The sequence below is a fragment of the Streptomyces sp. NPDC034043 genome, assembly GCF_055575675.1.
In genome coordinates this window covers 1-57,671 of sequence record NZ_JBVISF010000009.1, presented here as the reverse complement: position 1 = coordinate 57,671, position 57,671 = coordinate 1, and the positions used below count along the sequence as shown (strand labels likewise).

Below are 57,671 nucleotides of genomic sequence, written 5' to 3'. Positions count from 1 at the left end.
GGCACGTCGAGGCCATGGTCGGCTTCATGGACGCCGGCGCCGAGGTCTTCGACTACGGCAACTCGATCCGCGGCGAGGCCCAGCTGGCCGGCTACGACCGCGCCTTCGCCTTCCCCGGCTTCGTCCCCGCCTACATCCGCCCGCTGTTCTGCGAGGGCAAGGGCCCCTTCCGCTGGGCCGCCCTGTCCGGCGAGGCCTCGGACATCGCCAAGACCGACAAGGCGATGCTGGAGCTCTTCCCCGAGAACGAGTCCCTGCACCGCTGGATCAAGATGGCCGGCGAGCGCGTGCACTTCCAGGGCCTGCCCGCCCGCATCTGCTGGCTCGGCTACGGCGAGCGCGACCGGGCCGGCGAGCGCTTCAACGACATGGTCGCGAGCGGCGAGCTGGCCGCCCCGCTGGCCATCGGCCGCGACCACCTCGACTGCGGCTCCGTGGCCTCCCCCTACCGCGAGACCGAGGCCATGCTCGACGGCTCCGACGCGATCGCCGACTGGCCGCTGCTCAACGCCATGGTCAACGTGGCCTCCGGCGCCTCCTGGGTGTCCATCCACCACGGCGGCGGGGTCGGCATGGGCCGCTCCATCCACGCCGGCCAGGTCACCGTCGCCGACGGCACCCCGCTGGCCGGCGAGAAGATCCGCCGCGTCCTCACCAACGACCCCGGCATGGGCGTCATCCGCCACGTCGACGCCGGTTACGACATCGCCGAGACGGTCGCCGACGAGCGCGGCGTCCGCGTCCCGATGCGCGAGGGTGACCCCGCGTGACCTCGCCCCACGACCCGTCCCCGGCCGCCGCCCGGCCGGGGGCGGTGTCCTCCTTCCACACCATGTGGGCCGACCTCGCCCCGATCGGCCGCGACAGCGGCAGCGGCGGCTACCGCCGCTACGCCTGGACCGGCGCCGACGCCGACTGCCGGGCCTGGTTCCGGGCGCAGGCGGAGGCCCGCGGGCTGACGTACGAGGTGGACCGCAACGGCAACCAGTGGGCCTGGCTCGGCGACCCCCTCGCCGGGGACGCCGTGGTCACCGGCTCCCACCTGGACTCCGTCCCCGACGGCGGGGCCTTCGACGGCCCCCTCGGAGTGGTGTCCTCCTTCGCCGCCCTCGACGAGCTCCGCGCCCGCGGCGCCGCCCTCACCCGGCCGCTGGCCATCACCAACTTCGGTGACGAGGAGGGCGCCCGCTTCGGGCTGGCCTGCGTCGGCTCCCGGCTCGCCGCCGGACAGCTGACCAGGGAGAAGGCGTACGAACTGCGCGACGCCGACGGCGTCAGCCTCCCGCGGGCCATGGAGGCCGCCGGGTACGACCCGCAGACCATCGGCCCGGACCCCGAACGCCTCGCCCGCATCGGCGCCTTCGTCGAGCTGCACGTCGAACAGGGCCGCGCCCTCGACCTGTCCGGCGACCGCGTCGGCATCGCCTCCGCGATCTGGCCGCACGGCCGCTGGCGGTTCGACTTCCACGGCGAGGCCAACCACGCGGGCACCACCCGCCTCGTGGACCGCCGCGACCCGATGCTCGCGTACGCGCAGACCGTCCTCGCCGCCCGTCAGGAAGCGGCCCTCGCCGGCGCCGTCGCCACCTTCGGCAAGATCTCCGTCGAGCCGAACGGCGTCAACGCCATCCCCTCCCTCGTCCGGGGCTGGCTCGACTCCCGCGCCGCCGACCAGGCCACCCTCGACACGGTCGTCACGGCCGTCGAGAAGGCGGCCCGCGAGCACGCCGACCGCGACGGCATCGACCTGACCGTCGTACGGGAGTCCTTCACCCCGGTCGTCGAGTTCGAGCACGCCCTGCGCGACGAGCTCAACCGGATCCTGGGCGGGTCCGTCCCGGTCCTCGGCACGGGCGCGGGACACGACGCCGGAATCCTCTCCGGATCGGCCCCGACCGCCATGCTGTTCGTACGCAACCCCACCGGCGTCTCCCACTCCCCGAGGGAGTTCGCGGCCGAGGACGACTGCGTGGCCGGTGTCCTCGCCCTCGCCGACGTACTGGAAGGCCTGGCATGCCGCTGAAGACGTACTGGCTGGAACACGCCTGGCTCGGCGACGCCGTCGAGCCGGGCGTGGCCCTCGACGTGTCGGCGGACGGGCGGATCGCCGCCCTGCGCACCGGGACCGCCACCCCGCCCCCCGGCGCGGAGGCGCTGCGCGGCCTGACCCTGCCCGGCCTGGCCAACGCCCACAGCCACGCCTTCCACCGGGCCCTGCGCTCGGTCGTGCAGGTCGGCTCGGGCACCTTCTGGACCTGGCGCGACGTCATGTACAAGGTCGCCCAGAACCTCACCCCGGACAGCTACTTCGACCTCGCCCGCGCCGTGTACGCCGAGATGGCCCTGGCCGGCATCACCAACGTCGGCGAGTTCCACTACGTCCACCACGCGCCCGGCGGCACCCCCTACGCCGACCCGAACGCCATGGGCGAGGCCCTGATCGAAGCCGCGGCCGCGGCGGGCATCCGCATCACCCTCCTCGACACCGCGTACCTGTCCTCGGGCTTCGGGGAGGCGCCGAACGCGCACCAGCTGCGGTTCTCCGACGGCACCGCCGACGCCTGGGCGGAGCGGGTGTCCGCGCTCAAGCCCCGGGAGCACGCGCTGATCGGCGCGGCGATCCACTCCGTGCGCGCCGTACCCGCCGGCCGGCTCGCCACGGTCGCCGACTGGGCGCGGGAGCGGCGGGCACCCCTGCACGTCCACCTGTCCGAGCAGACCGCCGAGAACGACGCCTGCCAGGCCGCCCACGGCCGTACGCCCACGGAGCTGCTCGCCGACCACGGGGTGCTCGGCCCGCGCACCACCGGCGTCCACAACACGCACTTGACGGACGGGGACATCGCCCTGCTCGGCGGGACCTCCACCGGCACCTGCATGTGCCCCACCACCGAACGCGACCTCGCCGACGGCATCGGCCCGGCCGGCCGGCTCCAGCGGGCCGGCAGCCCGCTGTCGCTCGGCAGCGACAGCCACGCCGTGATCGACCTGCTGGAGGAGGCGCGGGCGATGGAGCTGAACGAGCGGCTGCGCAGCCGGACGCGGGGGCACTGGACCGCGAACGCCCTGCTGACGGCCGCCACCGCCGACGGGCACGCCGCGCTGGGCCTGCCGGACGCCGGCCGCCTGGAGGCTGGCGCCCTGGCGGACTTCACCACCGTCGCGCTGGACTCCGTACGCACCGCCGGCCCGCTGCCGCGCCTCGGCGCGGAGACGGCCGTCTTCGCCGCCTCGGCCGCCGATGTCCGCCACACGGTGGTCGGGGGCCGGCACGTGGTCCGCGACGGCGCCCACACGCTGGTCGGGGACGTCGCCGCCGCCCTCGCCGCATCGATCGCGGCCGTCCGCGGCTGACGCCGCCGGGACCGGAACCTCCCGAGAGGAACCCATGAGCACCACCGTCATCACCAACATCGGCAGCCTCGTCACCAACGACCCCGCCCAGGGCGACGGCGGCCCCCTCGGCCTGATCGAGAACGCCGCCCTCGTCATGGACGGCGACACCGTCGCCTGGACCGGCCCCGCCGCCGACGCCCCCGCCGCCGACGCGTCCTTCGACGCGAAGGGCCGCGCCGTCATCCCCGGCTTCGTCGACTCCCACAGCCACCTCGTCTTCGCGGGGGACCGCACCGCCGAGTTCAACGCCCGGATGTCCGGCCGCGCCTACTCGGCCGGCGGCATCCGCACCACCGTCGCCGCCACCCGCGCCGCCACCGACGCGGAGCTGGAGGCCAACCTGCTGCGCCACCTCCACGAAGCCCGCCGCCAGGGCACCACCACCTTCGAGACCAAGTCCGGCTACGGCCTCACCGTCGCCGACGAGGCCCGCGCCCTGCGCATCGCCTCCGCGCACACCGAGGAGGTCACCTACCTCGGCGCGCACATCGTCTCCCCCGACTACGCCGACGACCCGGCGGGCTACGTCGACCTCGTCACCGGCGAGATGCTGGAGGCCTGCGCCCCGCACGCCCGCTGGGTGGACGTCTTCTGCGAGAAGGGCGCCTTCGACGGCGAGCAGGCCCGCGCCGTCCTCACCGCCGGCGCCGCCGCCGGGCTGATTCCGCGCGTCCACGCCAACCAGCTCTCCCACGGCCCCGGCGTACAGCTCGCCGTCGAGCTCCAAGCCGCCTCCGCCGACCACTGCACCCACCTCACCGACGCCGACGTGGACGCCCTCGCCCAGGCGGCCGGCGTCACCGTGGCGACCCTGCTGCCCGGCGCCGAGTTCTCCACGCGCGCCCAGTGGCCCGACGCCCGCCGGCTGCTCGACGCGGGCGCCACCGTGGCCCTGTCGACCGACTGCAACCCCGGGTCCTCGTACACGAGTTCCATGCCGTTCTGCATCGCCCTCGCCGTCCGGGACATGGGCATGACCCCCGACGAGGCGCTGTGGGCCGCCACCGCCGGCGGGGCCCGCGCCCTGCGCCGGGGCGACATCGGCCGTCTGGCGCCCGGCGCCCGCGCGGACCTGGCCCTGCTCGACGCCCCGAGCCACGTCCACCTCGCCTACCGGCCGGGCGTCCCGCTCGTCTCCGCCGTCTGGCAGCGGGGGGTGCGCGCCGCCTGACCGGCGGCGGCGCCCGCCCGCCCGCGCACCGCCCGAAGCGCCGGCCGCCCTTTGTCTTCCCTCCGCGAGGTCCCGGGCGTACCTTGTGCCACCGATCTGATGTGCCGTCAGTAAGTTGTGGCCGAGGGGAAGACGAAGGTGTCCGACCGGAAACGTTCCACCGCACTCGCGCTGGCGTCCGCGCTCGCCGGATCCGCGGTCCTGCTCGCCGCCCCCGCGGCCCACGCCGACGTGGTCGACGTCCAGTACGACTGCCAGACCCCGATCGGCGACAAGTCGGCGGTCTCGCCCATCGACATCAAGGCCGTCAAGGAGGGCGACGGCTACAAGCTGACGATGTCCTTCCAGAAGGGCGTCTCCTCCAGCCCCATCGAGCTCGGCAAGGGCGCGATGAACCCCAGCGCCGTGATCATGGCCGACGGCGCGGAGAAAGCCTCCGTACCGGTCTCCGGACCGCCCAACCCCGAGGCCGCCCCCGCCAACACCCCCATCAAGATCACCGACCTCTCGGGCACCTACACCCCGAAGAAGAGCGGCAAGGTCACCTTCACCGCGGGCGTCCTCACGATCAAGGCCATGGGCACCACCACCACCTGCACCCCGGGCAACAGCCCCCGGCCGTCCCTGGAGCTGGACGTCACGGCGGCCGGCGGCGGCGCCCCGCAGACCGGCGGTCCGGGCGGCGAGCCCACCCTGCCGCAGACCGGCCCCGCCGACTCCGCGCTCGCCCTCGGCACCCTCGGTGCCACCGTGCTGCTCTCCGGCGCCGCCGGGGTGCTCTGGCTGACCCGGCGCGGCCGCCGGCCCCAGCGGACCAGGTCCTGAACGGAGCGCCCGCCCGTGCTCCACGTCCTCAAGCGGCCCGGCGCCGCACTGCTCGCCGCCGCCACCCTGTACGGGACCGCAACCCTGTACGGGACCCCGGCCGCGGCCGCCGATGAGCCCGGCTGGACCGCCGGACCGGCCACCGCCCGCCCCGGCCCCGCGCGCCCGTCCTTCTACCTCACGGGCCCCGCCGGGACCGTCCTGGAAGACCGCCTCGCCCTCGACAACCCCGGCGCCCGCGAGCACACCGTCACCCTGCGCGGGGCCGACGCCCACCACACCCCCGACGGAGCCCTCGCCGTGCGCCCCGCCGCGCCCGGGTCCGGAGCCCGCCCGGCGGGCCCCGGGTCCGGCGCGGGCTCCTGGATCAGCTTCGGCGGCGCCACCACGGTGAAACTCCCGCCCCGCACCCGCGCGGTGGTCCCCTTCACCGTCACCGTGCCGCCCGCCGCCCCGCCCGGCGACCACCCCCTCGCCGTCGTCGCCTCGGAGGCCGGCCGCGAGACCGGGGTACGGGTCCACCTGCGGGTCGGCGGCCCGGCGGTGGCCGCGCTCACCGTCGAGGACGTCTCCGTACGCGGCCACGGCGCGGCCACCGTCATCGACTACACCCTGGTCAACCGGGGCAACGTCGCCCTCGCCCCCGAGCTCGCCCTGAGCGCCGAGGGCACCCTCCGCGAGATCCCCGCCCGGCCCGCCCGCACCCTGCCCGTCGAGCTGCCGCCCGGCCGGCGGGCCCGGCTGAGCGAACCCTGGCCCGCCGCGCCCGCCCTCGACCGGGTCGCCCTCACCCTCACCGTCACCGCCCCCGGAGCGGCACCGGCCACCGCCACCGCCCCGGCGTGGCTGGCGCCCGGCGGCAGGGCCACCCTGGCCGCCGGAGCCCTGCTCACCGCCGGCGGGACCGTACTGGCCGCGCTGCTCCTCGTACGCGCCCTGCGCGCCCGGCGCTCGCGGCGCGCGGAACCGTACGGGCCGCCCGGGCGCCCGCGGGTCCGCGGCCCGGAACACGAGCGGGAGCACGAGCACGAGCACGAGCACGAGCTGACGGGAGCCCCCAGGTGAGCCGCACGGCCGGCGCGAAGCCCGCGACCCCCCTCGGCGCGGCCCTGGCGGCCCTCGCCCTGGCGCTGCTCCCGCTGCTCCCGGCCGCCGCCCCCGCCGCCGCCGACGAGGCGGAACCCACCGCGGCGCTCTCCCTCCAGGAGGCGGCCAAGGGGACCGAGATCACGGTCACCGGCACCGGCTGGCGGGCGAAGACCCTCGTCATGCTGCTGGTCTGCGGCCAGAACATGATCGGCGGATCCAACAGCTGCGCCAACGCCGAAGGAGCGGCCGTCTCCGTCACCGACGACGGCCGCTTCACCGCCCGGCTGCCCGTCGCGGAACCGCCCAAGCCCTGCCCCTGCGTGGTCCACGTGACCTCCGTCAACGGGGACCGGTCCACGGTGGCGGTGCCGATCAGGATCACCGGCCATCCGGTGGCTGACCTGCCCGCCGAGTCCGGCACCGCCCGGCTGGCGCTGCTGACGGGGGTCCGGCTCAAGGGCGGGGACGGGGTGCTGACCTGGTTCGGCGCCCCGCCCGGCCGCACGTTCACCGCCACCGTCGGCAACCTCGGCGCGGCCCCGGTCAAGGACCCCGTCTTCCAGCTCGGCACCGCGCACGGGGTCTTCGCCCCGGTGTGGGAGGAGGCCCGCTGGAAGGGGACGATCCCGCCGGGCGGCAAGGCGGAGGTCGCGCTGGACGTGGCCCTGCCGGCGGGCGCCCACGGCGACTACACCGTCTCCCTCAAGTACGGGGACACGGTCCTGGCCACACAGCCCTGGGGCGTGGACCGCCCGTACGGGGTGCTGCTGTTCTGGGGCCTGCTCCTGGTGGTGATCCCGACGGCGCTCTTCCGCCTCGGCATGGCCGTCGTCGACCGGGTCCGCCCCCGCCCCGGGGCCCCCGGCCGCCACCGGGGCGCCCGGAAGGCCCCCGACGCGGCCTCCCCGGGCCCGGAGGCGACCGCGCGCCCGCCGGAGGTCCCCGCCGTACGGGCGCCCGACGCCCCGACGGCGGTCCTGCCGTGGTTCACCCCGGAGCCGCGGGACGCACGGCCCCCACAGACGTCCGCACCGTCCGATCACAGTCCGACGACGAAGGGACCATCGTGAAGACCCAACGGAGGGCGAGCGCGGCCGTGGCCGCGCTGCTGCTCGGCGGCGCGGGTATCGCCGTGGCGGCTTCCCCCGCCCAGGCCGCCGAGGCCACGTTCAAGGTCAAGTGCGTACCGCCGGCCGGCGGCGGCGATCCGGTGGAGGGCGAGACCACCGCCAGGATCACCGCCCCGGCCACGGCCAAGGTCGGCGACGAGGTCGACGTGTCGTGGGAGACGGTGAAGCCCGCCTCGAACAACACCGACCTGATGGTGATCCCGAAGGACTCGGTGCAGCCCACCGGCTGGCTCACCGTCGGCGGCGGGGGAGGGGAGGTCAAGGTCGTCGGGGAGAAGAAGAACCCGGAGATCCCGAAGAAGGCCCCCATGGTGATGTCCACCATGAAGGGCAAGCTGAAGCTGACCAAGGCCGGGAAGATCACCGTCACCCCGGGCAAGTACGAGGTCGCGGTCACCTTCTCCTTCGGCACCTTCGTCACCAAGTGCTCCCCGGTGGGCGAGGTGAAGGGCGGGGCGACGATCGACGTGTCGGGCGGCGGCGGCAGCGGCGGCACGACGAGCGGTGGCACGACGACGGGCGCCACCTCCGGCGGGTCCACCACCTCCGGCGGGTCCACCACCACGGGCGGCTCCACCACCACGGGCGGCACCACCGGAGGGGGCGGCGGCCAGACCGACTTCCCCGGCAAGCCCGTCGAGGTGGCCTACGACTGCGGCGCGGTCGTCCCCGGCGGCATCAAGACCCCGGTCACCGTCAACGCCAGGAAGAACGCGGGCGGCGCCTACGACCTCACGGTCAAGACCGCCAAGGGAGCCATGGCCGCGCCCATGGCCCTGCCCGCCGGGGCCCTCAAGCCCTCGATGGACATCAAGCTGGGCGGCGCCGACAGCGGCACGGTCAAGGTCACCGGCCCGGCGAACGCCGAGCCGATCCCCGACAAGGCCCCGGTCAGCCTCAGCGACATGACCGGCACCTACAAGCCCGGCAAGACGGGCAAGGTGACGCTGAGCCCCGACCAGCTGACGATCGACGTCACGATGGCCCCGGGCTCGACCCCGATCAACGTGCCCTGCAAGGCGGCCAGCAGCGGGGTCTCCCTGGAGCTGGACACCACCGCCCAGCCGGGCGGCTCCGGCTCCACCACCGGCGGCTCCACCACCGGCGGCTCCACCACCGGCGGCTCCTCGGCCGCCTCGGGCGGCCTCGCCGAGACCGGCGCCGGTGACGAGGGCGGCGTCAAGGCGCTGGCCCTGGTCGCCGGCACCGTGATCCTCCTCGGCGGCGCGGTCTTCACCTTCACCCCGTGGCGCCGCCTGCGCGGGCCCCGTTGACCCGTACGCGGACAACGGAACGGCCCGGCACACCTTCCGGTGTGCCGGGCCGTTCACCGCTCGCGCGGGGCGCGGGGCGCGTCAGTTCATGTCGCCCATCAGCGCGTTGACCTTCTGGCGGTACATGTAGATCGCGACACCGGCGAGCACGGCGGCGGCGGCCTGGAAGAGGATGATCCCCACGCCGTTCAGCTGCACCTCGGCCAGACCGAGCAGACCGGTGATGCAGTCACCGGCGGTGACGGCGAGGAACCAGACGCCCATCATCTGGGAGCCGTACTTCTGCGGAGCCATCTTCGTGGTGACCGACAGGCCGACCGGGGACAGGCACAGCTCGGCGAGCGTGTGCATCAGGAAGATGAGCACCAGCCACCACATGGTGACCTTGGTGTCGTTGCCGGCGGTCTGGCTCAGCGGCAGGGCGAAGACGAAGAACGAGGCGCCGACGATGATCAGGGCCGCCGAGAACTTCACGATGGTGCTGGGCTCGCGGTTGCGGCGGGCCAGGGCCACCCACGCGGCGGCGAAGACCGGGGCCAGGGCCACCACGAAGAGCGGGTTCAGCGACTGGAAGATGGTGGTCGGGACTTCCCAGCCGAAAAGGCTGCGCTCGGAGTTCTTGTCACCGAAGAGCGAGAGGGTCGAACCGCCCTGGTCGTAGATCATCCAGAAGACGGCGGCGGCCACGAAGAACCAGATGTAGGCGCTCATCCGGGTCTGCTCGACGGCGGACAGGTCCTTGTCACGCTTGATGCGGACGAGGACGGCGACCGGAATGATCAGACCGGCGATCGTGATCGGGTACAGCGCCCACTTGATGGTGAACATGTCCGCCGCGACCACGGCGCCGTAGAAGACGGCGACGACGGCCAGGACGGCGAGGGCCTTGACGATCACGGCCTTGCGCTCGGCCGCGGACAGCGGGTTCGGGACCAGGCTGCTCTGCGGGCTCAGGGTGCGGCCGGCGAGCAGGTAGATCACGAGGCCGATGCCCATGCCCACGGCGGCGAGCGCGAAGCCGAGGTGCCAGTTCACGAGCTCGCCGACCATGCCGATGCCGACCGGGGCGAGCAGGGCACCGACGTTGATGCCGATGTAGAAGATCGTGAAGCCGCTGTCACGGCGCGGGTCGTCCACGCTCTTGTAGAGGTGGCCGACCATCGTGGAGATGTTGGCCTTCAGCAGACCGGAGCCGACCGCGACCAGCAGCAGACCGACGAAGAACGCGATCTGACCGGGCAGCGCGAGCGACAAGTGGCCGGCCATGATCACGCCACCGGCGATGGCGACCGTCTTGCGGGCGCCCCAGACGCGGTCGCCGAACCAGCCGCCGGGCATGGCCATGAGGTAGACCATCGCCACGTACACGGAGTAGATCGCCGTGGCCGTCGCCGCGGTGAAGCCGAGGCCGCCACCCTGGCTGTCGGTCGCGGCGTCGACACCGCCGGAGACCAAGTACAGGACGAGAAGCGCACGCATGCCGTAGTAGGAGAAGCGCTCCCACATCTCGGTCATGAACAGCGTGGCCAGGCCAACGGGGTGGCCGAGGACGGTTTTCTCGTGAGCTGCGCTCGGCGAGTCCTTCGTCAGGCTGGAAGCCATGGTCGATCCTTGCTTGCTCGGGACGCTCGGCTTCGTGAGCTGTTCAGCGCCCGGTGGGGGGCGGCCGGCACCGGCGGCGGACGTCCCACCCCACGCCCAGGGGTCTCGTCCCCCGTGGTGGCGGGGGCGAAGGGGCAGCCGTAACCGGGATCCACGCCCTGCGCGCCTCCTCGCGCGCCGGGCCCGGCCCATAGGTCATTCACTGTCATCTGGGCCGGATCAACCGACCAGAGCAGAATTTGAGGTCTTCGGCACGGATTTCGGCACAAAGATCCCCTGGGTAGTGCATCAGGCGTCTCGCCACCATACGACAGGACACCGCCGCATATGGAAGGACTTGAGAGATGGATCACAGGCTTTCAGGGAACCGTTCCATCATGTTCGAAGGCAGGTAGTAGTCAATAGCCGCTGTTCGAGAGGGGTGTGCAGGTAGGGGCCTGCTGCCGGCCGCCGCGGACTACCATCACCCACATGACGCGTGTACTGCTCGCCGAGGACGACGCATCCATCTCGGAACCCCTCGCCCGCGCCCTGCGCCGGGAGGGGTACGAGGTCGAGGTCCGGGAGGACGGCCCCACCGCCCTGGACGCCGGACTGCAGGGCGGCGTCGACCTCGTCGTCCTGGACCTGGGCCTGCCCGGGATGGACGGCCTGGAAGTGGCCCGGCGACTGCGCGCCGAAGGCCACGGCTTCCCGATCCTGGTGCTCACCGCCCGGGCCGACGAGGTCGACACGGTCGTCGGCCTCGACGCGGGCGCCGACGACTACGTCACCAAGCCCTTCCGCCTCGCCGAGCTGCTGGCCCGCGTCCGGGCCCTGCTGCGGCGCGGCGCCACCGAGGCCAGCCAGGCCCCCGCCACCCACGGCGTGCGCATCGACGTCGAATCGCACCGCGCGTGGATAGGGGAGGAAGAGCTCCAGCTCACCGCCAAGGAGTTCGACCTGCTGCGCGTCCTGGTCCGCGACGCCGGCCGCGTCGTCACCCGCGACCAGCTGATGCGCGAGGTCTGGGACACCACCTGGTGGTCCTCCACCAAGACCCTCGACATGCACATCTCCTGGCTCCGCAAGAAGCTGGGCGACGACGCCGCCAACCCCCGCTACATCGCCACCGTCCGGGGCGTCGGCTTCCGCTTCGAGAGGAGCTGACCCCCCGCCCCCGGGGCATCGGGCATGCTCTAGGGCATGCGCCGCCGCCTCATCAACTCCACGCTCGCCGTGGTGCTCGTCGTGATCGCCGTGTTCGGGGTCTCCCTCGTCATCGTGGAGACCCGGACCATCACCAGCAGCGCCCAGGACCGCATCGGCTCCGAGGCGCTGCGGCTGCTCGGCATCGTCGAGGCGGACGTCCTGGAGCGCAAGCCGGTCGACGCCGGCGCGCTCGCCGAGCAGCTCGACCTCGGCACGTACGCCCGCATCACCATCCCCGGCCGGCCCGCCATCGAGGTCGGCCAGCGGATCGACGACAGCGTCATCCGGGGCACCGCGCGCGGGGAGCAGGGCGTGCTCGTGGTGGTCGAGGAGACCCGCGACACGGTCACCAGGGAGGTCGGCCGCACCCTGGCCGTGGTCGGCGCGGTGGCGCTGCTGGCCGTCGTGGCGGCCGTACTGCTCGCCGTACGCCAGGCCAACCGGCTGGCCTCCCCGCTCACCGACCTCGCCGAGACCGCCGAACGGCTGGGTTCAGGCGACCCGCGGCCCCGGCACAAGCGCTACGGGGTCCCCGAGCTGGACCGGGTCGCCGACGTACTGGACTCCAGCGCGGAGCGGATCGCCCGCATGCTGACCGCCGAGCGGCGCCTGGCCGCCGACGCCTCGCACCAGCTGCGCACCCCCCTCACCGCCCTGTCGATGCGGCTGGAGGAGATCACGGTCACCGACGACCTGGAGACCGTACGGGAGGAGGCGACCATCGCCCTCACCCAGGTGGAGCGGCTCACGGACGTGGTCCAGCGGCTCCTGACGAACTCCCGGGATCCCCGGACCGGCTCGGCGGTCCCCTTCGACCTGGACGAGGTCGTCAAGCAGCAGCTGGAGGAGTGGCGGCCGGCCTACCGCAGCGCCGGACGGGCCGTCGTCCGCTCCGGCAAGACCGGCATGCGGGCCGTCGGCACCCCGGGGGCGGTCTCCCAGGTGCTGGCGACCCTCGTGGAGAACGCGCTGATGCACGGCGGCGGCACGGTCGCCCTGCGCACCCGCGTGACCGGCAACCAGGCCGTCATCGAGGTCACGGACGAGGGCCCCGGAGTCCCGCCCGACCTCGGCAACCGGATCTTCGAGCGGGCCATCAGCGGCCGCAACTCCACCGGCATCGGCCTGGCCGTCGCCCGGGACCTCGCCGAAGCGGACGGCGGCCGCCTGGAGCTCCTCCAGGGCCGGCCGCCGGTGTTCGCGCTCTTCCTCAGCCGCACCGCCCCGGAACGCGCCGAGCCGGAGCGGACGGTCAGGTAGCCGTCAGCCCTGGTTGCCCGCGGGCTCGGGGGTGCGGGGGGCGAGCGGCGCCTCGTGCCCGTCGCGCTGCTCGACGACCAGGGAGTGCGCGGCCGGCGTGGGCAGGGCCTTGAAGACCCAGGTCCGGTAGGACCAGAAGCGGAAGACGGTGGCCACACCCATGCCGAGGAACTTGAAGACGTTGTTCGCCAGTGAGCCGTCGAAACCGAAGCCGTACGTGGCCACGTAGAGCACACCGCTCTCGATGACCATGCCGATCATGCTGAACAGGACGAAGAGGGTCATCTCGCGGCGCCGGCTGCCCAGGTCCCGGTCACGGTAGGTGAAGTAACGGAAGCCGATGTAGTTCGTGATGATGGCGACCACGATGGCTATGACGTTCGCGCGCACCGTCTGCAGGTCGGTCGTGCTGCGCAGCAGGTTGAAGACCCCGAAGTTGACCAGGACGCCCGCTCCGCCGACCGCTCCGAACTTGACGACCTCCCGGGCCAGACCGCGCAAGCGCTCGGACAGCGGTACGGCCTTCGGCGTGCTGCTCATGGATGTCCAGTCCTGTCGTCATCGCCGCCCGCGGCCGCGCGTCACCCGATCTCGTCAACCCCACCATGCTAAGTGTCCCCCGCAGCGGGAGTCCGCGCCCCGGCACCCCGTGCGACGCACGGCACACGGGGCTCCGCGGCCCGGTGGCGGGTCCGCGCCAGGGTCACGTCCGAATGGCGGAATACCGCCGGATACCCTGGAGGCGTGACGTTTCCGGTAGTCGGCATGGTCGGCGGCGGTCAGCTCGCCCGCATGACCCACGAGGCGGGTATCCCCCTCGGCATCAAGTTCAAGATCCTCAGTGACACCCCACAGGACTCGGCGGCCCAGGTCGTGAGCGATGTCGTCATCGGCGACTATCGCGATCTGGAGACACTGCGCGCCTTCGCGCGCGGCTGCGACGTGGTCACCTTCGATCACGAGCACGTACCCACCGAGCACCTCCGGGCCCTGGAGTCGGACGGCATCCCCGTCCGGCCGGGGCCCGACGCGTTGGTGCACGCCCAGGACAAGGGGGTGATGCGCGCCAGGCTCGACGAGATCGGCGCCCCCAGCCCCCGCCACCGGATCGTGAGCGATCCGGCGGACGCGGCGGCCTTCGCGCGGGAGGTCGGCGGGTTCCCCGTCATCCTCAAGACGGTGCGCGGCGGGTACGACGGCAAGGGAGTGTGGTTCGTCCGCACCCCCGAGGACGCGGAGGCCCCCTTCAAGGCGGGCGTCCCGGTCCTCGCCGAGGAGAAGGTGGACTACGTCCGCGAGCTCGCGGCCAACATCGTCCGCTCCCCGCACGGCCAGGCGGTGGCCTACCCCGTCGTCGAGTCCATCCAGGTGGACGGGGTCTGCGACACGGTGATCGCCCCCGCGCCGAACCTCTCGGAGGCCCTCGCCGGCGAGGCCCAGGCCCTGGCCCTGCGCATCGCGCGGGAACTCGACGTGACCGGCCACCTGGCCGTGGAGCTGTTCGAGACCACCGACGGCCGCATCCTCGTCAACGAACTGGCCATGCGCCCGCACAACAGCGGCCACTGGACCCAGGACGGCGCGGTCACCTCCCAGTTCGCCAACCACGTCCGCGCGGTCCTGGACCTCCCCCTGGGCGACCCGCGCCCCCGCGCCCGCTGGACGGTCATGGCGAACGTGCTCGGCGGTGACTACCCCGACATGTACGCGGCATACCTGCACTGCATGGCACACGACCCGCAGGTGAAGATCCACATGTACGGCAAGGACGTGAAACACGGCCGCAAGGTCGGCCACGTCAACACCTACGGCGACGACCTGGACGATGTGCTGGAGCGCGCACGTCACGCAGCCGGCTACCTCAGAGGAACGATCACCGAATGAGCACCTCCCCCGTCGTAGGCATCGTCATGGGCTCGGACTCCGACTGGCCCGTCATGGAGGCCGCCGCCCAGGCGCTGGCCGAGTTCGAGATCCCCTACGAGGTCGACGTCGTCTCCGCCCACCGCATGCCGCGCGAGATGGTCGCGTACGGCGAGCAGGCCGCCGACCGCGGCCTGAAGGCGATCATCGCGGGCGCCGGCGGAGCCGCCCACCTGCCCGGGATGCTCGCCTCCGTCACCCCGCTGCCCGTCATCGGCGTGCCGGTCCCGCTGAAGTACCTCGACGGCATGGACTCCCTCCTGTCGATCGTCCAGATGCCCGCCGGGGTTCCCGTCGCCACCGTCTCCGTCGCCGGCGCGCGCAACGCGGGCCTGCTGGCCGTACGGATGCTGGCCGCGCACGACCCGGAGCTGCTGGGCCGCATGCGGGACTTCCAGCAGGAGCTGAACGACCAGGCCACCGAGAAGGGCAAGCGGCTGCGCACCAAGGTCGCGGGCGCCGACTCCTTCGGGTTCGGCAAGTGAGCGCGGCGGACCTGCTCGCGCGGGCCCGGGACCTGCTCGCCGAGTACCCGGTCGTCGACGGGCACAACGACCTGCCCTGGGCACTGCGCCAGCAGGTCCGCTACGACCTCGACCAGCGGGACATCGCCGGCGACCAGTCCGGCCACCTGCACACCGACCTCCCCCGGCTGCGCGCCGGCGGCGTCGGCGCGCAGTTCTGGTCCGTCTACGTCCGCTCCGACTACAGCGGCGACGAGGCGGTCAGCGCCACCCTGGAGCAGATCGACGCCGTCGACCAGCTGATCGCCCGTTACCCCGGCTCGCTGGTGCGCGCGCTGACGGCCGACGACATGGAGGCGGCCCGCGCCGACGGCCGGATCGCCTCGCTGATGGGCGCCGAGGGCGGCCACTCCATCAACAACTCGCTCGCCACCCTGCGCGCCCTGCACCGGCTGGGCGTGCGGTACATGACGCTCACCCACAACGACACCATCGACTGGGCGGACTCGGCGACCGACGAACCCCGCCACGGCGGCCTCACCGACTTCGGCCGCGAGGTCGTGCGCGAGATGAACCGCATCGGCATGCTCGTGGACCTCTCGCACGTCGCCGCCACGACGATGCGCGACGCCCTCGACACCTCCCTGGCGCCGGTGATCTTCTCGCACTCCTCGGCGCGCGCGATCTGCGACCACCCGCGCAACGTCCCCGACGACGTGCTGGAGCGGCTGCCCGCCAACGGAGGCGTGGCGATGGCCACCTTCGTGCCGAAGTTCATCCTCCCCGAGGCCGTCGCGTGGACGCGGGCCGCGGACGAGAACCTGCGCGCGCACGGCTTCCACCACCTCGACACCACCCCCGAGGCGATGGCCCTGCACCGCGCGTTCGAAGCGGGGCGCCCGCGCCCGGTGGCCACCGCCGCCACCGTCGCCGACCACCTCGACCACATGCGCGAGGTGGCGGGCGTCGACCACATCGGCATCGGCGGGGACTACGACGGCACCGCCTTCACCCCGGCCGGGCTGGACGACGTGTCGGGCTACCCGAACCTGATCGCCGAACTGCTCGGGCGCGGCTGGTCCCGGACCGACCTGGCGAAGCTGACCTGGTCCAACGCGGTACGGGTCCTGCGCGACGCGGAATCGGCCGCCCGGGAGCTCTCGGCGACCCGGGGCCCGTCCAACGCCTGCCTCTGACGCCCCGACGTCCTGACGGCCGGGGCCGGGTCCGGGGCGGAACCCCGGACCCGGCCCCGGTCCCCGGTCCCGGTCCCCGGTCCCGGTCCCCGGTCCCGGTCCCCGGATCCGGCCTGACCCGGCCCCCGGCCGGAACCCCGTCGGAGCCCGCCTCCCGACCGGGTCACCACCCGAACGCCACACCCGCCGGGCGGCCCCGGCGCCCCACGTGTCACGGTGGCACCATCTTCTCTCCCTGCTGCCGCCGAGACCGGAGCCAACGCCATGGCCGACCTGCAGGATGAACCCCACTCCGTGGGCGTCGGAGCCGAAGACGTCCCCGCCCCCGCCGGCAGTGCCCTGGACCGGGCGGCCGCGCTGCTCGCGGACCACCCCGTCGCCGACGGGTGCAACACCCTCGTCTGGACCCTGCGCCAGAGCCCGTACCACGACATCGACACCCCGGACACCGGAGTCGACACCGACATCCCCCGGCTGCGCGCCGGAGGGGTCGGCGCCCAGTTCTGGACGCTGCTCGTGCCCCCGGGCCCGCCGCGCGAGGACGCCGCCGCCGACCAGGTCGTCTCCGACACCCTCGAACAGATCGACGTGGCACGGTCCGTGATGCGCCGCTACGCCGACAGCCTGTGCCTCGCGCTCAGCGCCGACGACATGGCCGACGCCCGCAACCGGGGCCGGATCGCCTCGTTCCTGGGCCCCGTCCCCGGCAGCACCCTCACCGACTCCCTCGGTGCGCTGCGGGCCTTCCACGCGTTGGGCGTGCGCATCCTCGCGCCCGCGGGCGCCCCCTGGGCCGAGGAGGGCCTGACGGCCTTCGGCCACGAGGTGGTCAAGGAGGTGAACCGGCTGGCGATGCTGCTCGACCTGACGGGCTGCCCGCCGGCCGCCGCCTGCCAGCTCGCCGCGGCCTCCAAGGCGCCGGTCATCATCTCGAACACGGGGGCGGCCGCCCTCAACCCGCACCCGGGGAACGTCACCGACGAGGTACTGCTCGCCCTGCGGGCGGCGAACGGCCTGGCGATGGTCACCTTCGACACCGCCCGGACCGGGGACTCCCTGCACGCCGTGGCCGACCACCTGGAGCACGTACGGGCGATCGCGGGCCCCGAGGGCGTCGGACTCGGCGCGTCCTTCGGCGCCGAACGGGGCGGCCCCCGCCCCACGGGCCTCACCGACCCCTCGGGCTACCCGCACCTGATCGCGGAACTCCTGGAGCGGGGCTGGCCCGAATCCGACATCGCCCTGCTCACCTGGGGCAACGCCCAGCGCGTCCTGCGCGACGCCGAGTTCACGGCCCGCGCCGCACAGCACCGCAGGACGACTCCCTAGACGGAGCGGGCCGCCAGGGCCTGCTCCGGCAGGACGGTCGCCTTCCACAGCCGGACACCGGACCACACCGTGGCGCAGAGCAGCAGGCCGTTGCGCACGCACAGCAGGACCGTGCCGAGCGTGGTGGTGGCGAGGATGTCCGAGCCGTACAGGACCGGGAAGACCAGCGTGGTCAGCGGGTTGGCGGCGACGAGCAGCCAGGCGACCGGACGCTGGGTGGTGTGCCGGGAGGTCAGGCAGACGGCGGCCAGACCGAGCAGCCAGATCATGTACTGCGGGCTGATGACACGGCTGGTGACGGTGAAGACCAAGATCGCGAAGAGCGCGGCGTCGAAGGGCGTCGCGCTCGACCAGTGGTTGGCCCGCACCCGCCACAGCAGGAGCAGCAGGAACCCGGCCACCGTCAGGGCGAGCGAGGCCCGCGCGATGCCCGGCACGTACGGGCCGACGTACTCGAAGGCGCCGTACTGGAAGTCGATCTCCCCGGGCCACAGGCCCAGCAGGCGGGCCGCCATCAGCACCGATCCGCCGAGGGACTCGATCTGCACCCCGCGGTCGCCCTGGTTGCCGAGGAAGCCGAGCGTGTCGCGGAACAGCGCCGCGAAGACGGCGAGCAGCGCCGCGCAGGACAGCGCCGCCGCGACGAGCGCCTCCCGCGTCGACCTGCCGCGCGGGGTGCCGAGCAGGGTCAGCAGCGGCCACACCTTGACCATCGCGCCGATGCCGGCGATGACCCCGCCGAGCACGGGGCGGCGGCCCAGGGCGAGCAGCGCGAAGACCGCGAGCAGGGTGACCTGGATGTCGTAGCGGGCGAACGGGGTCGCCATCATCATCGGCAGGGTCACCAGCCACACCAGGGCCCCGGCCATGCTGCCGTCGCTCCTGCGCGCCGCCCGGACGAGGCCGAGCAGGACCACGCCGTCGCACAGCACCGTCAGGGCGACGAAGGCCTGGAAGTAGGTGAGGAACGGCAGCAGGTCGGGGGAGAGGAAGATCGCCGCGGCCGCCGGCGGGTACTGCCACATGATGTCGTTCTGCGGCAGCGTCCACGTGACGAGGACGTCGTACCAGTTGTGGTAGGTCGCGGTGACCTCCACCCGTACGACGTTCGAGCTGAAGAAGTCGTTGACGAGCATCCAGAGCATCGCCGCCCGGCTGGCCAGCCAGAAACCGGCGATGCCGAGCAGGGCGGCGCGTCCGCGCAGGGCCGCTTCGAAGGATCCCCGCCGGTGGGGCGCGGCGGGCGTCGCCGTCGCGGATGCGGTGAGGCCGGCCGGGGGACTGCTGGTCGTGGACATCGGCCCGAAGTCTACCCAGCCCCCCGTAAGGCCTCCCTGCCTCAGGCCTGCGGGCGTCCCATCGCCCGGTACGTCCAGCCGGCCGCGCGCCAGCGCACGGGGTCGAGCGCGTTGCGCCCGTCGAGGACGAGGCGGTCGGTGACCACCGTGCCGAGCTCGGCGGGGTCCAGCTCGCGGAACTCCCGCCACTCGGTGAGGTGCAGGACGACCTCGGCGCCGCGGGCCGCCTCGAGCGCGGAGTCCGCGTAGCCCAGGGTGGGGAAGATCCGGCGGGCGTTGCCCATGCCCTTGGGGTCGTAGACGGTGACCTGGCCGCCCTGGAGGTGGATCTGCCCGGCGACGTTGAGCGCGGGGGAGTCGCGGACGTCGTCGGAGTCGGGCTTGAAGGTGGCGCCGAGGACGGCGACCCGCTTGCCGAGGAAGGAGCCGCCGACCGCCTCCCGCGCCAGCTCGACCATGTGGCCGCGGCGGCGCATGTTGATGGAGTCGACCTCCCGGAGGAAGGTCAGCGCCTGGTCGGCGCCCAGCTCGCCGGCGCGGGCCATGAAGGCGCGGATGTCCTTGGGCAGGCAGCCGCCGCCGAAGCCGATCCCGGCGCGCAGGAACTTCGGGCCGATCCGCTCGTCGTAGCCGATGGCCTCCGCCAGCTTCACCACGTCACCGCCGGAGGCCTCGCAGACCTCCGCCATGGCGTTGATGAAGGAGATCTTGGTCGCCAGGAACGAGTTGGCGGCGGTCTTCACCAGCTCCGCGGTCGGGAAGTCGGTGACCACCAGCGGGGTGCCCTCGGACATCGGGGTCTCGTACACCTCGCGCAGCAGCTTCTCGCCGCGCTCGCCCTGGACGCCGATGACGATCCGGTCCGGGTGCAGGGTGTCCTGCACGGCGAAGCCCTCGCGCAGGAACTCCGGGTTCCACGCCAGCTCCACGTCCGCACCCGCCGGGGCCAGCGCCAGCAGCTTCGCGGCGAGCCGGTCCGCGGAGCCCACCGGCACCGTCGACTTGCCGACCACCAGCGCGGAGCGGGTCAGGTGCGGAGCCAGCGACTCCAGCGCGGAGTCCACGTACGACATGTCGCAGGCGTACTCACCGTGCTTCTGCGGGGTGTTCACGCAGACGAAGTGGACGTCGCCGAACTCCCCGGCCTCCTCCCACGACTGCGTGAACCGCAGCCGCCCGGTGGACCCCGGCAGCCCCGCCACGTGCCGCGCGAGCAGCTCCTCCAGCCCCGGCTCGTACATGGGGACGCGGCCGGCCGCCAGCATCTCGATCTTCTCCGTGACCACGTCCAGCCCCAGCACCTCGAAGCCGAGCTCCGCCATGGCCGCGGCGTGGGTGGCGCCGAGGTAGCCGGTGCCGATCACGGTGATCTTGAGGGGGGCCATGAATGCTCCAGAGGTGCGGGGCCGTTCGGGCCACCGAGCATAGTCGGGCGGGTCCGGGGGGACGTTCCCCCCGAACCCGGCTGTCACGCAGCTCACGTACGTGCCGCATATCGCTGCGTGGGCGCCGGGAACTAGAATTTGGGTTACTTAACGGTAGTTAGCATCCCGCGCCAAGGGCACGACAGCGACACACCGCTGCCGGCGTCCCACGGCGCGTCACCCTGGGGAGTGAGAGATCTTGGCGGGTTCTGCCGACTTCGACCTGTACCGCCCGGCCGAGGAGCACGACATGCTCCGCGAGTCGGTCCGCGCGCTCTGCGAGGCGAAGATCCTCCCGTTCGCGGCCGCGGTCGACGAGGAGGCCCGATTCCCGCAGGAGGCCCTCGACGCCCTGGTCGCCAACGACCTGCACGCCGTCCACGTGCCCGAGACCTACGGCGGCGCCGGCGCCGACGCCCTGGCCACCGTCATCGTGATCGAGGAAGTGGCCCGCGTCTGCGCCTCCTCCTCCCTCATCCCGGCCGTGAACAAGCTCGGCTCGCTCCCGGTGATCCTCTCCGGTTCCGAGGAGCTCAAGGCCAAGTACCTCGGCCCGCTCGCCAAGGGCGACGCGATGTTCTCGTACTGCCTCTCCGAGCCCGACGCGGGCTCCGACGCGGCCGGCATGAAGACCCGTGCGGTGCGCGACGGCGACTTCTGGGTCCTCAACGGCGTCAAGCGCTGGATCACCAACGCCGGTGTCTCCGACTACTACACGGTCATGGCCGTCACCGACCCGGAGAAGCGCTCCAAGGGCATCTCGGCCTTCGTGGTCGAGAAGTCCGACGAGGGCGTCTCCTTCGGCGCCCCGGAGAAGAAGCTCGGCATCAAGGGCTCCCCGACGCGCGAGGTCTACCTCGACAACGTCCGCATCCCGGCCGACCGCATGATCGGCGCCGAGGGCACCGGCTTCGCCACCGCGATGAAGACCCTCGACCACACCCGCATCACCATCGCCGCCCAGGCCCTCGGCATCGCCCAGGGCGCCCTGGACTACGCCAAGGGCTACGTCCAGGAGCGCAAGCAGTTCGGCAAGCCGATCGGCGACTTCCAGGGCGTCCAGTTCATGCTCGCGGACATGGCCATGAAGATCGAGGCCGCCCGCCAGCTGACCTACGCGGCCGCCGCCAAGTCGGAGCGCGTCGACGGCGACCTGACCTTCTTCGGCGCCGCGGCCAAGTGCTTCGCCTCCGACGTCGCGATGGAGGTCACCACGGACGCCGTCCAGCTCCTCGGCGGCTACGGCTACACCCGCGACTACCCGGTCGAGCGCATGATGCGCGACGCGAAGATCACGCAGATCTACGAAGGCACGAACCAGGTCCAGCGCATCGTGATGGCCAGGAACCTGCCGTAACGGCGCCCGGCCCGCAGGCATGTGAAAGGCCCCCGCGTGCGCCGGGGGCCTTTCCTCATGTCCCCTCCTTTGTAACGATTCCGATCCAGCGGGCCGCCCCCGCCGGTGCGCGCGCCCCCGGCGGCGCCTTCCGCGCCACGCGCCGGGGACGCCGGCCGGGCGGGCGCCGGGCCCGCGGATGTCCCGGGCGGGGTTCCGGTGGTGAGCAGCGGCTCTGCCGGGCCCGGCTCCGGTCGCCGCTCGTACAGAGGGGACGGCGGGACACCGCGCATGCGCAGAGTGAGGAACCCGCCGTAACCGGAACGTTGCCGGAGGCGGCCCGCACGGCCCGCCTCCGGGCTTCGCACCGCCCGGGATGGGCTAACTTTGAAGCTTCGTACGCCCGAACCGGTTGGGGAGAGAACAAAATGACGGAAGCGATCCTGCTGGTCGGCGGGCAGGGGACGCGACTGCGCCCCGTGACGGTGAACACCCCCAAGCCGATGGTTCCGGCAGCGGGCGTCCCGTTCCTCGCCCACCAGATAGCCAGGGCCGCAGCCGCCGGTGTCACGCACATCGTGATGGCCACCTGCTACCTCGCCGAGGTCTTCGAGCCGTACTTCGGGGACGGTTCCGACTTCGGCATCACCCTCGAGTACGTCGTCGAGGACGAGCCGCTGGGTACGGGCGGCGCCATCCGCAACGCCGCCGAGCGCCTGACGGGCGGTCCGGACTCCCCGGTCCTCGTGTTCAACGGCGACATCCTCACCGGTCTCGACATCGCCGGCCTGGTCGAGTCCCACCGGGCGGCCGACGCCGACGTCTCCCTGCACCTCGTACGCGTCGAGGACCCGCGCGCCTTCGGCCTGGTCCCCACCGACGCCGACGGGCGGGTGCTGGCCTTCACCGAGAAGCCGGAGACGCCCGAGGAGATCATCACCGACCAGATCAACGCCGGCTGCTACGTCTTCCGCCGCAGCGTGATCGACTCCATCCCGGCCGGCCGGCCGGTATCCGTCGAGCGCGAGACCTTCCCCGGTCTGCTCGCCTCCGGTGCCAAGCTCCACGGCGTCACAGAGGACACCTACTGGCTGGACCTCGGCAAGCCCGAGTCCTTCGTCCAGGCCTCCGCCGACCTCGTGCGCGGCATCGTGGCCTCCCCGGCCGTCCCCGGGCCGCGCGGCGAGGCCCTCGTGCTCCCCGGTGCCGAGGTGGCGGAAGGCGCGAAGCTGTCGGGCGGTACCGTTGTGGGTGCCGGCGCCCGGATCGAATCGGGTGCTGTCGTCCAGGGCTCCATCGTGCTGGACGGCGCGATCCTCGGCGCGGACACGGTGGTGAGCGCCAGCCTCATCGGCGCGGGCGCTTCGGTGGGTACGCGCACGGTCGTGACGGGCGCGGTCATCGGCGACGGTGCCGTCGTGGGGGCTGACAACGAACTTCGCGCAGGGGTGCGGGTGTGGTGCGAGGCTGAACTGCCCGACGCCGCCGTCCGTTTCTCCTCCGACCGGTGACCAACTTCAGTGAGGCACAACCTGTGATAGGCGAGCAGCAGACTCCCCGCGCGACGGACGTCGCAACCACGAAGCTCCCCGACGCCTGGGCGGACACGCCGCTCACCGTGGTCATGCCCACCTACAACGAGGCGGGCAACCTGCCGGGCATGGTGGAGCTGCTCATGGGTCTCGAGCAGCCGGGCCTGCGGCTGCTGGTCGTCGACGACTCCTCGCCCGACGGCACCGGCAAGATCGCCGACGAGCTCGCCGAGGGCTTCGTCACCGAGGACGGCAAGCCCCGCATGTCGGTCCTGCACCGCACCGCCAAGGACGGCCTCGGCCGTGCCTACGCGGCCGGCATGGCCAAGGCCGTCGAGGACGGCGCCGAGTACGTGCTCCAGATGGACGCGGACGGCTCCCACCCGGCCGGCAAGATCGCCGAGATGCTGGGCGTCGCCCGCTCCACCGGCGCCGGTCTCGTCGTCGGCTCCCGCTACGTGCCGGGCGGCACCCTCTCCGACGCCTGGGGCGCGCACCGCAAGCTGCTCTCCCGCTGGGCCAACGCGTACGCGAGCACCATCCTCGGCACCCGCGTCCGCGACATCACCGGCGGTTTCAACCTGTGGAGCGCCCCCGCGCTGAAGGCGATCGACCTGGCGTCGATCGGCAGCGCCGGCTACAGCTTCCAGGTGGAGATGAAGTACAAGGCCCTGCGCCGCGGCTTCCGCGTGATGGAGGTCCCGATCCACTTCGAGGACCGCACCGTCGGCGAGTCCAAGATGAACCTGGCCGTCCAGCTGGAGTCCATCGCCATGCCGTGGAAGCTCCGCGCCCGCGCCGGCAAGTAACGGCACACGAGGAGGAGGGGCGCCCCGACGGGGCGCCCCTCCTTTTCTTCTCCGTTCGTCCGCAGGCCCCCGGGGGCCGCACCTCACGGCCGGGTCACTGGCCCCTGACGGTCACCTTCTGGTCGTTCTGGATCTCCTTGACCAGCTGCTGCACCTTCGCCTTGTCCCAGACGAGGTTGCCGCCCCGCTGGCCGGAGATCGGCATGTTCATCGACACGCCGTCACCGCCGCTGATGCCCTTCATGGCGAAGAACATCTGGCCCATGTCCCACAGCCCCATGTCCTTGTCCACGATCAGCGTGTCCAGGCCGGCGCCCAGCACGGGGTAGAGGGAGAAGGGGTTGAGGACCGTGCCCGGGGTGGCTGCCTGGCTCGCGAGCGCGGAGAGGAACTTCTGCTGGTTCTTCGTCCGCTGGAGGTCCGACTCGGCGAAGGCGTACCGGGTGCGTACGAAGGCCAGGGACTGCTCGCCGTTGAGGGTCTGGCGGCCCGCCTTGAAGTCGGCGCCCGACTTGTCGTCCTTGAAGGCCTGTTCGATGTCCAGCTCGACCCCGCCGAGCGCGTCCACGATGTTCGCGAAACCGGCGAAGCCGATCTCGGCGTAGTGGTCGATGCGCAGGCCGGTGTTGAATTCCACCGTCCGCACCAGCAGCTCGGGCCCGTCCTCCGCGTACGCGGCGTTCAGCTTGACCCGGCGCCCCTGCGAGGGGAACTTCTTGCCCGACTGGGAGCCGACGAAGGAGGGGATCTCCACGTCCGAGTCGCGGGGCAGGGAGATCATCGTGTTCCCGCTGGAGCACTTCGCCAGGATCATCATCGAGTCGGTCCGCTTGCCGTCGGCGGAGCCCGTGTGGAGCTTCTTCTTCTCCTCGTCGGACATCCCCTCGCGGCTGTCGGAGCCCACGATCAGGTACGTGGTGCAGTCGCCCTCCTTGGGGCGCTCGATGACCTTCGACAGGTCGACCTCGCGGCGGACCTGGGAGTCCGCCCAGAAGTAGGTGCCGATCCCGGTCACGAGCAGGACGGACACCACCGCGATCGAACCGATCTTGATCCGCTTGCGCCAGTCCGGGGCGGGTCCCTGCGGACGGCCCGGCCCGCCCGGCGGGCGCTGTCCCGGACCGCCGGGGCCCGCGGGGCGGCCGTAGACCTGCCCCGTGTTGTACCCGCTGTCGTACGCGGCGTCGGGGCCCTGCGTCTGCGGCGGCACCCCGCGCCCCGGACGTCCGCCCGGCGGCGGGGCCTGCGGCGGGACCGGCGGGCGCGCCGGGCGCTGCGGCGGCTGGGCCGGCCGCTGCGGCTGCCGCTGCTGGGGCTGCCGCTGGACGTGGCGCATCCGCTGCGCCCCCTCCGGCTGCGGCTGTCCGCTGCCGCGCCCGTACCCGTCATCGCGGCGGCCTCGCGCATCGCGCTCGCCGTTCCACCCGTCCCAGTCACTCATGCGGACAAGGATGCCTGGCCGGGAGTGCCGCACGACACCCCGGCCCGGTCTTCGTACCGGGGCTGTTGCACAGCTGATGCCTCCGGGACGCACTTAAGGTGGCTGTATGACACAGATACCGGAGGCACCCGAGGGCAAGCCGATCTCGGCGTCCCGGACCACCCTCAGCCACATCATGACCGCCAACGACACCAACCTCCTGGGCACCGTGCACGGCGGCGTGATCATGAAGCTGGTCGACGACGCGGCGGGCGCCGTGGCCGGACGCCACTCCGGCGGGCCCGCCGTCACCGCGTCCATGGACGAGATGGCCTTCCTGGCCCCCGTCCGCGTCGGCGACCTGGTGCACGTCCGGGCGCAGGTCAACTGGACGGGCCGCTCCTCGATGGAGATCGGCGTACGGGTCCTCGCGGAGCGGTGGAACGAGTCCACCCCCGCCACCCAGGTCGGCAGCGCCTACCTCGTCTTCACGGCGGTGGACTCCGACGGCAAGCCCCGCCAGGTCCCGCCCGTGATCCCGGAGACCGAGCAGGACGAACGCCGCTACCAGGAGGCCCAGATCCGCCGCACCCACCGGCTCGCCCGCCGCCAGGCGATCACCGAGCTGCGCGAACGCCGGGCGGCCGAGGGGCTCGACGACTGACGCCCGTGGGGCGCCTGCGCTGAACGGCCGTCAGGGGATTGGGTGGGGCCCCGGGCCGCCACGTACCCTGTGACGTCGAGCGAGGCCCGCAAAGCCCCTTCGCCGACGTCACCCCCCTCAGCCGATCCGATGGATCCGGAAGGTACGAGCATGACCAGCAGCAGTACGGCGACCGAGGCCGCGGCAGGCTCCGGCCGTCCCGTGCCGGACGGGGGCACGAGCGGCCGGGAGGCCCCGCGCGCCGCCCGTACGGCCCGCTACGACTGGCTGTGGGCCGCCCTGCTGACCCTTGCCGTCGGTGCCTTCGGGAACGGGAGCGCGCAGCCCTGGCGGGACGAGCTGGCCAGCTGGAACGCCGCCACGCGCGGCACCGGCGAGCTGATCGACATGCTGGGCCACGTGGACGCCGTCTCGGGCCTCTACTACCTGCTGCTGCACGGCTGGATATCCGTCTTCGGGGATTCGGCCGAGATGCTCAGGCTGCCGTCGGCTCTGGCCATGGCCGGTGCCGCCGCCTTCGCCGTGCTGACGGCCCGTACGCTCTTCGACCGCCGGACGGCCGTGTTCGCCGGTCTGCTCTTCGCGTTCGTGCCGGCCGTCGCCCGGTACGGCCAGGAGGCGCGGTCGTACGCCTTCGTCGTGCTGGCGGTCAGCGCCGCGACCTGGCTGCTGCTGCGGGCGCTGGAGCGGCCGGTCGCGCGGCGCTGGGCGCCGTACGCCGTCGCGGTGTCGGCGGCCGGGCTGTTCCACGTGGTGTCGCTGCTCTTCCTGCTGCCGCACGCCCTGATCGTGCTGCTGCGCTGGTGGCAGGACCGGCGGGGGCGCACCCTCGTCGCGTTCGCGGTGACGGCGGCCGTCGCCCTGGTCCCGGTGGTCCCGCTGGTGCTGCTGGGGCAGCGCCAGGTGGGCCGCCAGATCAGCTGGATCAAGACCCCGCACCTGCGGAGCGTCGCCGACCTCTGGAACAACCTCTTCGGCTCCCCGATGATCGGCCTCGCCATCGCCGCGCTGGCGCTGCTCCCGCTCGCCTGGAGCCGTGGCCGGCGGCCCGCGGTGGAGCTCCTCCTGACCGGGGCGGCCCCGATCGGGGCGGCCTGGGTGGTCTCGCAGGGCAGCACCTCGTACTTCATGGACCGCTACCTGCTCTTCACCCTGCCCGCCTGGGTGGTGCTCGCGGCTGCCGGGCTGGCCGCGCTGCGGCCGTCGCGGGCCGGGTCGCTCGCCCTGGCCGCGCTGATCCTGCTCGGCCTTCCCGACCAGCGCCAGATGCGGACCGAGTGGGCCAGGGTCGGCCTGGACGGCGAGGCGGCGGCGCGGATCATCGCCAAGGGTTACCGGCCGGGGGACGGATTCGTGCCGGTGCGCGGCGCCGACCGCGTATTCATGATCGACTTCCAGGTGGAGTACTTCCTGCCGCAGCGCGTCCAGCTGAGGGACGTCTTCGCGGAGCGCTCGGCGCTGGCGAGCGACGACCTGTTCCCGCAGGAGTGCGCCCAGCCCGTGCGCTGCCTCGGCCCCACCCAGCGGGTGTGGGTGGTGACCTGGAGCGGCACGAAGAACCCGTACCACAAGCTCCCCGAGGACCAGGCCGAGGCGCTGGAGCGCCACTACCGGGTGGCCGAGAGCAAGACGGTGCGCGGCCTGAGCGTCTCCCTGCTGGAACGCGTCCGCTGACCGCGGCGGGGCCTCAGGGTCCGCACACCACCTGGTCGCCGGTGACGGCCTGCGCCTCCCCGCCCTGGTAGGGGTCCTCGCCGCGCACCGGCACCACCTTGCGGTACTCCGAGCCGGCCGTCACCAGCACCGTGCGGCCCTGCCCGGCGACGGCGCGCAGCTCGCTGCCCGGCAGTGCCGCCGCCACGGTGCGGGCCGAGCGGTCCCAGCGCGGGTCGTACGCGATCACCGTGCGCCGGACGTCACGGCTGGCGGCGTTGCCGGGGGCGCGGGTGGTGTCGAAGCCGGTGGCGCGCAGGGCTTCGTCCACCCGGCCGCCGAGCCCGTCGATCCGCGTGCCGTTCTCCACCTGGACCCTGATCTGCTGCGGGGGCACGTCCACCGGCACGGCGGCGGGCCGCTGCCGTCCGCCGCCGGGACCGGGCGGGGGCGGGGCGAGCGGCCGGTCCTGGCGCAGCGCCTCGAAGAGCCGGGCGGCCTTCGGCCCGTCCCACTTGACCGTCGAGCCGATGCCCTTGACCCGGTACGAGGGGTTCCCGACCGGTACGGAGGCGAACTCGGACGAGGCGGGCGTGAAGTCCCGCATGGCCTGCCCCAGCGCCAGCATCTGCTCCGAGCCGAAGCCCCGGTCGGCCCGGACCGAGCCCAGCAGGGTGGAGCTGACCTCCTTGAACTTCACCGGGTTCAGCAGCACCCCGCCCCCGGTGGCCTGTTTGATCAGGGCGGCGACGAAGCGCTGCTGGCGCTGCATGCGGCCCAGGTCGGAGGCTCCGTCGACATGGCGGGAGCGTACGTACCGCAGGGCCTGGCCGCCGGTGAGCCGGTGACTGCCGGGCCGCAGGTCCAGGCCGGTGTTCTGGTCGCGCAGGGCCTTGGCGGTGCAGATCTCCACTCCGCCCATCGCGTCGACGGTCTTCATGAAGCTGGTGAAGTCGACCTCCAGATAGTGGTCGATCTTGACCCGGGTCATGTTCTCCACGGTGCGCACGGTCAGGTTCGGCCCGCCCTCCGCGTAGGCCGCGTTGAGTTTGACGGGGTGCGGCCGGTGCGGTCTGCCGGTCACCGGGTCGCGGTGCGCGGGCAGCTCGGCGTAGCTGTCGCGGGGCAGGCTCACCACGCTGGCCCGCTCCCGGTCCGCGGACAGGTGCACCAGCATGATCGTGTCCGTGCAGTGGCAGGGCGCGCCGCCGAGCCGGTACTCGTGCTTCTCCCGCGGGTCGAGCTTGTCCCGGCCGTCGGTGCCGACGAGCAGGAAGTTCAGCCCGTGTCCGGCCTGCGGGCGGTTCTTCATGTCCTTGAAGGGGTCGACCCGTTCGATCCCGGTGTCCAGGCCCGTCATCACGGCGTGCCCCACCGCCCCCGATCCCAGGACCAGCAGTGACACCCCGGCCGCGATCCGCACTCCCCACCGGGGCCGGCCGTCCCGGTGCCGGCCCCGACGGCCGCCGCTCCGCGCACGCTGTGGCTGCGAGGGCCTGGCGGTTGGGGTGGGACGGTGCGGCTGGGGCACGGTGGACACCTCCGCGGGGACAGCACGGGGACGGAGCCGGCGGTTCGCTCACCCACGGGCGGACCGGCCGGCACATCGGGCAGATTCGTCAGAACAGTAGGCCCATACGATCAGCCGCTGTCCGTACCGCTCGTCCGCCGCGCACCCGTTTCCCCCGTACGCGGTAACGGGACATGGGTACCCGACCGTGAAGGACGACATGCCCGGCCGGCAGCCCGCAGTCCCGGTGATCATGCCGGTGCCCAACGAGGAGCGCCATCTGTGTGACTCCGTCCGGCCCCTGTCCGCTGACGGGGCCGGACACGGCGCGAAGGGGTGACCCGGTCCGTACGGACCGGGTCACCCCTTCGCGTTCAGCCGGACCCGCTCACCAGCGGTACGGCTTGTAGACCTCCATGCAGGCCCCGGTGTCGGAACCGTTGAGGGCGTCGGCCGTGTCCGGCACGGAACCGGCCTCGGGCGGCGCCTGCTGCGGGTAGACGGTGCCGTCGCGCCAGTCGGCGCCCACCACGAGGGTGATCCGGGCCACGTCGGCCGACTGCTGCACGGCGGTGCCCGGGACGCCCATGGCCGCCGCCACGGTCTGCGCCTCGTCGGCCAGGTCGGGGGTCGGGTAGCGCACGACGGTGGTCTTCTCCGGGGTCAGCGCGCTGTCCGCCCGGGCCCCGGTGAAGCCCTTGGAGACCAGGGCCTCCGCCACCACGTTCGCCCGCCGGGGCGCCAGCGGCATCTTCTCGACGGCGGTGCCGTTGACGACGTTGACCTGGATCCTGTCGGGGGTGGTCGCCGGAGCCGTGGACGGCTCCTGGCCCGGCTGCGCGGGCTGCGAGGCGCCCGGTGCGGGCGCGGACGCGGAGGGCTGGGCCGCGGCGGAGGGGCTCTGCGGGGCGGTCGGAGCGCCGTTCTTGTCGAAGGCCACGTCCTTGCGGAGCATTGTCCACAGCTTGTCGGCGTCCGCCGCGTTCACGATGAGCCGGTCCCGGTCCGCCGGGTCCGGGAAGGTCGGCATCGTCGTCATCGTGATGCGGTTGGTCGGCACGTCCTTGAGCTGCATGGCCAGGTTGTAGAGCTTCTTGACCGAGCCGATCTCCTCGGAGACCTCCAGGGCCTTGGTGCCCGCCTCGGCCAGCGCCGTGATCCGGCCGACGTCGGTGAAGGCGTTCTGGCCCTTGAGCTCGCGCATCATCGAGTTCATGTACATGTGCTGGGCCTGCGCCCGGCCCAGGTCGCTGCTGAACGCGTGCCGGGTGCGCAGCCACTGGAGGGCCTGCTCGCCCTTGATCCGGGTCGTGCCCTTCTGGAGCTTGAGGCCGGAGCCGCCGCCGGAGGTGGCTATCGGCCGGTCCCAGACGTTGTCCTTGACGCAGACCGGGACGCCGCCGACCGCGTCGGCCATCTGCACCACACCGGAGAAGTCGATCATCATCCAGTGATCGATGTAGACGTTGGTCAGCTTCTCCCACGTGGCCAGCGTGCAGCCGGGGCCGCCGCGGCCGAGCGACTCGTTGATCATCGCCCTGGTCTTCTTGAACTTCTCGCCGCTCTTCGGGTCCGTGCACTCGGGTATCTCGACCCGGGTGTCGCGCGGGATGCTCACCACCGAGGCGTTCTCCCGGTCGGCCGATACGTGCAGCAGCATCTGCACGTCCGCGAGCGGGGGGTTCCCCACGGTGTCGCGGCTGCCGCCGAGTTCGACGTTCTCCGGCTTGTTGCGGCTGTCCGAGCCGATCAGCAGGATGTTCAGCGGGCGCTGGCCCTTGGCGTTGGCGTGGGTCTTCTCCACGCCGCTCTCTCCGCTCAGGCGCTGCCCGCTGCGGATGTTGCCGTCGAGATGACGGTAGTAGAGGTACCCGGCCGCCGAGGTTCCCAGGATCAGGAACGCCATGACGGACGCCACCCAGAACAGCACCCGGCGGCGCCGCCGCCGGACCGGAAGCCCACCCTCCGGAGGCCGGGCCGTACCCGAGCCCTTCCGGGGCGGCGGAACCGAAGCGGCCGCTCTCCCGTCGCCGTCGGATATGCCGTCCGCGGCCTGGTCGGGCGCCCCCTCCCCCCGCACGCTGCTGTGCTTCACGCGTACCCCCCTCAAGATCACTGCTGGTCGGTAAGGTGCCGGTCCTGCCGGCTACCGCCCGTCATACGCCGGCCGGTCAATGAGATGCCTGGTGCTGGTGCTGGTCCTGCCGTAACAGCCGCCCGCCCCCGGGGCGCGGGCCGCTCACTTCGCGCAGACCGCCTTGTCCGCCTCGACCCGCTGGACACCCTCGGGTGCCTGCTGCGGGGTCGCCGGCGCGCCGAGCGGCGCCCCGGGTTCCTTGAAGTCGGAGCCCAGCGTCAGCTTCATCGGCGTCCGCGGACCCGCGTCCACGGAACCCACCTTCAGGGCGGCACCGGACAGCCCCATCATGTCCGCCAGCGCCCGGGCCTGATCGGCCTGGTTGGGGGCGAACTCGAGCTGGGTGGCGCCCAGCCGGGTGGAGGCGTTGCCGTGGTTGCTGGCCTTGTGGACACCCTTGCTGTTCTGCAGCCAGGTCAGGGTAGTGGAGGCCGATCCCGGCGGGCCGCCGCCGTTGTACACGTCCACGCGGACGTCCCCGGCGGCCGCGCGGTTGCCCTGGAGCAGCGCGTCCTGGCGGTTCTTGGCGTCGGCGTCGGCCGCTTCCTTCGCCGCCGTCTCCTTCTTCTCGACCTCGGTGAGCGAGACGTCCCCGCGGATCATCTGGAGCAGCGGTTCGGCCTGCGCCGAGTTGAGGACGACGGTCGCCTTGCGGTTCGGCGGCTCGTTCGGGTTGTCGAGGACCGGAAGCGTGGTGAAGGTGATGTTCTTGAGGTCCATGTCCTTCAGCTCGCCGGCGAGAGCGGTGAGCTTGCCGATGGACCCCAGTCCCTGGTCCACCGTCAGCGACTTGGTGGCCGCCTCCGCCAGCGAGAAGAACTTCTTCGGACTGGTCAGCGTCTCCTTGGACTTCATCTCCCGCATCATCGAGCCCAGGAACTGCTGCTGGGTCTTGATCCGGTCCAGGTCGCTCTCGTTGCCGAAGGCGTGCCGCGTCCGCACGAAGGCCAGTGCCTGCTCGCCCTGGAGGCGGTGCTGGCCCGCCTTCAGGTCCAGTTTGGAATCGCGGTCGGTGACGTCCTTCTCCACGCAGACCGGCACCCCGCCCACGGCCGTGCTGAGGTTCTTCACGGCGTTGAAGTCGACCATCATGAAGTTGTCGACCTCGATGCCCGTCAGCTGCTTGACCGTGCGCATCGTGCAGCCCGGGTCGCGCCCTTCCTGGCCCAGGCTGTTGTTGAAGCGGGTGCCCTTGCTGCCGGCGATCTCCTTCACCGAACCGTTCGGCTGCTTCGTCGGGCAGGCCGGGATGTCGGTGATCAGGTCGCGCGGGATGGACAGCGCCGTCGCGTTGGTGCGGTCCTTGGACACGTGGAAGAGGATCGTGGTGTCGGCGTGGCCGACGCTCTCCGCGTCCCCGTAGCCCTCGTTGCCCTTGCCGCTGCGCTTGTCGGTGCCGATGACCAGGATGTTGATCGGCTGGTCCTTCTTGAAACTGCCGCCCGCGCCGCCGGTGTCGATGACGTTCAGGTTGCCGTTCAGGTGCTCGTAGTAGAGGTACGAGCCCAGCCCGCCGGCGATCAGCAGCAGCGCCAGCGTCCCGCCCGTCGCCACCAGGACCTTGCGGCGCCGTGGCGGGCCCCCGCCCCGGCGGGGGCGTCCGCCGCGCCGTCCGCCGGGCGGGCCCTCGCCGCGGCGGGGCTTGGGTACGGCGGGGGAGGGGACGGCCGGTGCGGAGGGTGCGGCGGTGGTCCGGCGGGATCTGCGGGGAGCGGCGACGGTGTGCTGCTGCGCAGCGGAATGGCCCAGTCGCAGTTCGTAGTTGCCAGTGCGGGGATTGAGGACCCACTGGTCTGCGGGGTCGATCTCGTCCGCCCGCCCACGGCTTTGCGCATCCACGGTTGCTCGAATCCTCCGTCGGTGCTTCGCGACGCGCCTCCCCCCAGGCACGCGGTCAACGATCCGGCTGCTGGTGCACGGCCTCTTGACGGCCGGTGCACCGGATCGCTCACCTTATCCGGCCTGGTCAGCCGCAAACCATGCGCGTGACAAAATCCACTCCCCCTATAACGGTCCAAAGCGCCCATCCGGTTCGGTCGGACCCCCGGCTTTTGGATTGCTTTACCGGCAACGGGCCTCCGCCGCCGTGGTTCCCGTGAACGTCGGCACCGGAACGGGCGGGACGGCGCTTCCGCTTCCGGTCGGCTCCGGCCCCTCCGAAGCGGCCGTCCGGCCCGGCGCCGTGGCAGGTCCGGTGCCCTTCGGGGAGGGCTCCAAGGACCGCGTACGGGGCTCCGGATCGGGCTCCGGATCCGTCCGCGGAGGGGGCTGCGGAGAGGTGACCGTCAGCGGCCGGTCCATCCGCAGCTGCCGGAAGAGCCGGGTCGCGTCGGGCTCCATCAGCTCGTCCCGGTTGGGGTCGGCCGCGTACGGGCGACGCGGTACCGTCAGGAACTTGACCTGGTCGGTCGGTATGTCCCGTACGCCCCGTACGAGTTCGTACAGTCCGCGCAGCGACGCCAGCCCCGGGTCGGTGGTCACCGAAGAGGTGGCCGCGTCCAGCACCGGATACAGCCGCGTCGGGTTCAGCAGCACCCCGTTGCTCTGCACCTTCTTCACGAGCGAGCCGAGGAACTGCTGCTGGCGTTCCATCCGTTCGGTGTCGCTGCCGTCCCCCAGGCCGTACCGGGCCCGGACGAAACCGAGTGCCTGCTCGCCCCGGAGCAACTGCCGGCCCGCCGGGAGCTTGAGGCGGGCCTCCTCGTCCACCACCGGCCGCTCCAGGCACACCTCCACCCCGCCGACCGCGTCGACCATCTTCTTGAACCCGCCGAAGTCCACCACCATGTGGTGGTCGATCCGGATACCGGTCAGCCGTTCGACCGTACGGATCGTGCAGGCGGCCCCGCCCCACTGGAAAGCCCAGTTGAACTGCGCGAACCGCTCGCCGGTGCGGGAGCCGTCCTCCTTCAGGCAGCTCGGGATCCGCGTCATCAGGTCCCGCGGTATCGAGACGGCCGTGGCGCTGCGGCGGTCCGCCGGCAGGTGCAGCAGGATCGCGGTGTCCGAGCGCTGGGTGCCCGCGTCCTGCCCGTAGCGCGAGTTCGCCCTGCCCGAGCGCGAGTCCGAGCCGATCAGCAGGATGTTCTGGACGCCCGTCCCGAAGTGCGCCGGGCGATCGCGCTCGTAGCGGCGCAGCTCGGCCTCGGCGGAGGTGTCCTCGGTGATGTTGCCGTCGAGCTTGGCGTACACCCACCAGCCGGCCGCCGCCCCCGCCATGACCAGCAGCACCAGCCCCAGCCCGATCCAGCGCAGCAGCCGGCGCCGGCGGCCGCGCGGAGGCGTCCCACTGCCTCCGGCCGCTCCGGCCCCGTCCCGTATGCCCGCGCTGTCCGTCACTCGCGTTCCGTCCCCTCACCCCAGGCGACCAGCCGTACGGGTGAGTACGGCCTTCAGCCGATCCTGCCCCCGGCGGACGTCGCGGGCTCGGGGGCAGGGGTGGCGCAAGGGCCATGCGGGTGACAATTCGCGGCGGAACCGCCGCTCGAACCTGAGGCGGCGGTCAGACCCTGAGGGTGACGCGCTCGCTCTCGACGCGCTGCTCCAGCGCGGCCGGCGACAGCGCCTCGAGATTGCGGCACAGCACCACGGAGCCGCCCGTGGCCAGCGGCCCGTACAGCCCCGCCGACAGCCCCTCCCAGGTGTCGTAGCCCAGGCCCGACAGCACCCGGGCGCCCTCGCCGGCGCCCCTCGCGGCCGCGTCCGCCCGCGCCCGCGCGACCACGTCCGCGTACGAGAGCTCCTCGCCGCCGACCACCAGGCCGGGGCCGTCGGCGTCGACGGGGACGAAGGGAACGAACCGGTCACCCTGCCCGGGCACCTCCACGGCGTAGTCCGCGAACCCGGCCGGCGGCTGCGGGAACCGCCCGCCGAGCGGGCGCAGTGCGAGCGCGACCCGCTCCCCGGAGCAGGCCCGGGCCTCGTCCAGGGTGCCGGGGCCGCTCACCACCAGATCGGCCCCGGCGGGATCGCCGCCCACCTCGGCCACCACCCCGACGGAGGCGCAGGCGAGCAGCCACACGGCGCTCTGCCAGTGCGCGGGGAGCAGCAGCGCGAGCCGGTCGCCCGGTCCGGCGCCCAGGTCGCCCTGGAGCAGATTGGCGGTCTTGGCCACCCAATTGGCGAAGGTGGCGACGGACAATTCGACGCGCTCGCCCGTGGCGTCGTCGTAGAAGGTGACGAGGGGGCGGCCCGGATCGGCGGCGAGCGCGGATCGCAGCAGGTCGGCAGGGGTGCGGTCAGTGGCGTTCACCCGGCCCAGCGTACGCGGGCCCGTCGCCCGGACGGAGGCGGCGGCTCGCCCGTACGGCGGAGGCGGTCGGACGGATCGTCGGACGGATCGTCAGTTCTCCGATGGCGCTTCGTGGTGGCTGTGCTCAGCATCGCTTCCATGCGCGGATTCCTTACTTCCTCCATCGGCGTCGCGACGGCTGCCGCACTGGCACTGCCGCTCGCGCTGACCACTCCTGCCCAGGCCGAGTCGATCCCGGCGGTCCCCGCCGGCTCCACCCAGTCGCTGCCGCTCGTCCCCCTGGCCCCCTCGGGCGCCCGGATCCCCGGCGTGCCCGGCATGAGCACCGCACCGGACCCGGGTGAGACCCGGGGACTGGCGGCGCGTGAAGTCAAGACGTTCTCGCTGGTCGGTGTCGTCTGGGACGACGTGAGCACACCGCTCGTCGGCCGGGTCCAGGTCCGCACCCGTGCGGTCGGCACGGGGCAGTGGTCGGACTGGCAGGACGTCGAGACCCACAACGGCGAACACGCCGCCGACCCGGACGCGCCCGAACGCGGCAACGGCCGCGTCCGCGGCAGCACCGCCCCGCTGTGGGTCGGGGCCTCCGACGGGGTGGAGGTCCGCGTCCAGGCGGAGAACGCCGGCACGCGGGCCGCGTCCCGGCTGCCGTCGGGCATGCGGATCGAGCTCGTCGACCCGGGGGCGGAGCAGCCGGTGGCGGTCCTGGACGGCAAGAACGGCGGCGCGGGAGGTCTGACCCGCCCGGCGCGCCGCCCCTCGGGCGACGACAAGGGCGACGCGGTGGCGCTGCCCGGGATGACCATGGAGACGGCGGAGTCCTCCTCCGTCAACCTTCCGCACGCCCCGCTCGGCGCGCTGGAGATCTCCGAGCTGAACAAGGCGGACTCCACGGCCGACGCCGCCTTCGCGAGCGAGGGCGAGTTCCAGGCGGCCGCCGCCGCCCGGCCGTACATCGGACCCCGCCCGAAGATCGTGACGCGGCGCGGCTGGGGCGCGGACGAGTCCCTGCGCGAGACGGGCTTCGTCTACACCAGCACGGTCAAGGCGGCCTTCGTCCACCACACGGCCTCCGGCAACAAGTACGCCTGCAAGGACGCCCCGGCGGTGCTGCGGAGCCTGTACCGCTACCACGTGGTGAGCAGCGGCTGGCGGGACATCGGCTACAACTTCGCCGTCGACCGGTGCGGGACGGTCTACGAGGGCCGGGCGGGCGGGGTCGCCAAGCCGGTGCTCGGCGCGCACACCATGGGGTTCAACACGGACAGCATGGGCGTCGCGGTGATCGGCACCTACTCCTCGACCGCGCCGCCGGCCGCGGCGGTGAACGCGGTGGCGCGTCTCACGGCCTGGAAGCTGGGCCTCTTCGGGGCGGACCCGCGGGCGAAGACCACCCTGAAGTCGGGCGGCGGCAACCGCTACCCGAAGGGCAGGAACGTGAAGCTGCACGTCATCTCGGGCCACCGGGACGGCTTCGCGACGGAATGCCCGGGCCGCCTCCTGTACAAGCAACTCCCCCCGACCCGGACGTCCTCGGCGAAGCTCCAGGGCCGCTGACCCCTGCCCTTGCCCTGGCCGGGCGGTTCGGGGTGGGGGGTGCCCGGCCGGGCGGCTGCCCTGGCCGGGCGGTGTGCGGGTGGGTGTTGTCCTGTCGGGTGGTTGCCTTGTGGGGCTGGGGTTGGGGTGGGGTGGCTTCGGGTCGGGGGCGGTGCCGGGGTGGGGTGCCGTCCGGGGCGGGCTTCGATGTTCGGCGCCTGTTCCGAGTCCGGTTGTACGTACCGGGCGCCGAATTCATCTCGTTTTGGCCCCGGACGGCACCCCACCCCGTCCCCGCCCCCTTAGGTTGTTCGCCGACCGCCCGCCCACGCAGGCGTGCTCTGGCACATCCGGCCTCGTCGGCAACTTCAGCCTCGCCGGCGTTTGAGGCGCGGGGGTCTGGGGGCGGCGCCCCCAGGAGGGGTCCGGGCGCAGCCCGGGGAACGGGCGAAGGGCGGGTGGGGGACGGCCCGCGCAGCGGCGGCGGGCTACGCTCAAGGCATGGCCGGCCGCTTCACCCCCTCCACCCGCACCACCGTCCGCGGCGGCCACACCGCCGTGCCCCCTGGCAGGGCCGGCGGCGGCGTCCCCGCCCGAGGCGGGAAGGTCCGCAGCTGGCGGCCCGGCGCGGCCGTGGACCTGGGGCTGGTGCTCGGCCCGCTCCGCCGCGGCCCCGGCGACCCCACCTTCCGCACCACCCCCGACGGCTCCGTCTGGCGCGGCACCCGCACCCCCGAGGGCCCCGCCGCGCTCCGGGTCGCCGCCACCCCCGACGGGGCGGACGCCGAGGCGTGGGGCCCCGGCCGGGACTGGCTGCTCGAGACGCTGCCCGCGCTGCTCGGCGCCGACGACGACCCCGCCGCCTTCGTCCCCCGGCACCGCCTGGTGCACACCAGCCACCGCCGCCGCCCCGGCCTGCGCCTGACCCGCACCGGGCTGGTGCTGGAGTCGCTGATCCCGACCGTCCTGGAGCAGAAGGTCACCGCCGACGAGGCGTACCGCGCCTGGCGCCGCCTGGTCCGCCAGTACGGGGAGCCCGCGCCCGGGCCGCTGGGCGGGGAGCTGTACGTGATGCCCACCGCCCGGGAATGGGCGCTGATCCCCTCCTGGGACTGGCACCGGGCCGGGGTGGACATGAAGCGCTCGGCCACCATCGTCCGCGCCGCCCGGGTGGCCCACCGGCTGGAGGAGGCGGCGTCGATGGAGCTCGGGCCCGCCGCCGCCAGGCTGGAGGCCGTACCGGGCATCGGCCCCTGGACCTCCGCCGAGACCCTCCAGCGCAGCAACGGCGCGCCGGACGCCGTCACCACCGGAGATCTGCACCTGCCCGGCATCATCGGCTACGCCCTCGCGGACGAGCGGGACGCCGACGACGCCCGGATGCTGGAGCTGCTGGCCCCGTACGAGGGCCAGCGGCACCGCGCGGCCCGGCTGGTGCTCCTGGCGGGCCGTACTCCGCCCCGCCGGGTGCCGCGGATGCCGCGCGGTGACATCGGCCTGCTCTAACGCACCTCGATGAACGCGTCCGCCGGGCGGTCCGGCCGTTCGGCGGGGGGCGCCGCCGGGTGGCCCACGGCGACGGCCCCCATCGGGTCCCAGCCGTCCGGCAGCGCGAGCACCTTGCGCACCACGTCCCGGCAGAACATCGTCGAGGACACCCATGCGGAGCCGAGCCGCTCCCCGGCCAGCGCGACCAGGAAGTTCTGTACGCCGGCGCCCATGGCGACGACGAACATCTCCCGTTCGGCCGCGTCCCGCCGGGCGTGCCCGTAGTCGTGGGCGCCGTCGGTCACCATGCACGGCACGACCAGGTAGGGGGCGTCGCGCAGGACGTCCCCGCGCTTGATCCGCCGGGCGATGGACTCCTCGGACTTGCCGTCGCGCCGCAGGTCCGCGATCCACGCGTCGCGCATCGCGTCGAGCAGTTCGAGGCGGGCGGCGGCCGACTCCAGCAGGACGAACCGCCAGGGTGTGGTGTGGTGCGGTGCCGGGGCGGTGACCGCCGCCGCCACGGCGCGGCGTACCGCGCCCGGGTCGACGGGTTCGCCGGTGAAGGCGCGTACGGTGCGGCGCTGGGTGACGGCTTCCCGTACGGCTTCCGAGGTGCCCAGGCGGAACATGTCGTCGGCGGGCGCGCGGACCAGGTCGGCCGCCGAGGTGCCCTCGCCGAGTACGTGTCCCATTCCGCGTACGACGGCCACCGGCAGCCCGGCGGCCTTGCCCTTGACCAGGTCGCCGGCCGCGGCCAGTTCGTCGGCCGTCGCCACTATCGTCGCGCTCAGCGGGTTGCCGTGGGCGTCGGTGCCGCCGCGCAGGTCGTCCAGTACGCGCACTCCGGCCGAGCCGATGGCGACGTCGGTCAGTCCGGAGCGCCAGGGCCGGCCGAAGGTGTCGGTGACGATGACGCCCACGTCGACGGAGAGGGCGGCCCGCAGGCCGGCGCGGATCTTGGCGGCCGAGGCGTCTGGGTCCTCGGGCAGCAGCAGTACGGTGCCCGGTGCGGTGTTGGAGGCGTCGACGCCGGCGGCGGCCATGACGAGGCCCCGCCGGTTCTCCACTATCCGCAGCGGGCCCCTGCGCGCGACGACCCGTACGGTCTCGGCGTCGATGGCCTCCTCGCGGGAGTCGGCGCGGACGGTCCGTCCCTCGGCCTTGGAGACGATCTTCGAGGTGACGAGCAGGACGTCCCCGTCGCGCAGGTCCGGTTCCGCGTCGGCGATGAGGCGGGCCAGGTCGTCGCCGGGCCGGACCTCGGGGATGCCGGGTACGGCCCGCACCGTGTAGGAGGGGACGGTCACCGGGCGGTCCGCGCGAGTTCCAGCGCGGCGTGGGCCATGGCGGCGGTCGCGGCGGTGTCGGTCATCATCAGCGGGACGGCACGGCAGGCGATGCCGGCGGCCTCGACCTCGGCGACGGCGTCCGCGTCGGAGGTGTCCACGAGCCAGCCGTCGAGGAGGCCGGAGCCGTAGTGGCGGGCGACGGCGGCGGCGGTGGATTCGACGCCGACCGCGGCGAGGACCTTGTCGGCCATGCCCCGTACGGGTGCTCCGCCGACGATGGGGGAGAGGCCGACGACGGGTGCCGGGGAGGCGGCGAGCGCTTCGCGGATGCCGGGTACGGCGAGGATGGTGCCGATGGAGACGACGGGGTTGGAGGGCGGGAAGAGGATGACGTCGGCGGCGGCGATGGCGTCGAGCACGCCGGGGGCGGGCTGGGCCCGGTCGGCGCCGACGGGGACGACGGCCTCGGCGTCGAGGGAGGCGCGCAGCTTGACCCAGTACTCCTGGAAGTGGATGACGCGGCGTTCGCCGGTTTCGGGGTCGGTGATCGCGACGTGGGTCTCGACGCGGTCGTCGGACATGGGGAGCAGCCGGACGCCCGGCTGCCAGCGGTCGCAGAGGGCTTCGGTGACGGCGCTGAGCGGGTAGCCCGCGCCGATCATCTGGGTGCGGACGATGTGGGTGGCGAAGTCGCGGTCGCCGAGGCCGAACCAGGAGGGTCCGACCCCGTACGCCGCGAGTTCTTCCTTGACGGTGAAGGACTCGTCGGTGCGGCCCCAGCCCTGGTCCTCGTTGATGCCACCGCCGAGGGTGTACATCACGGTGTCCAGATCGGGGCACACCTTGAGCCCGAACAGGTGAATGTCGTCGCCGGTGTTGCCGATGACGGTGATGTCCGCGTCGGGGACGGCGGATTTCAGTCCGCGGAGGAAACGGGCGCCGCCGATGCCGCCGGCCAGAACAACAATGCGCATGCGCCCAGTCTGTCAGCCGGCCGCGGGCCGCCCTTGGGGGGTGGTGCCCGTGCGGCGCCGTCAGGCGGGTACGTGCTCCTCGCGGGCCGGGGAGCAGCTGTGCATCGGCATCTCGGTCAGGCCGGGGAAGTAGACGTGCAGGCTGACGGCTCCGTCGAGGCTGTCGTTGACGACCTCGTGGGCGTGGCCGGGGGCGAAGACGCGCTGGGTGCCGGCGCGGTGGCTGAGGCGTCCGGTGCGCGGGGTGTATTCGACGAGTTCGCCGTCGAGGACGGTCATGATGCCGGAGGAGCTGCCGTGGTCGTGCAGGCCGCTGCCCTGTCCGGGGACCCAGCTGAGCAGCCAGACCTCGTAGCCGGGGCCGGTGCGCAGACGGTGGTACCAGCGGGTGGTGGCGTCGTACTGGACGAGGTGTTCCCAGCTCCCGCGGTCCTCGGCGATGGACCGGGCGAGGCCGGCGAACTCGGCGACGGTGGCCGGGTGTTCGCGGGCGGGCTGGAGGAGGTGCTGGACGGCGAGGATGTCGCCGGCGATCTGGAGGTCGCTCTCGACCACGGCGGCGGACGGGGCGGTCGCGGGAGCGGTGGGGGTGCTGTTCATCGTGGGGTGTCCTCGACGGATGTCAGTCGTGCGGGGCGGTTGCTGTGGGGTGTGGCCGGTGCTCAGGGGAGCCGGGGCTCCGGTGGCATCAACAGCTGCAACAGCAACAGCGAACCTGGGCAGCACGCAGGAACCCACGAATGGGGGTCCGGGTGGCGGCTGCGGGCGCTGACATGAAGACAAGGAGAGCGGGCTGAGGGCCGGACTGTCAACCCAATGTCCGGTTTGCGGGAAAACTTTCACCACATCCGGTTGCCGTGCGCGGAGAAAGGTTTGTGCAAGAGCAACCAGGGGATGTGCGCTCCGAGCCGGCGGGAACCAGTCTCAAACCCGCTGGCGTCACTCGTGATCGGAATGTGATCCAGGCTGCATCTTCGGCTGAATCGCAACCCCTCCACAGGGTGACGCGTCGACCTCGGACGAGGGAGACATTCACGGACAGCCTGTGGCTTGTGTCACGATTTTTGGCGATATGAACACTTTCTGTATACGCTTGGTTCCGCAGAGTGAATAAGGGCCCCAATAGCAGATCTCGGCTTGACTGCACAGGAGCCACACACTTGTAATTTCACTCGTGTCGTTGCTCGGCGATCAGTAACGGCAACATCACGGGGACGCACAGACAGAGCGAGGGGCGCACATGACCGAGCTGTTTCAGGAACTGCTGGTCGAAGAGGCGGACGAGGAGCTCGGTTGGCAGGAGCGCGCACTGTGCGCGCAGACCGACCCCGAATCCTTCTTTCCCGAGAAGGGCGGCTCCACCCGCGAAGCCAAGAAGGTCTGCCTCGCCTGCGAGGTCCGCTCCGAGTGCCTCGAATACGCCCTCGCCAACGACGAACGCTTCGGCATCTGGGGCGGACTGTCCGAGCGCGAGCGGCGCCGGCTGAAAAAGGCAGCGGTCTGAGACGGCGATCCGAAACGGTCGCGGAGCAGCTACAGAACGAACCTGACACACCAGCAGACTGAGCAAACGGTCCGCCTCCCGCACCTTCCCCGCAGGAGGCGGACCGTCGCGTTCCGGCCTTCTCCGGACACGGCGTACCCTCCCCCTCGCAGCCGTTAGTGTGGGGCGCTGTCCAGCAGCTTCCGAGGGCCCCGCACCCCGGATCCTCCCCCGGACTCCGTCCGGGGGCACCCCCAGGCCGGAGGGCCCGTACGCGATGTCCCTGCACAGCAACTCGACGGCCTCCCACCAGGCAGCCGCCACCCCCGAGTTCCCCCGGCACGTCGTCACCGCGGTCCTCGTCGCCCACGACGGAGCCCGCTGGCTGCCCGAGACCCTCGCCGGCCTCCTCGCCCAGGAACGCCCCGCGCAGAACCACGTCGCCGCCGACACCGGCAGCGCCGACGACTCCGCCCGCCTCCTCGCCGAGGCCCTCGGCGACGACCGCGTCCTGCACCTCGCCCGCCGCACCGGATTCGGCACCGCCGTCGACGAAGCCGCCCGCAGCGCCGGCACCCTGACCCCCGAGGAACTCCCGTACCTCAAACGCCCCAGCGGCTGGGACCCCGTCAGCCGCACCTGGCGCGACGACGCCTACGACCTCCCCGAGCTCCCCCACGGCGAACCCGTCCAGTGGCTCTGGCTGCTCCACGACGACAGCGCACCCGAACCCGACGCCCTCACCGAACTCCTGCGCGTCGCCGACGAGAACCCGGACGCCGCAGTCATCGGCCCCAAACTCCGCGGCTGGTACGACCGCAAACAGCTCCTCGAGGCCGGCGTCACCATCGCCCGCAGCGGCCGCCGCTGGACCGGCCTCGACCGCCGCGAACAGGACCAGGGCCAGCACGACCAGGTGCGCCCCGTCCTCTCCGTCTCCACCGCCGGCATGCTCGTACGCCGCGACGTCTACGACGCCCTCGGCGGCTTCGACCGCCGGCTGCCCCTGATGCGCGACGACGTCGACCTCTGCTGGCGCGCCCACAACGCCGGCCGCACCGTCCTCGTCGCGCCCGACGCCGTCCTGCGGCACGCCGAAGCCGCCGCCCGCGAACGCCGCACCGTCGACTGCGCCGGCCGCTCCGCCGTCAGCCCCCACCGCGTCGACAAGGCCGGCGCCGTCCACACCATGCTGGCCAACACCCCCGGCCGTGCCCTGCCCTACGTCCTGCCGCGCCTGCTCCTCGGCACCCTGCTCCGCGCCCTCGGCTACCTCGTCGGCAAAACCCCCGGCCTCGCCGTCGACGAGATCACCGGACTGCTCGCCACCCTGCTGCGCCCCGGCAGGCTCCTCGCCGCCCGCAAGGCCCGCCGCCGCCCCGCCGTGCCCGCCGCCGAGCTGCGCCCCCTCTTCCCGCCGCCAGGCGCCACCCTGCGCGCCGGCGCCGAACAGCTCGCCGCCTACCTCGGCTCCGGCCGCGACAGCGACCCCGCCCCCTCCGGCCGGCACGGCGGAGCCCTCGAAACCGGACCCGGCGGCGACGACGCCGGCTACCTCGACACCAGCCCGCCCGGCCGGCTCGGCCGGATCGCCCGCAACCCCTCACCCGTCCTCTTCGCCGGCCTGCTCCTCGTCTCCCTCGTCGCCTGCCGCGGGCTCATCGGCGGCGGCAGCCTCATGGGCGGCGCCCTGCTCCCCGCACCCGCCGGCGGCCTCGGCCTCTGGCACGCCTACACCGGCGACTGGCAGCCCGTCGGCACCGGCACCACCGCCGGCGCACCCCCCTACCTCGCGATCCTGGCCGGCCTGTCCCTCCCCTTCCTCGGCTCCACCCGGACCGCCCTGACCCTGCTGCTCGTCGGCTCGGTCCCGCTCGCCGGACTCACCGCCTACTTCGCCTCCCGGCCGCTCGTCACCTCCCGGCTGCTGCGCGCCTGGGCCGCCGTCACCTACGCCTTCCTGCCCGCCGTCACCGGCGCCCTCGCCGGCGGCCGGCTCGGCACCGCCGTCCTCGCCGTACTCCTGCCCGTCCTCGCCCGCTCCGCCGTCACCGCCCACGGCTTCGCGGGCGCCGGGGCGGCCGGCGGCCGGCGCGCGATGTGGACGTACGCCCTCCTGCTGACCCTGGCCGCCGCCTTCACCCCCGTCGTGTGGCCCCTCGCCGCCGTCCTCGGCATCGCCGCGCTCCTCGCGCGCCGCGCCCACCGCGCGACGTACGCCGCCCGCCTGCTCGTCACCCTCGCCGTACCCCTGGTCGTCCTCGCGCCCTGGTCCCTGGGCCTGCTCAGCCACCCCGACCGCCTCCTGCGCGAGGCCGGACTGCCCTACGGCAGCGGCTCCGCCACCCCGCTCGGCCTCCTCGGCGCCGACCCCGGCGGACCCGGCACCACCGGCCACCTCCTCCTCGCCGGCACCCTGCTCGCCGCCCTCGCCGCCCTGCTCCGCGCCGACCGGCGGCTCGCCGTCGGCACCGCCTGGGGCGCCGCCCTCGCCGGCCTGCTCCTCGCCGTCCTGCTCAACCGCACCGGCTGGGCCGGCCCCGGCACCCTCCTGTACGGACTCGCCCTGCTCGCGGCTGCCGTGCTCGGCGCGGACGGAGCCAAGGAACGCGTCGCCGCCCGCAGCTTCGGCTGGCGGCAGCCGCTGGCCGCCCTGACCGCCCTCGCCGCCGCCGCCGGCCCCCTGCTCCTCGCCGCCGCCTGGGCGGCGGCCGGGGCAGACGGGCCGCTCGGGCGGCGGGACCCCGTCCAGGTCCCGGCCGTCGTCGCGGAGCACTCCGGCGACACCAACCGCACCCGCACCCTGGTCCTCGGCGGCGACTCGGCCGCCACCGTCTCCTACGTCCTGGTCCGCGGCTCCGGCGCCCGCCTCGGCGACGGCGAACTCCTCGCTGCGGCCGGCCCCGACCCCCGCCTCGCCAAGGCCGTCTCCAGCCTGGTCTCCGGCTCCGGGGCCAACCAGTCCGAGCAGCTCAGCGCCTTCGCCGTGCGCTACGTCATGATCCCGCCCGGCGGCCCCGCCCCCATGCGCCGCGTCCTCGACGGCACCCCCGGCCTCAAACAGCGCCACCAGAACGACGGCACCGCCCTGTGGGAGGTCGAACGGCTGACCTCCCGCGCGGCGATCCTCCCCGGCCACGGCCAGGCCGCCCCGATCACCGTCGACGCCGGGCCCGTCGAGGTCCACGCCGACATCCCCGAGGGCCCCGAAGGCCGGACGCTGCGCATCGCCGACCGGGCCGACCCGGGCTGGCGGGCCACCCTCGACGGCCGGCCCCTCACGCCCAGGACGGTCGACGGCTGGGCCCAGGGCTTCGTACTGCCCCCCGAGGGCGGCCGCCTCGACCTCGTCCACCGGGACTCCCTGCCCCGGGACGCCTGGCACTGGGCGCAGGGGTTCCTGGCCCTGGTGCTGCTGGTGATGGCCCTGCCGGGCCGCCGCGCCCGGCTCGACGACGACCTGCCGGAGGAAACCGCCCCCGCCGCCGGGGACGGCTCCGGCGAGCCCGGCCGGGGCCGCCGCGCCCGCCGTGCGGCCGGCGCCGCCGCGCCCGCCGCAGAGCCGGCGCCCGCCGACGCCGTCGTCGACCCGTACGCGCGGATCCCGGCGCAGCAGGTCCCCGGCGAGGAGTCGTACGCCTACCAGGAGCCCTACCCGTACGAGCAGCCGCCGCAGCCGCACGCGCAGCCGCAGCCGCCGCACGACCCGTACGGCCAATACGGCCAGTACGGCCAGTACGGCCAGTACGCCGGGCAGTACCCCCCTCCCGAGGACCAGCCGCACGTCCCGCGGCAACAGCAGCCCCACCCGTACCCGTACGAGCAGCAGTACGACACCTACGGACAGCACCAGCCGCGTCCCGACGGGAGCCACCAGCAGTGAAGCAGCGCGCCCCCTTGACGCTCGCGGCCGTGACGGCGGCGCTGGCCGCCGCCACCGGGCTGGCCTTCCTCACCGCCCCCGCCGCCACCCCGGCCGGCGGCGGCACCGGGCGGGCGGCCGCCGCCCGCATGCCGGTGGAGCGGTCCGTGCTGGTGTGCCCCGCGCCCAGCTCCTCCGACATCGCCGAGACCACGTACACCTCCCTCACCCCCGGCAAGGGCGGCGGCAAGGGCACGGCCCGGCTCGCCGGCAAGGACGGCAAGGCGGTCCTGGAGCCCAAGGAGCCCGGCAGGCCCGTCGCCGCCACCGCCTCCGGCGCGGAGGCGCCCGCGCTGACGGGCGCCGCCGAGGGCGCCCTGGCCCCCGGCTGGACCGCCCAGCAGACCACCAAGGTCTCCGTCGGCCAGGCGCGCGGACTGCTCGGGCTCGCCTGCACCGCCCCCGGTACCGACTTCTGGTTCCCCGGCGTCAGCACCGCCAAGGGCCGGCAGGACTACGTCCACCTCACCAACCCGGACGACACCACCGCCGAGGTGACCATCACGCTGTACGGCCCGGACGGGCTGCTCAAGGACAAGCCGGGCACCGCCGACCCCGTCATCCGGGTCGACCCCCGCTCCACCACCAAGGTGTGGCTGTCCCCGCTGGCCCCCGACAGCCGGCTCACCGACGTCACCGCCCACGTGACGGCGAGCTCGGGCCGGGTCGGCGCCTCCACCCACGTCGCCGAGGACGGCACCGGCACCGACTGGCTCCCCGCCTCCGCGGGCCCGGCCGGCACGCTGGCGCTGCCGGGCATCCCGGCCGACGCCGTCTCCGTACGGCTGGTCGCCTTCGCCCCCGGCGAGGACGACGCGGACCTCACCGTGAAGCTGTCCGGCCCCACCGGCCCCCTCAGCCCGGCCGGCAAGGAGCGCCTCCACGTCAAGGGCGGCATGACGGCCGGCCTGGACCTGGGCGACGTGACCCGCGGCGAGGCCGGCTCGCTGCTGCTGGCCCCCGCCGACCCGGCGAAGGCGGTACCCGTGGTCGCGGCCCTGCGCGTGGTCCGCGGCACCGCCGCCAAGCAGGAACTGGGCTTCATCCCGGCGAGCACCCCCGTCGGGGAGCGGGCCACCGTCACCGACAACCGGGCCGACGACAAGGCGACCGTCCTCACCCTGACGGCCGCCGGCGCCGACGCCGCGGTCCGCGTCACCGCCTCCCCGGGCACCGAGGGCGGTCAGCCGGCCGTCCAGGAGATCACCGTCAAGGCGGGCACCACCCGCGCCCTGGCCCCGCCGGCCCCCTCCGGCGGCAAGGGCCCCTACGCCCTGACCGTCGAGACCCTGTCCGGGGGACCCGTCCACGCGGCCCGCACCCTGACCCTGCCGCACGACGGGATCCCGATGTTCACCGTCCAGGCCTTCGGGGACGACCGCTCCACGGTCTCGGTCCCCCGGGCCGCCGAGGACCCCTCGATCCTGCTGCGCTGAGCCCGCCGGGGCCGGTTCGGGCGAAGCCCGCCCCCGGAGCGGGTCAGTCCTGCCCGTACCGGGGGTCCACCGTCTCCGGGGACAGCCCGAGCAGCTCCGCGACCTGCTCCACCACGATCTCGTGCACCAGCATCGCCCGCTCGTCCCGGGTCTTCGCCCGGATCTCCACCGGCCGCCGGAACACCACGATCCGCGCCGGTTTCCCGTCCCGGGCCTCCACCAGGCCGCCCAGCGGCACCGCCTCGTCGTTCCAGCCCGCGTCGGGACCGCCCGGCGGCCCCGGCACGTCGGCGATCACGAATTCCACCTCGGCCAGCTGCGTCCAGCGCCGCTCCAGCCGCTCCACGGAATCCCGTACGAGGTCGCCGAACAGCTCCGCCCGGCTCGCGGACAGCGGCACCTGCGGCGGGGCCAGCGGTCCGCGCATCCCCCGGCCGTGCCGGTCACGCCGCCGCGGCCGCGGCTCGGAAGGGGCCTCGGCCGGAGCCGCGGGGCGAGGAGGAAGCGCACTGTCCGTCACCCCCGCAGGGTAGCCCGCACGCCCCCGCCAGGACCCGATACGGTCACGACGAGGTGTCACGACGGTGTCGCCCACCGAACGATCCCGCCAAGATCGGGCCGCATTACGGACGCGTCGCCCCCTTCGTCACCACCGCGGAGCACGACACGGGGGAGTGGCCGGGGGGAGAGTCGTCGCGGCCCGGTCAAGAGTGCGGTACCGTCCAACGTCGTGAGCCTTGTACGTCGCTGTTCGCGCACCGCGTGCGGCCGCCCTGCCGTCGCCACACTGACGTACGTCTACGCCGACTCGACCGCAGTTCTCGGCCCGCTCGCCACCTACGCCGAACCCCACTGCTATGACCTGTGCGCCGAGCACTCCGAGCGCCTGACCGCGCCGCGCGGCTGGGAAGTCGTACGCCTGTCGGACGGTTCCGGACCGTCGCGCCCCACCGGTGACGACCTCGAAGCCCTGGCCAACGCCGTCCGCGAGGCGGCGCGTCCGCCCGAGCGCGCGGCCGGGGCCGGCGGCGCCGGACACGGCGCCCCGGTGGCCGGCGAGACACGCCGCGGACACCTGCGCGTCCTGCGCTCGCCCGACTCCTGACACGCGGATCGTCTGAAAAGCCGCTCTCCGTACAAGGTAGGTTTGCTCCACCGCACGGAACCTTCAGGAGGGCAGGCAGTGGCCGCAGATCTTTCGAACATCGTCAAGGCGTACGACGTCCGTGGCGTCGTACCCGACGAGTGGGACGAAACCCTGGCAGAGCTGTTCGGTGCTGCGTTCGTCGAGGTCACCGGCGCCACGGCGATCGTCGTCGGTCACGACATGCGGCCCTCCTCGCCCGGCCTGTCGGCCGCCTTCGCCCGGGGCGCGGCCGCCCGCGGCGTCGACGTCACCCTGATCGGTCTGTGCTCCACCGACCAGCTGTACTACGCCTCCGGCAAGCTGGACCTGCCGGGCGCCATGTTCACCGCCTCGCACAACCCGGCCCAGTACAACGGCATCAAGCTCTGCCGCGCCGGCGCCGCGCCCGTGGGCCAGGACACCGGACTCGCCACCATCCGCGAGCTCGCCGAGAAGTGGACCGACGAGGGCGCCCCGGAGATCCCCGCCGGCACCGTCCCGGGCACCATCACCGAGCAGGACACCCTCACCGGCTACGCCGAGCACCTCAAGGGCCTGGTCGACCTGACCGCCATCCGCCCGCTGAAGGTCGTCGTCGACGCGGGCAACGGCATGGGCGGTCACACCGTCCCCACCGTCTTCGAGGGCCTCCCGCTGGACCTCGTCCCCATGTACTTCGAGCTCGACGGGACCTTCCCGAACCACGAGGCCAACCCCCTCGACCCGAAGAACATCGTCGACCTCCAGGCCCGCGTGATCGCCGAGGGCGCCGACCTGGGCCTCGCCTTCGACGGCGACGCCGACCGCTGCTTCGTCGTCGACGAGCGCGGCGAGGGCGTCTCCCCGTCCGCGATCACCGCCCTCGTCGCGGCCCGCGAGCTGGCCCGCAACGGCGGCAGCGGCACCGTCATCCACAACCTGATCACCTCGTGGTCGGTCCCCGAGGTCGTCCGCGAGCACGGCGGCACCCCCGTCCGCACCCGCGTGGGCCACTCCTTCATCAAGGCCGAGATGGCCGCCTCGGGCGCCATCTTCGGCGGCGAGCACTCCGCGCACTACTACTTCAAGGACTTCTGGAACGCGGACACCGGCATGCTCGCCGCGCTCCACGTCCTCGCGGCCCTCGGCGGCCAGGAGGGCACCCTCTCCGAGCTCGTCGCCGAGTACGACCGCTACGTCGGCTCCGGCGAGATCAACTCCACCGTCGCCGACCAGGCCGCCCGCACCGCCGACGTCAAGGCCGCCTACGCCGGCCAGGAGGGCGTCACCTTCGACGAGCTGGACGGCCTCACGGTCTCCGCCGCCGACTGGTGGTTCAACCTGCGCCCCTCCAACACCGAGCCGCTCCTGCGCCTCAACGTCGAAGCCCGCGACGAGGCCACCCTGGCCAAGGTGCGCGACGAGGTCCTGGCCCTGGTCCGGGCCTGACCCACCCCCGGCGCCGGCGGAGCGGAAACCAGCCCCGCCGGCGTTCGGGCACGGGGATCCGGGGCAGAGCCCCGTACGACGGCACCGCACCCGCCCCGGAGCCCCGGCCCCGGGCCCCGCGGAGCCGCCCCGCACCGCAGGTGACTCGGCGGTACGCTGACCTCGCCCAATCCGCGATCCGCGATCCGCACCCCCGAAGGGAAACCGCCCATGCCGCTCGAAGCCGGCCTGCTGGAGATCCTCGCCTGCCCCGCCTGCCACGCCCCGCTCCAGGACGAATCGGCGGACGAGACCACCCCCGAGCTGCTCTGCACCGGCCAGGACTGCGGTCTCGCGTACCCGGTCCGCGACGGCATCCCGGTCCTCCTCGTGGACGAGGCCCGCCGCCCCGCCTGACCGGCCCGCCGCTCGACCAGCCTGGATCCGTCAACACCGCCGGAGGCCCCCATGCTCGACGAGTCACTCCTCGACGCACCGGACGATCTCGCCCGTGCCGACCGCCGCGGCCTGCTCCGCGGCGCCGCCGAGGCCGGGGCCAGAGTCCGCACCGCGGCCCGCCACGCCGGCGAGGCCGGCCTCGGGGACCTGCGCCCCGACGGGCGCCCCCGCGCCGTGCTGATCGCCGGCTCCGGCACCGCCGCCACCGGCGTGGCCGACCTGCTCGGCGCCCTCGCCGGAGCCTCCGCCCCGGTCACCCGCCTGCACCCCACCGGCGTCGCCCACGCCGCCGGAGCACTGCGCTGGGCCCTGCCCGGCTGGGCGGGCCCCGTCGACCTGCTGCTCCTCGCCACCACCGACGGCACCGAGCCCGGCCTCGCCGCCCTCGCCGAGCAGGCCTACCGGCGCGGCTGCACCGTGGTCGCCGTGGCCCCCGAGCGCTCACCGCTGAGCGAGGCGGTGGACGGCGCGCACGGGGTCCTCGTACCGATGGCCAAGGCCCCGTACCAGGAGTACGACGAGTCCGCCGTGGCCGGTCCCGGCGCCCTCTGGGCCCTGTTGACCCCGCTGCTGGTCCTCCTCGACAAGGTCGGCATGATCAGCGCGGCCCCCGACGCCCTCCAGCGCGCCGCCGACCGGCTCGACCGCACCGCCGAGCGCTGCGGCCCGGCCATCACCACCTACTCCAACCCGGCCAAGACCCTCGCCGCCGAGCTGGCCGACTCGCTCCCCCTCATCTGGACCGAGGGCGACGCCGCCGGCCCCGCCGGCCGCCGCTTCGCCGCCACCCTCGCCGAGCTGGCCGGCCGCCCCGCGCTCGCCGCGGCCCTCCCCGAGGCGCTGACCGCCCACGGCGTGCTGCTCGCCGGCTCCTTCGCCGCCGGAGCCGACACCGACGACTTCTTCCGGGACCGCGTCGAGGAGCCCCAGGCCCTGCGGGCCCGCATCGTCCTGCTGCGCGACCGGCCGGCCGGCGGACTCACCGCCGCCCCGGCCGCGCGCGAGCTCGCCGCCGGCCACGACACGGCCATCAGCGAACTCGAACCGGAGGAGGGCGGAGAGCTGGAACAGCTCGCCGAACTCCTCGCCGTCACCGACTTCGCCACCGCCTACCTGGCGCTGGCCGGCCGGGGACGCGGCTGAGGCACACCCCTGTGCCCGCACCACATCCAGATCCAGGAAGACGACGACGATGGACCGCCTGACCAACACGATCCGCCCCTACGCGTGGGGATCCACCACCGCGATCCCGGCCCTCCTCGGAGTCGAGCCGACCGGTGAGCCCCAGGCCGAGATGTGGATGGGTGCCCACCCCGGCGCCCCCTCCCGCCTCGACCGCGGAGCCGGCGAGACCACCCTGGCAGCCGTCATCGCCGCCGACCCCGAGGGCGAGCTCGGTCCCGCCGCCGTCGCCAAGTTCGGCCCCCGCCTGCCCTTCCTCCTCAAGGTCCTCGCCGCCGGCGCCCCCCTCTCCCTCCAGGTCCACCCCGACCTGGCCCAGGCCCGGGCCGGCTTCGAGGACGAGGAGCGCCGGGGCGTCCCGATCGACGCGGGCCACCGCAACTACAAGGACGCCAACCACAAGCCCGAACTGATCTGCGCCCTGACCCCCTTCGACGGCCTGTGCGGCTTCCGCCCGCCGCTGGAGGCCGCGGACCTCCTCGAAGGCCTCGGCGTCGACTCCCTCAAGCCGTACGTCGACCTGCTGCGCGCCCACCCCGAGGAGGCGGCCCTGCGCGAGGTCCTCACCGCCGTCCTCACCGCAGACCGCGAGGAGATGGCCCGTACGGTCGCCGAGGCCGCGGCCGCCGCCGAGCACCTCGCAGGCCCGTACGAGCCGTACGCGCGGCTCGTCCACGATTACCCCGGCGACCCGGGCGTGATCGCGGCCATGCTCCTCAACCACGTCCGGCTCCAGCCCGGCGAGGCCATGTTCCTCGGCGCCGGCATCCCGCACGCCTACCTCGACGGCCTCGGCGTCGAACTCATGGCCAACTCGGACAACGTGCTGCGCTGCGGCCTGACGCCCAAGCACGTGGACGTCCCCGAGCTGCTGAAGGTGGTCGTCTTCGAGCCGAGCGCCCCGGGCGTCCTGCGCCCCGAGGGCGACGGCGAGGAGGTCTACGAGACCCCCATCGACGAGTTCCGGCTCTCCCGGCACGTCCTGGCCCCCGGCGGCGCCCCCCGCGCCCTCCCCGACGCCACCCCGCAGATCCTGCTCTGCGCCGCCGGCGCGCCCCGCGTCGGCGAACTGGCCCTCGCTCCGGGCGAGTCGGTCTTCGTACCGGCGGGCGAAAAGACCGAACTGTCCGGTAGCGGCACCGTCTTCCGGGCCACGGTCGTCATCTGACGTAGCGCCGACCACACCGACAGCTGCAACAATGTGCCGCCGTAAGCCAGTGGCCAGGAAGGACACCCAGCACCTATGAGCGCGTCGGGCGGTACCAAGGCGATCGTGGCGGCACTCGCCGCCAACCTCGCCATCGCTGTAGCCAAGTTCGTGGCATTCCTCTTCAGCGGCTCCTCGTCGATGCTCGCGGAAAGCGTCCACTCGCTGGCGGACTCAGGGAACCAGGGCCTGCTGCTCCTCGGCGGGAAGAAGGCCCAGCGCGAGGCGACGCCGCAGCACCCCTTCGGCTACGGGCGCGAGCGCTACATCTACGCGTTCCTCGTCTCCATCGTGCTGTTCTCCGTCGGTGGCATGTTCGCCATCTACGAGGGTTACGAGAAGATCAAGCACCCGCACGCGATCGAGGCCTGGTACTGGCCGGTGGGCGTGCTCGTCTTCGCGATCATCGCCGAGTCGTTCTCGTTCCGCACCGCCATCAAGGAGTCGAACGAGGTCCGCGGCAAGCTGTCGTGGCGCGAGTTCATCAAGCGGGCCAAGGCGCCCGAGCTGCCCGTCGTCCTGCTGGAGGACCTCGGCGCGCTCGTCGGCCTGGTGCTGGCCCTCGGGGGCGTCGGTATCGCCCTGATCACCGGCGACGGCGTCTGGGACGGCATCGGCACCCTGTGCATCGGCATCCTGCTCATCGTCATCGCGATCGTCCTCGCCGCGGAGACCAAGTCCCTGCTGCTGGGCGAGGCCGCCGGCGCCGAAGAGGTCGACAAGATCAACGCCGCGCTCGTCGACGGGGTCGTGGTCACCCGGGTGATCCACATGCGGACCCTGCACCTCGGCCCCGAGGAACTGCTGGTCGCCGCCAAGATCGCCGTCCAGGGCAACGACACCGCGACCGAGGTGGCCAACGCCATCAACGCCGCCGAGGCCCGCATCCGCGAGGCGGTCCCGATCGCCCGCGTGATCTACCTGGAGCCGGACATCTACCAGCCCGAGGCAGTCGACCTCGGCAAGGCCGACGCCCGCTGACCGGCTTTCGACGGCACCCGAAGGCCCCCGCGGCTCAGCCGCGGGGGCCTTCGCCGTACGCGCCGCGGGCGCTACCGGATCTCGCCCAGCACCTCCAGGACGGCCGGGCCGTCCGGCGCGGACCGGAGCCGGGCGCGGAAGTCCCCGTCCATCAGCTTGCGCGACAGCAGCGCCAGGATCCGCAGGTGCTCGTCGCCCGCCGCGGCCTCCGGCACGGAGATCATGAAGACCAGCCGCGCCTTCGTACCGTCGGGCGCGCCCCACTCGATGCCCTCGGAGGACCGGGCGAAGCCGACCGTGGGCCGGGTCACCGCGTCCGTCTTGGCGTGCGGGATGGCGATCGACTCGCCGAGCCCCGTCGTGCCCTGCGCCTCCCTGGCGAGGGCGACCCGTACGAGCTCGTCCACGTCGCGGACGTTCCCCGTGGCGGCCAGCAGCTCGGCCATCTCCCGGATCGCCGCCTCCTTGGTGTCCGAAGCCAGCTCCGTCTTGACCGTCCGGGCGGTCAGGTACCCGGACAGCACCTCCGGCCCCGCGTCGGGAGCGGTCACCGCCGCCGTCTCCGGCCGCGCCCGCACGGCCGTGCCCCCGGCGGCCGTGCCCCCAGCTGTGTCCTCCGCCCCGGTTCCCGCGCCGGCGGGGACCGGCTCCGCCACCGGCGCGGCCGGCTTACGGCCCCGGCGCGCCTTGATCCCGATCAGCGCGTTCGTCGTCAGCGCGGTCACCACCGTGCCGATGGCGATCGCGATCAGGAACCAGGCCCAGCCGCTGATCGCACCCAGCGCGGCCACGACCGGACCGCCGTGCGGCACGTGGTCGCCCACGCCCGCCGCGCCGGCGACCGCGCCGGCCACCGCGCCGCCCAGCATGTTCGCAGGGATCACGATCGCCGGCCGCGCCGCCGCGAAGGGGATCGCCCCCTCCGAGATGCCGAAGACGCCCATGAACAGCGCCGCCATACCGGTGTCGCGCTCCTGCTCCGAGTACAGCCCGCGGCGCAGGAGCGTCGCCAGGCCCTGCCCGAGCGGCATCACCGGGATGGCCGCCGCGCACATGCCCATGACGGCGTAGTTCCCGGAGGCGATGAGCCCCGTGCCGAAGAGGAACGCCGTCTTGTTGACCGGGCCGCCCATGTCGAAGGCGATCATCAGGCCGAGCAGGGCGCCGAGCAGGACCGCGCTGGTGCCGGTCATCCCGGACAGCCAACCGGTGAGGCTCTCGAAGAGCCACGAGACGGGCTTGCCGATGACGTAGACGAAGAACAGGCCGAGGGCCGTCGTGGCCACGACCGGGATCACGATGATCGGCATGATCGGCCGGACGGCCTTGGGGACCTCGACCTTCTTGATCCACAGCACGAGATGGCCGGCCAGGAAGCCCGTCACGATCGCGCCGATGAAACCGGCGCCCGACTCGGAGCCGTACAGCGCGCCCGTGTTCGCGATGAAGCCGCCGATCATGCCGGGCACCAGCGCCGGCCGGTCGCCGATGGCGTACGCGATGTAGCCGGACAGGATCGGGATCATCAGGGTGAAGCCGAGGACCCCGATCTGGAACAGGTGGTCCCAGAAGGTGCCCGGGGTGACCGCGTACCCCTCGGCGGTGGCGTGACCGCCCAGCGCCAGCGCGATGGCGATCAGCAGACCGCCGACCACCACGAAGGGGATCATGTACGAGACGCCGTTCATCAGCGCCTTGTACGCGAGGCTCCGCTCCTTGCCGCCGCCCCCGCCTCCCGCACCACCCGCGGCGGCCGTACCCGCCTGCACCGGCGCGCTCCGCACGCGCTCGATCAGCTCCTTCGGCCGGTGGATGCCGTCGGCGACCCCGGTGACCAGGACCCGCTTGCCCGCGAACCGCTCGCGGCCGACCTCCTTGTCGGCGGCGATGATGATCCCGTCCGCCTCTCTGACATCGTTGTCAGTGAGCACGTTCTCGGCGCCGATCGAGCCCTGGGTCTCCACCTTCAGGTCCACGCCCAGCTCGGCGGCCGCCTGCTGGAGCTTCTCGGCGGCCATGTACGTGTGCGCGATCCCCGTGGGGCACGCCGTCACGGCGAGCAGCTTCGGGCGCCCCCGCCCGCTCGTACCGTCACCGGGAGGGCCGGCTGGACTGGTCACTGGAATCTCCTCCACACCGCTGGTCCGCGAGATCGCGCGTACGAACCGATCCACCGGCATCCTGCAACAGACGAGGGGCGGATCGAAACTCCGAAGGGCCCCGAACGTTCCGCCCGGGCGGCCTGAAAGCGAAGCGCGACTTCTTCCCGTCCCCACTGGGGCCCGCTGCGCCGATCGGTGTAGATTCGTCATCAGTGTCAGGCGTCGCCGCTGATGGCGGTCGGGCGGTCCTCGTGACCGGCCGAGGGGAGAGAGGGCCCCGCGGCGGACTGTGCTCAGTGCACCGGCCAGCCCGTGCGCGGCCCAGCCGTACCCACCTCTCGACCCATGAGGAGCAGCACCCATGGACTTCAAGGTCGCCGACCTTTCCCTTGCCGCTTTCGGCCGCAAGGAGATCACCCTGGCCGAGCACGAAATGCCGGGTCTGATGTCGATCCGCAAGGAGTACGCGCAGGCGCAGCCGCTGGCCGGCGCCCGCATCACCGGCTCGCTGCACATGACCGTGCAGACGGCCGTGCTCATCGAGACCCTCGTCGCCCTCGGCGCCGACGTCCGCTGGGCCTCCTGCAACATCTTCTCCACCCAGGACCACGCGGCCGCCGCCATCGCGGTCGGCCCGAACGGCACCCCGGAGAACCCGCAGGGCGTCCCGGTCTTCGCCTGGAAGGGCGAGACGCTGGAGGAGTACTGGTGGTGCACGGAGCAGGCGCTGACCTGGCCGAACACCCCGACCGGCGGCCCGAACATGATCCTGGACGACGGTGGTGACGCCACCCTCCTGGTCCACAAGGGCGTCGAGTTCGAGAAGGCCGGCGCGGCCCCGGACCCGTCCACGGCGGACTCCGAGGAATACGCCCACATCCTCACCCTCCTCAACCGCACCCTGGCCGAGGCCCCGCAGAAGTGGACGCAGCTCGCGTCCGAGATCCGCGGTGTGACGGAGGAGACCACGACCGGTGTCCACCGCCTGTACGAGATGATGGCCGAGGGCACGCTGCTGTTCCCGGCGATCAATGTGAACGACGCGGTGACGAAGTCGAAGTTCGACAACAAGTACGGCTGCCGCCACTCGCTCATCGACGGCATCAACCGTGCCACCGACGTCCTGATCGGCGGCAAGGTCGCGGTGGTCTGCGGTTACGGCGATGTCGGCAAGGGCTGTGCGGAGTCGCT

General features: G+C 73.2%; 46 protein-coding genes (1 of these 46 running past the window's edge). 31 read left to right on the top strand and 15 right to left on the bottom strand.

Going from position 1 to position 57,671, the window contains the following annotated elements; translation table 11 throughout:
- The 8 genes from hutU to ACZ51S_RS21845 form a co-directional block, all read left to right on the top strand.
- On the top strand, nucleotides 1-770 hold the 3' end of the coding sequence (hutU, locus tag ACZ51S_RS21880) for a urocanate hydratase (RefSeq protein ID WP_468478815.1). 895 nt of this gene lie to the left of the window's left edge; the window shows 770 of its 1,665 coding nt (coding positions 896-1,665); its start codon lies beyond the left edge, outside the window; the stop codon is at nucleotides 768-770.
- Nucleotides 771-832: 62 nt separating this feature from the next.
- Nucleotides 833-2,023, top strand: a complete 1,191-nt coding sequence (locus tag ACZ51S_RS21875) for an allantoate amidohydrolase (RefSeq protein WP_468478824.1) — start codon at nucleotides 833-835, stop codon at nucleotides 2,021-2,023.
- Nucleotides 2,014-3,354 (top strand): formimidoylglutamate deiminase, encoded by a 1,341-nt coding sequence (locus ACZ51S_RS21870; RefSeq protein ID WP_468478816.1) that lies wholly within the window; start codon nucleotides 2,014-2,016, stop codon nucleotides 3,352-3,354. The genes ACZ51S_RS21875 and ACZ51S_RS21870 overlap by 10 nt, the downstream gene beginning before the upstream one ends.
- A 34-nt stretch (nucleotides 3,355-3,388) precedes the next feature.
- Nucleotides 3,389-4,567: an imidazolonepropionase gene (hutI, locus tag ACZ51S_RS21865; RefSeq protein ID WP_468478817.1), complete on the top strand. Its 1,179-nt coding sequence runs from the start codon at nucleotides 3,389-3,391 to the stop codon at nucleotides 4,565-4,567.
- Nucleotides 4,568-4,705: 138 nt separating this feature from the next.
- Nucleotides 4,706-5,392 (top strand): LPXTG cell wall anchor domain-containing protein, encoded by a 687-nt coding sequence (locus ACZ51S_RS21860; protein WP_468478818.1) that lies wholly within the window; start codon nucleotides 4,706-4,708, stop codon nucleotides 5,390-5,392.
- A 15-nt stretch (nucleotides 5,393-5,407) separates the two neighbouring features.
- Nucleotides 5,408-6,457: a COG1470 family protein gene (locus tag ACZ51S_RS21855; RefSeq protein WP_468961742.1), complete on the top strand. Its 1,050-nt coding sequence runs from the start codon at nucleotides 5,408-5,410 to the stop codon at nucleotides 6,455-6,457.
- Nucleotides 6,454-7,551 (top strand): neocarzinostatin apoprotein domain-containing protein, encoded by a 1,098-nt coding sequence (locus ACZ51S_RS21850; RefSeq protein WP_468961740.1) that lies wholly within the window; start codon nucleotides 6,454-6,456, stop codon nucleotides 7,549-7,551. The genes ACZ51S_RS21855 and ACZ51S_RS21850 overlap by 4 nt, the downstream gene beginning before the upstream one ends.
- On the top strand, nucleotides 7,548-8,885 hold the full coding sequence (locus tag ACZ51S_RS21845; protein ID WP_468961738.1) for a hypothetical protein: 1,338 nt from the start codon (nucleotides 7,548-7,550) through the stop codon (nucleotides 8,883-8,885). Before ACZ51S_RS21850 ends, ACZ51S_RS21845 begins: the two co-directional genes overlap by 4 nt.
- 81 nt (nucleotides 8,886-8,966) lie before the next feature.
- Here the strand turns inward: ACZ51S_RS21845 and ACZ51S_RS21840 are convergent, their stop codons facing one another.
- Nucleotides 8,967-10,487: a peptide MFS transporter gene (locus ACZ51S_RS21840; protein ID WP_468804114.1), complete on the bottom strand. Its 1,521-nt coding sequence runs from the start codon at nucleotides 10,485-10,487 to the stop codon at nucleotides 8,967-8,969.
- A gap of 471 nt (nucleotides 10,488-10,958) precedes the next feature.
- Between ACZ51S_RS21840 and ACZ51S_RS21835 the strand changes: the two genes are divergently transcribed.
- The gene (locus tag ACZ51S_RS21835; RefSeq protein WP_388939157.1) at nucleotides 10,959-11,636 is read left to right on the top strand and encodes a response regulator transcription factor; all 678 of its coding nucleotides are present in this window, start codon (nucleotides 10,959-10,961) and stop codon (nucleotides 11,634-11,636) included.
- Between the two features lie 36 nt (nucleotides 11,637-11,672).
- Nucleotides 11,673-12,938, top strand: coding sequence for an ATP-binding protein (locus ACZ51S_RS21830; RefSeq protein ID WP_468479658.1), 1,266 nt, complete (start codon nucleotides 11,673-11,675; stop codon nucleotides 12,936-12,938).
- A 3-nt stretch (nucleotides 12,939-12,941) separates the two neighbouring features.
- Here the strand turns inward: ACZ51S_RS21830 and ACZ51S_RS21825 are convergent, their stop codons facing one another.
- Nucleotides 12,942-13,478 carry a GtrA family protein gene (locus tag ACZ51S_RS21825; protein WP_468479659.1) on the bottom strand — a complete coding sequence of 179 codons (537 nt, stop codon included), beginning with the start codon at nucleotides 13,476-13,478 and terminating at the stop codon, nucleotides 12,942-12,944.
- A 204-nt stretch (nucleotides 13,479-13,682) separates the two neighbouring features.
- On the opposite strand from ACZ51S_RS21825, the gene ACZ51S_RS21820 reads away from it, so the two are divergent.
- The 4 genes from ACZ51S_RS21820 to ACZ51S_RS21805 all read left to right on the top strand — a co-directional run bounded on the left by ACZ51S_RS21820 (nucleotide 13,683) and on the right by ACZ51S_RS21805 (nucleotide 17,850).
- Nucleotides 13,683-14,822 carry a 5-(carboxyamino)imidazole ribonucleotide synthase gene (locus ACZ51S_RS21820; RefSeq protein ID WP_468479660.1) on the top strand — a complete coding sequence of 380 codons (1,140 nt, stop codon included), beginning with the start codon at nucleotides 13,683-13,685 and terminating at the stop codon, nucleotides 14,820-14,822.
- Nucleotides 14,819-15,346 carry a 5-(carboxyamino)imidazole ribonucleotide mutase gene (gene purE, locus ACZ51S_RS21815; RefSeq protein WP_388939153.1) on the top strand — a complete coding sequence of 176 codons (528 nt, stop codon included), beginning with the start codon at nucleotides 14,819-14,821 and terminating at the stop codon, nucleotides 15,344-15,346. The genes ACZ51S_RS21820 and purE overlap by 4 nt, the downstream gene beginning before the upstream one ends.
- Entirely contained in the window at nucleotides 15,343-16,521 is a 1,179-nt protein-coding gene (locus ACZ51S_RS21810) for a dipeptidase (protein WP_468479661.1), read from the top strand. Before purE ends, ACZ51S_RS21810 begins: the two co-directional genes overlap by 4 nt.
- Nucleotides 16,522-16,785: 264 nt before the next feature.
- Entirely contained in the window at nucleotides 16,786-17,850 is a 1,065-nt protein-coding gene (locus ACZ51S_RS21805) for a membrane dipeptidase (RefSeq protein ID WP_468479662.1), read from the top strand.
- On the opposite strand, the gene ACZ51S_RS21800 is transcribed toward ACZ51S_RS21805, so the two are convergent.
- Entirely contained in the window at nucleotides 17,847-19,148 is a 1,302-nt protein-coding gene (locus ACZ51S_RS21800; RefSeq protein WP_468804113.1) for a glycosyltransferase 87 family protein, read from the bottom strand. The two genes, ACZ51S_RS21805 and ACZ51S_RS21800, sit on opposite strands and share 4 nt — an antisense overlap.
- Before the next feature lie 41 nt (nucleotides 19,149-19,189).
- On the bottom strand, nucleotides 19,190-20,533 hold the full coding sequence (locus ACZ51S_RS21795) for a UDP-glucose dehydrogenase family protein (RefSeq protein ID WP_468479664.1): 1,344 nt from the start codon (nucleotides 20,531-20,533) through the stop codon (nucleotides 19,190-19,192).
- A 238-nt stretch (nucleotides 20,534-20,771) separates the two neighbouring features.
- Between ACZ51S_RS21795 and ACZ51S_RS21790 the strand changes: the two genes are divergently transcribed.
- The 3 genes from ACZ51S_RS21790 (at nucleotide 20,772) to ACZ51S_RS21780 (ending at nucleotide 24,249) form a co-directional block, all read left to right on the top strand.
- Nucleotides 20,772-21,929, top strand: coding sequence for an acyl-CoA dehydrogenase family protein (locus ACZ51S_RS21790; RefSeq protein ID WP_385764354.1), 1,158 nt, complete (start codon nucleotides 20,772-20,774; stop codon nucleotides 21,927-21,929).
- Between the two features lie 407 nt (nucleotides 21,930-22,336).
- Entirely contained in the window at nucleotides 22,337-23,419 is a 1,083-nt protein-coding gene (gene manB, locus ACZ51S_RS21785; protein ID WP_388939148.1) for a mannose-1-phosphate guanylyltransferase, read from the top strand.
- 113 nt (nucleotides 23,420-23,532) lie between these two features.
- On the top strand, nucleotides 23,533-24,249 hold the full coding sequence (locus tag ACZ51S_RS21780) for a polyprenol monophosphomannose synthase (RefSeq protein ID WP_467889125.1): 717 nt from the start codon (nucleotides 23,533-23,535) through the stop codon (nucleotides 24,247-24,249).
- A 94-nt stretch (nucleotides 24,250-24,343) separates the two neighbouring features.
- Here ACZ51S_RS21780 and ACZ51S_RS21775 read toward each other — a convergent pair whose 3' ends face one another.
- A complete protein-coding gene (locus ACZ51S_RS21775) occupies nucleotides 24,344-25,690 on the bottom strand; it encodes an LCP family protein (protein WP_388939147.1) in 1,347 nt (448 codons plus the stop codon).
- A 106-nt stretch (nucleotides 25,691-25,796) separates the two neighbouring features.
- On the opposite strand from ACZ51S_RS21775, the gene ACZ51S_RS21770 reads away from it, so the two are divergent.
- Entirely contained in the window at nucleotides 25,797-26,333 is a 537-nt protein-coding gene (locus ACZ51S_RS21770) for an acyl-CoA thioesterase (protein WP_388939146.1), read from the top strand.
- A 150-nt stretch (nucleotides 26,334-26,483) separates the two neighbouring features.
- Nucleotides 26,484-28,007 (top strand): glycosyltransferase family 39 protein, encoded by a 1,524-nt coding sequence (locus tag ACZ51S_RS21765; RefSeq protein ID WP_468479666.1) that lies wholly within the window; start codon nucleotides 26,484-26,486, stop codon nucleotides 28,005-28,007.
- Between the two features lie 13 nt (nucleotides 28,008-28,020).
- Here the strand turns inward: ACZ51S_RS21765 and ACZ51S_RS21760 are convergent, their stop codons facing one another.
- The 5 genes from ACZ51S_RS21760 to ACZ51S_RS21740 all read right to left on the bottom strand — a co-directional run bounded on the left by ACZ51S_RS21760 (nucleotide 28,021) and on the right by ACZ51S_RS21740 (nucleotide 35,885).
- A complete protein-coding gene (locus ACZ51S_RS21760) occupies nucleotides 28,021-29,517 on the bottom strand; it encodes an LCP family protein (protein ID WP_468479667.1) in 1,497 nt (498 codons plus the stop codon).
- A 367-nt stretch (nucleotides 29,518-29,884) separates the two neighbouring features.
- Nucleotides 29,885-31,402 carry an LCP family protein gene (locus ACZ51S_RS21755; RefSeq protein ID WP_468961735.1) on the bottom strand — a complete coding sequence of 506 codons (1,518 nt, stop codon included), beginning with the start codon at nucleotides 31,400-31,402 and terminating at the stop codon, nucleotides 29,885-29,887.
- A 333-nt stretch (nucleotides 31,403-31,735) separates the two neighbouring features.
- A complete protein-coding gene (locus tag ACZ51S_RS21750; protein WP_468479669.1) occupies nucleotides 31,736-33,472 on the bottom strand; it encodes an LCP family protein in 1,737 nt (578 codons plus the stop codon).
- A gap of 222 nt (nucleotides 33,473-33,694) precedes the next feature.
- Nucleotides 33,695-34,972, bottom strand: coding sequence for an LCP family glycopolymer transferase (locus ACZ51S_RS21745; protein ID WP_468961733.1), 1,278 nt, complete (start codon nucleotides 34,970-34,972; stop codon nucleotides 33,695-33,697).
- 163 nt (nucleotides 34,973-35,135) lie between these two features.
- Nucleotides 35,136-35,885, bottom strand: coding sequence for a TIGR03089 family protein (locus tag ACZ51S_RS21740; protein ID WP_468804109.1), 750 nt, complete (start codon nucleotides 35,883-35,885; stop codon nucleotides 35,136-35,138).
- Nucleotides 35,886-36,023: 138 nt separating this feature from the next.
- Between ACZ51S_RS21740 and ACZ51S_RS21735 the strand changes: the two genes are divergently transcribed.
- Complete coding sequence (locus tag ACZ51S_RS21735; RefSeq protein ID WP_468804107.1) at nucleotides 36,024-37,442, top strand: peptidoglycan recognition protein family protein; 1,419 nt, start codon at nucleotides 36,024-36,026, stop codon at nucleotides 37,440-37,442.
- 480 nt (nucleotides 37,443-37,922) lie between these two features.
- Nucleotides 37,923-38,927 carry a DNA-3-methyladenine glycosylase family protein gene (locus ACZ51S_RS21730; RefSeq protein ID WP_468479836.1) on the top strand — a complete coding sequence of 335 codons (1,005 nt, stop codon included), beginning with the start codon at nucleotides 37,923-37,925 and terminating at the stop codon, nucleotides 38,925-38,927.
- On the opposite strand, the gene ACZ51S_RS21725 is transcribed toward ACZ51S_RS21730, so the two are convergent.
- The 3 genes from ACZ51S_RS21725 to ACZ51S_RS21715 are packed head-to-tail and all read right to left on the bottom strand — an operon-like array spanning nucleotide 38,924 to nucleotide 41,775.
- Nucleotides 38,924-40,219, bottom strand: a complete 1,296-nt coding sequence (locus ACZ51S_RS21725) for a coenzyme F420-0:L-glutamate ligase (RefSeq protein ID WP_468804103.1) — start codon at nucleotides 40,217-40,219, stop codon at nucleotides 38,924-38,926. The two genes, ACZ51S_RS21730 and ACZ51S_RS21725, sit on opposite strands and share 4 nt — an antisense overlap.
- A complete protein-coding gene (cofD, locus tag ACZ51S_RS21720) occupies nucleotides 40,216-41,175 on the bottom strand; it encodes a 2-phospho-L-lactate transferase (RefSeq protein ID WP_468804102.1) in 960 nt (319 codons plus the stop codon). The genes ACZ51S_RS21725 and cofD overlap by 4 nt, the downstream gene beginning before the upstream one ends.
- Before the next feature lie 60 nt (nucleotides 41,176-41,235).
- On the bottom strand, nucleotides 41,236-41,775 hold the full coding sequence (locus ACZ51S_RS21715; RefSeq protein WP_468961730.1) for a cysteine dioxygenase: 540 nt from the start codon (nucleotides 41,773-41,775) through the stop codon (nucleotides 41,236-41,238).
- A 640-nt stretch (nucleotides 41,776-42,415) separates the two neighbouring features.
- Here ACZ51S_RS21715 and ACZ51S_RS21710 point away from each other — a divergent pair.
- The 3 genes from ACZ51S_RS21710 to ACZ51S_RS21700 all read left to right on the top strand — a co-directional run bounded on the left by ACZ51S_RS21710 (nucleotide 42,416) and on the right by ACZ51S_RS21700 (nucleotide 48,016).
- Entirely contained in the window at nucleotides 42,416-42,679 is a 264-nt protein-coding gene (locus ACZ51S_RS21710) for a WhiB family transcriptional regulator (protein WP_003983763.1), read from the top strand.
- Between the two features lie 256 nt (nucleotides 42,680-42,935).
- Entirely contained in the window at nucleotides 42,936-46,541 is a 3,606-nt protein-coding gene (locus ACZ51S_RS21705) for a glycosyltransferase family 2 protein (protein WP_468961728.1), read from the top strand.
- On the top strand, nucleotides 46,538-48,016 hold the full coding sequence (locus tag ACZ51S_RS21700; protein ID WP_468961726.1) for a DUF5719 family protein: 1,479 nt from the start codon (nucleotides 46,538-46,540) through the stop codon (nucleotides 48,014-48,016). Before ACZ51S_RS21705 ends, ACZ51S_RS21700 begins: the two co-directional genes overlap by 4 nt.
- Before the next feature lie 43 nt (nucleotides 48,017-48,059).
- On the opposite strand, the gene ACZ51S_RS21695 is transcribed toward ACZ51S_RS21700, so the two are convergent.
- Nucleotides 48,060-48,536, bottom strand: a complete 477-nt coding sequence (locus ACZ51S_RS21695; RefSeq protein ID WP_468479831.1) for a metallopeptidase family protein — start codon at nucleotides 48,534-48,536, stop codon at nucleotides 48,060-48,062.
- A gap of 210 nt (nucleotides 48,537-48,746) precedes the next feature.
- Between ACZ51S_RS21695 and ACZ51S_RS21690 the strand changes: the two genes are divergently transcribed.
- The 6 genes from ACZ51S_RS21690 to ACZ51S_RS21665 all read left to right on the top strand — a co-directional run bounded on the left by ACZ51S_RS21690 (nucleotide 48,747) and on the right by ACZ51S_RS21665 (nucleotide 54,378).
- Nucleotides 48,747-49,121, top strand: coding sequence for a DUF3499 domain-containing protein (locus ACZ51S_RS21690; RefSeq protein ID WP_468479830.1), 375 nt, complete (start codon nucleotides 48,747-48,749; stop codon nucleotides 49,119-49,121).
- Between the two features lie 78 nt (nucleotides 49,122-49,199).
- Nucleotides 49,200-50,570, top strand: coding sequence for a phosphomannomutase/phosphoglucomutase (locus ACZ51S_RS21685; protein WP_468479829.1), 1,371 nt, complete (start codon nucleotides 49,200-49,202; stop codon nucleotides 50,568-50,570).
- A 210-nt stretch (nucleotides 50,571-50,780) separates the two neighbouring features.
- The gene (locus tag ACZ51S_RS21680) at nucleotides 50,781-50,966 is read left to right on the top strand and encodes a Trm112 family protein (protein WP_388946262.1); all 186 of its coding nucleotides are present in this window, start codon (nucleotides 50,781-50,783) and stop codon (nucleotides 50,964-50,966) included.
- Between the two features lie 51 nt (nucleotides 50,967-51,017).
- Nucleotides 51,018-52,151 (top strand): SIS domain-containing protein, encoded by a 1,134-nt coding sequence (locus ACZ51S_RS21675; protein ID WP_468479828.1) that lies wholly within the window; start codon nucleotides 51,018-51,020, stop codon nucleotides 52,149-52,151.
- 49 nt (nucleotides 52,152-52,200) lie between these two features.
- Nucleotides 52,201-53,358, top strand: coding sequence for a mannose-6-phosphate isomerase, class I (gene manA / locus ACZ51S_RS21670; protein WP_468889520.1), 1,158 nt, complete (start codon nucleotides 52,201-52,203; stop codon nucleotides 53,356-53,358).
- 75 nt (nucleotides 53,359-53,433) lie between these two features.
- Nucleotides 53,434-54,378: a cation diffusion facilitator family transporter gene (locus ACZ51S_RS21665; RefSeq protein WP_468961723.1), complete on the top strand. Its 945-nt coding sequence runs from the start codon at nucleotides 53,434-53,436 to the stop codon at nucleotides 54,376-54,378.
- Nucleotides 54,379-54,449: 71 nt separating this feature from the next.
- Here ACZ51S_RS21665 and ACZ51S_RS21660 read toward each other — a convergent pair whose 3' ends face one another.
- On the bottom strand, nucleotides 54,450-56,498 hold the full coding sequence (locus ACZ51S_RS21660) for a fructose-specific PTS transporter subunit EIIC (RefSeq protein ID WP_468479825.1): 2,049 nt from the start codon (nucleotides 56,496-56,498) through the stop codon (nucleotides 54,450-54,452).
- A gap of 343 nt (nucleotides 56,499-56,841) precedes the next feature.
- Between ACZ51S_RS21660 and ACZ51S_RS21655 the strand changes: the two genes are divergently transcribed.
- A partial coding sequence (locus ACZ51S_RS21655; protein WP_468961721.1) for an adenosylhomocysteinase occupies nucleotides 56,842-57,671 on the top strand: 830 nt, incomplete at its 3' end.

Excerpts from the sequence above, each read along its gene's own strand:
- ACZ51S_RS21705 (WP_468961728.1), top strand. The coding sequence starts at position 42,936 with ATGTCCCTGCACAGCAACTCGACGGCCTCCCACCAGGCAGCCGCCACC.
- ACZ51S_RS21715 (WP_468961730.1), bottom strand. The coding sequence starts at position 41,775 with ATGAACAGCACCCCCACCGCTCCCGCGACCGCCCCGTCCGCCGCCGTG.
- ACZ51S_RS21680 (WP_388946262.1), top strand. The coding sequence starts at position 50,781 with ATGCCGCTCGAAGCCGGCCTGCTGGAGATCCTCGCCTGCCCCGCCTGC.
- manB (WP_388939148.1), top strand. The coding sequence starts at position 22,337 with ATGACGGAAGCGATCCTGCTGGTCGGCGGGCAGGGGACGCGACTGCGC.
- ACZ51S_RS21755 (WP_468961735.1), bottom strand. The coding sequence starts at position 31,402 with ATGGCGTTCCTGATCCTGGGAACCTCGGCGGCCGGGTACCTCTACTAC.
- ACZ51S_RS21800 (WP_468804113.1), bottom strand. The coding sequence starts at position 19,148 with ATGTCCACGACCAGCAGTCCCCCGGCCGGCCTCACCGCATCCGCGACG.
- ACZ51S_RS21735 (WP_468804107.1), top strand. The coding sequence starts at position 36,024 with ATGCGCGGATTCCTTACTTCCTCCATCGGCGTCGCGACGGCTGCCGCA.
- cofD (WP_468804102.1), bottom strand. The coding sequence starts at position 41,175 with ATGCGCATTGTTGTTCTGGCCGGCGGCATCGGCGGCGCCCGTTTCCTC.
- ACZ51S_RS21870 (WP_468478816.1), top strand. The coding sequence starts at position 2,014 with ATGCCGCTGAAGACGTACTGGCTGGAACACGCCTGGCTCGGCGACGCC.
- ACZ51S_RS21675 (WP_468479828.1), top strand. The coding sequence starts at position 51,018 with ATGCTCGACGAGTCACTCCTCGACGCACCGGACGATCTCGCCCGTGCC.
- ACZ51S_RS21710 (WP_003983763.1), top strand. The coding sequence starts at position 42,416 with ATGACCGAGCTGTTTCAGGAACTGCTGGTCGAAGAGGCGGACGAGGAG.
- purE (WP_388939153.1), top strand. The coding sequence starts at position 14,819 with ATGAGCACCTCCCCCGTCGTAGGCATCGTCATGGGCTCGGACTCCGAC.
- ACZ51S_RS21780 (WP_467889125.1), top strand. The coding sequence starts at position 23,533 with ATGCCCACCTACAACGAGGCGGGCAACCTGCCGGGCATGGTGGAGCTG.
- ACZ51S_RS21775 (WP_388939147.1), bottom strand. The coding sequence starts at position 25,690 with ATGAGTGACTGGGACGGGTGGAACGGCGAGCGCGATGCGCGAGGCCGC.
- hutI (WP_468478817.1), top strand. The coding sequence starts at position 3,389 with ATGAGCACCACCGTCATCACCAACATCGGCAGCCTCGTCACCAACGAC.
- ACZ51S_RS21665 (WP_468961723.1), top strand. The coding sequence starts at position 53,434 with ATGAGCGCGTCGGGCGGTACCAAGGCGATCGTGGCGGCACTCGCCGCC.
- ACZ51S_RS21795 (WP_468479664.1), bottom strand. The coding sequence starts at position 20,533 with ATGGCCCCCCTCAAGATCACCGTGATCGGCACCGGCTACCTCGGCGCC.
- manA (WP_468889520.1), top strand. The coding sequence starts at position 52,201 with ATGGACCGCCTGACCAACACGATCCGCCCCTACGCGTGGGGATCCACC.
- ACZ51S_RS21730 (WP_468479836.1), top strand. The coding sequence starts at position 37,923 with ATGGCCGGCCGCTTCACCCCCTCCACCCGCACCACCGTCCGCGGCGGC.
- ACZ51S_RS21875 (WP_468478824.1), top strand. The coding sequence starts at position 833 with ATGTGGGCCGACCTCGCCCCGATCGGCCGCGACAGCGGCAGCGGCGGC.
- ACZ51S_RS21830 (WP_468479658.1), top strand. The coding sequence starts at position 11,673 with ATGCGCCGCCGCCTCATCAACTCCACGCTCGCCGTGGTGCTCGTCGTG.
- ACZ51S_RS21840 (WP_468804114.1), bottom strand. The coding sequence starts at position 10,487 with ATGGCTTCCAGCCTGACGAAGGACTCGCCGAGCGCAGCTCACGAGAAA.
- ACZ51S_RS21765 (WP_468479666.1), top strand. The coding sequence starts at position 26,484 with ATGACCAGCAGCAGTACGGCGACCGAGGCCGCGGCAGGCTCCGGCCGT.
- ACZ51S_RS21805 (WP_468479662.1), top strand. The coding sequence starts at position 16,786 with ATGGCCGACCTGCAGGATGAACCCCACTCCGTGGGCGTCGGAGCCGAA.
- ACZ51S_RS21825 (WP_468479659.1), bottom strand. The coding sequence starts at position 13,478 with ATGAGCAGCACGCCGAAGGCCGTACCGCTGTCCGAGCGCTTGCGCGGT.
- ACZ51S_RS21835 (WP_388939157.1), top strand. The coding sequence starts at position 10,959 with ATGACGCGTGTACTGCTCGCCGAGGACGACGCATCCATCTCGGAACCC.
- ACZ51S_RS21770 (WP_388939146.1), top strand. The coding sequence starts at position 25,797 with ATGACACAGATACCGGAGGCACCCGAGGGCAAGCCGATCTCGGCGTCC.